Annotated in this window: 36 protein-coding genes (2 of these 36 running past the window's edge); 18 read left to right on the forward strand and 18 right to left on the reverse strand. The window is 35.9% G+C overall.

From position 1 onward, the window contains the following. From ACFFLS_RS12935 to ACFFLS_RS12960, 6 genes are all read left to right on the forward strand, one after another. Positions 1 to 1,415 carry the 3' portion of an ankyrin repeat domain-containing protein gene (locus ACFFLS_RS12935; protein WP_379681997.1) on the forward strand. 82 nt of this gene lie to the left of the window's left edge, so 1,415 of the gene's 1,497 nt are visible here — the last part of the coding sequence; its start codon lies beyond the left edge, outside the window; it ends in the stop codon at positions 1,413 to 1,415. A 169-nt stretch (positions 1,416 to 1,584) separates the two neighbouring features. After that, positions 1,585 to 2,067 (forward strand): DUF2271 domain-containing protein, encoded by a 483-nt coding sequence (locus ACFFLS_RS12940; protein WP_379681998.1) that lies wholly within the window; start codon positions 1,585 to 1,587, stop codon positions 2,065 to 2,067. 27 nt (positions 2,068 to 2,094) lie between these two features. Then, positions 2,095 to 4,290, forward strand: a complete 2,196-nt coding sequence (locus ACFFLS_RS12945; RefSeq protein WP_379681999.1) for a PepSY domain-containing protein — start codon at positions 2,095 to 2,097, stop codon at positions 4,288 to 4,290. Positions 4,291 to 4,323: 33 nt separating this feature from the next. Continuing rightward, positions 4,324 to 5,325, forward strand: a complete 1,002-nt coding sequence (locus ACFFLS_RS12950) for an FAD:protein FMN transferase (protein ID WP_379682000.1) — start codon at positions 4,324 to 4,326, stop codon at positions 5,323 to 5,325. Positions 5,326 to 5,663: 338 nt separating this feature from the next. Continuing rightward, on the forward strand, positions 5,664 to 8,057 hold the full coding sequence (locus ACFFLS_RS12955) for a TonB-dependent receptor (protein WP_379682001.1): 2,394 nt from the start codon (positions 5,664 to 5,666) through the stop codon (positions 8,055 to 8,057). A 36-nt stretch (positions 8,058 to 8,093) separates the two neighbouring features. After that, positions 8,094 to 9,422: a DUF4374 domain-containing protein gene (locus ACFFLS_RS12960; protein WP_379682002.1), complete on the forward strand. Its 1,329-nt coding sequence runs from the start codon at positions 8,094 to 8,096 to the stop codon at positions 9,420 to 9,422. A gap of 91 nt (positions 9,423 to 9,513) precedes the next feature. Here ACFFLS_RS12960 and ACFFLS_RS12965 read toward each other — a convergent pair whose 3' ends face one another. Then, positions 9,514 to 10,389, reverse strand: a complete 876-nt coding sequence (locus ACFFLS_RS12965) for an NmrA family NAD(P)-binding protein (protein WP_379682003.1) — start codon at positions 10,387 to 10,389, stop codon at positions 9,514 to 9,516. A gap of 81 nt (positions 10,390 to 10,470) precedes the next feature. On the opposite strand from ACFFLS_RS12965, the gene ACFFLS_RS12970 reads away from it, so the two are divergent. Continuing rightward, positions 10,471 to 10,839, forward strand: coding sequence for a winged helix-turn-helix transcriptional regulator (locus tag ACFFLS_RS12970; RefSeq protein ID WP_379682004.1), 369 nt, complete (start codon positions 10,471 to 10,473; stop codon positions 10,837 to 10,839). Positions 10,840 to 10,891: 52 nt separating this feature from the next. Here the strand turns inward: ACFFLS_RS12970 and ACFFLS_RS12975 are convergent, their stop codons facing one another. The 15 genes from ACFFLS_RS12975 to ACFFLS_RS13045 form a co-directional block, all read right to left on the reverse strand. Further along, positions 10,892 to 11,794: a M20/M25/M40 family metallo-hydrolase gene (locus ACFFLS_RS12975; protein WP_379682005.1), complete on the reverse strand. Its 903-nt coding sequence runs from the start codon at positions 11,792 to 11,794 to the stop codon at positions 10,892 to 10,894. A gap of 105 nt (positions 11,795 to 11,899) precedes the next feature. Continuing rightward, a complete protein-coding gene (locus ACFFLS_RS12980) occupies positions 11,900 to 12,949 on the reverse strand; it encodes a sialidase family protein (protein WP_379682006.1) in 1,050 nt (349 codons plus the stop codon). Positions 12,950 to 13,049: 100 nt separating this feature from the next. After that, positions 13,050 to 14,636, reverse strand: a complete 1,587-nt coding sequence (locus tag ACFFLS_RS12985; protein ID WP_379682007.1) for a SusD/RagB family nutrient-binding outer membrane lipoprotein — start codon at positions 14,634 to 14,636, stop codon at positions 13,050 to 13,052. A gap of 17 nt (positions 14,637 to 14,653) precedes the next feature. Next, positions 14,654 to 17,740 (reverse strand): SusC/RagA family TonB-linked outer membrane protein, encoded by a 3,087-nt coding sequence (locus tag ACFFLS_RS12990; protein WP_379682008.1) that lies wholly within the window; start codon positions 17,738 to 17,740, stop codon positions 14,654 to 14,656. 262 nt (positions 17,741 to 18,002) lie between these two features. Next, positions 18,003 to 20,663 carry a glycoside hydrolase family 3 protein gene (locus ACFFLS_RS12995; RefSeq protein WP_379682009.1) on the reverse strand — a complete coding sequence of 887 codons (2,661 nt, stop codon included), beginning with the start codon at positions 20,661 to 20,663 and terminating at the stop codon, positions 18,003 to 18,005. A gap of 12 nt (positions 20,664 to 20,675) precedes the next feature. Then, positions 20,676 to 22,916 (reverse strand): GH92 family glycosyl hydrolase, encoded by a 2,241-nt coding sequence (locus ACFFLS_RS13000; RefSeq protein WP_379682010.1) that lies wholly within the window; start codon positions 22,914 to 22,916, stop codon positions 20,676 to 20,678. An 11-nt stretch (positions 22,917 to 22,927) separates the two neighbouring features. Beyond that, entirely contained in the window at positions 22,928 to 24,412 is a 1,485-nt protein-coding gene (locus ACFFLS_RS13005) for an alpha-L-fucosidase (RefSeq protein ID WP_379682011.1), read from the reverse strand. Positions 24,413 to 24,450: 38 nt separating this feature from the next. After that, entirely contained in the window at positions 24,451 to 26,301 is a 1,851-nt protein-coding gene (locus ACFFLS_RS13010; protein WP_379682012.1) for a beta-galactosidase, read from the reverse strand. A gap of 170 nt (positions 26,302 to 26,471) precedes the next feature. Further along, positions 26,472 to 28,784, reverse strand: a complete 2,313-nt coding sequence (locus tag ACFFLS_RS13015; RefSeq protein WP_379689433.1) for a glycoside hydrolase family 20 protein — start codon at positions 28,782 to 28,784, stop codon at positions 26,472 to 26,474. A 339-nt stretch (positions 28,785 to 29,123) separates the two neighbouring features. After that, positions 29,124 to 30,146 carry an isoaspartyl peptidase/L-asparaginase family protein gene (locus ACFFLS_RS13020; RefSeq protein WP_379682015.1) on the reverse strand — a complete coding sequence of 341 codons (1,023 nt, stop codon included), beginning with the start codon at positions 30,144 to 30,146 and terminating at the stop codon, positions 29,124 to 29,126. A gap of 90 nt (positions 30,147 to 30,236) precedes the next feature. Next, a complete protein-coding gene (locus tag ACFFLS_RS13025; RefSeq protein WP_379682016.1) occupies positions 30,237 to 31,355 on the reverse strand; it encodes a putative glycoside hydrolase in 1,119 nt (372 codons plus the stop codon). Then, on the reverse strand, positions 31,330 to 32,403 hold the full coding sequence (locus tag ACFFLS_RS13030; RefSeq protein ID WP_379683379.1) for a carbohydrate-binding family 9-like protein: 1,074 nt from the start codon (positions 32,401 to 32,403) through the stop codon (positions 31,330 to 31,332). The genes ACFFLS_RS13025 and ACFFLS_RS13030 overlap by 26 nt, the downstream gene beginning before the upstream one ends. A gap of 7 nt (positions 32,404 to 32,410) precedes the next feature. Continuing rightward, positions 32,411 to 33,376, reverse strand: coding sequence for a glycoside hydrolase family 130 protein (locus ACFFLS_RS13035; protein WP_306156296.1), 966 nt, complete (start codon positions 33,374 to 33,376; stop codon positions 32,411 to 32,413). A gap of 403 nt (positions 33,377 to 33,779) precedes the next feature. After that, positions 33,780 to 35,657 (reverse strand): sodium:solute symporter family protein, encoded by a 1,878-nt coding sequence (locus ACFFLS_RS13040; RefSeq protein WP_379689435.1) that lies wholly within the window; start codon positions 35,655 to 35,657, stop codon positions 33,780 to 33,782. A gap of 18 nt (positions 35,658 to 35,675) precedes the next feature. Then, positions 35,676 to 37,919, reverse strand: coding sequence for a GH92 family glycosyl hydrolase (locus tag ACFFLS_RS13045; protein ID WP_379682017.1), 2,244 nt, complete (start codon positions 37,917 to 37,919; stop codon positions 35,676 to 35,678). Between the two features lie 130 nt (positions 37,920 to 38,049). Between ACFFLS_RS13045 and ACFFLS_RS13050 the strand changes: the two genes are divergently transcribed. Together ACFFLS_RS13050 and ACFFLS_RS13055 are read left to right on the forward strand one after the other, a co-directional pair. Next, positions 38,050 to 39,108: a sensor histidine kinase gene (locus tag ACFFLS_RS13050; protein WP_379682018.1), complete on the forward strand. Its 1,059-nt coding sequence runs from the start codon at positions 38,050 to 38,052 to the stop codon at positions 39,106 to 39,108. A 71-nt stretch (positions 39,109 to 39,179) separates the two neighbouring features. After that, the gene (locus tag ACFFLS_RS13055) at positions 39,180 to 39,893 is read left to right on the forward strand and encodes a LytR/AlgR family response regulator transcription factor (protein WP_379682019.1); all 714 of its coding nucleotides are present in this window, start codon (positions 39,180 to 39,182) and stop codon (positions 39,891 to 39,893) included. A gap of 441 nt (positions 39,894 to 40,334) precedes the next feature. Here ACFFLS_RS13055 and nagB read toward each other — a convergent pair whose 3' ends face one another. After that, on the reverse strand, positions 40,335 to 42,248 hold the full coding sequence (gene nagB / locus ACFFLS_RS13060; protein WP_379682020.1) for a glucosamine-6-phosphate deaminase: 1,914 nt from the start codon (positions 42,246 to 42,248) through the stop codon (positions 40,335 to 40,337). Positions 42,249 to 42,394: 146 nt separating this feature from the next. Next, entirely contained in the window at positions 42,395 to 44,488 is a 2,094-nt protein-coding gene (locus ACFFLS_RS13065; RefSeq protein ID WP_379682021.1) for an alpha-L-fucosidase, read from the reverse strand. Positions 44,489 to 44,670: 182 nt separating this feature from the next. Between ACFFLS_RS13065 and ACFFLS_RS13070 the strand changes: the two genes are divergently transcribed. The 9 genes from ACFFLS_RS13070 to ACFFLS_RS13110 form a co-directional block, all read left to right on the forward strand. Continuing rightward, positions 44,671 to 45,591 (forward strand): DUF1444 domain-containing protein, encoded by a 921-nt coding sequence (locus tag ACFFLS_RS13070; protein ID WP_379682022.1) that lies wholly within the window; start codon positions 44,671 to 44,673, stop codon positions 45,589 to 45,591. 113 nt (positions 45,592 to 45,704) lie between these two features. Further along, positions 45,705 to 46,103, forward strand: a complete 399-nt coding sequence (locus ACFFLS_RS13075) for a VOC family protein (protein WP_379682023.1) — start codon at positions 45,705 to 45,707, stop codon at positions 46,101 to 46,103. Between the two features lie 894 nt (positions 46,104 to 46,997). Next, on the forward strand, positions 46,998 to 47,537 hold the full coding sequence (locus ACFFLS_RS13080) for a phage tail protein (RefSeq protein WP_379682024.1): 540 nt from the start codon (positions 46,998 to 47,000) through the stop codon (positions 47,535 to 47,537). A 53-nt stretch (positions 47,538 to 47,590) separates the two neighbouring features. Then, on the forward strand, positions 47,591 to 48,133 hold the full coding sequence (locus ACFFLS_RS13085) for a phage tail protein (RefSeq protein WP_379682025.1): 543 nt from the start codon (positions 47,591 to 47,593) through the stop codon (positions 48,131 to 48,133). Between the two features lie 17 nt (positions 48,134 to 48,150). Then, positions 48,151 to 48,693, forward strand: coding sequence for a phage tail protein (locus ACFFLS_RS13090; protein ID WP_379682026.1), 543 nt, complete (start codon positions 48,151 to 48,153; stop codon positions 48,691 to 48,693). A gap of 63 nt (positions 48,694 to 48,756) precedes the next feature. Continuing rightward, positions 48,757 to 49,887 (forward strand): type 1 periplasmic-binding domain-containing protein, encoded by a 1,131-nt coding sequence (locus ACFFLS_RS13095; RefSeq protein ID WP_379689438.1) that lies wholly within the window; start codon positions 48,757 to 48,759, stop codon positions 49,885 to 49,887. A 71-nt stretch (positions 49,888 to 49,958) separates the two neighbouring features. Continuing rightward, positions 49,959 to 50,822, forward strand: a complete 864-nt coding sequence (locus tag ACFFLS_RS13100; protein ID WP_379682028.1) for a formyltransferase family protein — start codon at positions 49,959 to 49,961, stop codon at positions 50,820 to 50,822. A gap of 114 nt (positions 50,823 to 50,936) precedes the next feature. Beyond that, complete coding sequence (locus tag ACFFLS_RS13105; RefSeq protein ID WP_379682029.1) at positions 50,937 to 57,587, forward strand: T9SS type A sorting domain-containing protein; 6,651 nt, start codon at positions 50,937 to 50,939, stop codon at positions 57,585 to 57,587. A 53-nt stretch (positions 57,588 to 57,640) separates the two neighbouring features. Continuing rightward, on the forward strand, positions 57,641 to 57,671 hold the 5' end (the start) of the coding sequence (locus tag ACFFLS_RS13110; protein ID WP_379682030.1) for a porin family protein. Its footprint extends 803 nt past the window's final position; only the first 31 of its 834 coding nucleotides appear in the window; its start codon is at positions 57,641 to 57,643; the stop codon falls past the right edge of the window.

The following is a 57,671-nucleotide window of genomic DNA, read 5'->3' on the forward strand; positions in this document are numbered from 1 at the left end:
CCTCTTTCTGGAAAACTTCTCCAAATATCGAAACTGTTAGGGCAGAAATTACAAAAGGAAACAATCCGGCAGAAGCCAATGTAAATGCTTTTGACGTAACTACACTGGCAATCAATAATGATGCTCCTTTCGAAACCATAAAATTTCTAATAGACCAACCTGGAAATTCTATTACCAAATTAACTCACGATAATCGTATTTACCTACATTGGGCAGCTTATAGAGGAAACACAGAATTGGTACAATACCTTATCACTAAAGGATCTGATGTAAATTTTGAAGACAGCCACGGAACGATGCCTGCAGATTTTGCAGCTTCAAACGGTCAGGCCAACCCTACAATGTTTGATGCTTTTTTTAAAGCGGGTGTAGATCCGAAAAAAAAATATACAAACGGTGCTAATTTATTGCTTTTGGCAATTGCATCTGATAAAGACTTAAAAGCTGCAGAATATTTTTCGACTAAAGGAATGTCTTTAAAAGATGTTGATGCAAATGGAAACACTGCTTTTACTTATGCCGCAAGATCAGGAAATATTGCTTTATTGAAAAAATTACTTGAAAAAGGCATCAAACCAACAGATGAAGCTCTTTTGGTTGCTGCTCAAGGAAGCCGTAGAGAAAGTGCTCCAATAGAAACTTATAAATATCTGGTTGAAGAAGTAAAAATAAAACCAAATGCTCAAAATAAAGCCGGACAAAATGTACTTCATCTATTGGCTGGAAAACCAAATCAGACAGAAATCATCAAATATTTCCTTGACAAAGGCGTTGATGTGAACAAAGCCGATAAAGAAGGAAACACTCCAGTTATGGCTGCTGCTTCGGCAAGAGAAATAGCTGCTTTAGAACTTTTTCTTCCAAAGGCAAAAAACATAAATCTTCAAAATGCAAAAGGAGAATCTGCGCTTACAAAAGCGGTACAATACGGAACTCCAGAAGCTGTAAGCTTGCTTTTGTCTAAAGGTGCAGATGTGAATGTAAAAGATAAAGACGGAAACAATCTTGGTGTTTATCTTGTCCAGTCTTATCGTCCAGCAGGAAGAGAAAGAGAAACGACAAAACAAGATCCTTTTGATGCTAAAGCAAAATTACTTCAAGACAAAGGATTAAATTTGGCTACAGCTCAAAAAGACGGAAATACTTTATATCATTTAGCAATTACTAAAAATGATGTTTCCATTTTGAAAAAAATCACCGATTTAAAAGTTGACGTAAATGCTAAAAACAAAGATGGTTTAACTGCTTTACATAGAGCAGCAATGACTTCTAAAGATGATGTAATTCTAAAATACCTGGTTTCTGTAGGAGCCAAAAAAGACATCAGCACCGAGTTTGACGAAACAGCTTATGCTTTGGCAAAAGAAAATGAGCTTTTGACAAAAAACAACGTTTCGGTTGAATTTTTAAAATAAAACAAATTATTAATAATCAATATTTGAAATTCAAAATTCCAAGCTCTACATTTGGAAATTGAAGTTAAAAGCTGGAAGTTATGAGTTAAAAGTTTTGTCGGTGTGATTTTACGCAACGCTTAACCAATAACTCATAACTTCCTTCCCTTAACCCATAACTTAAAAAAAAATGAAATCTATAGTAAAATTTACTCTTACAAGCGCTTTTATCTTTCTATTCTCTTTAAACGCTAGTGCACAATCTAGCAAATACAAATGCATGCTGCAGATGAATAATTATATGGGCGAAGGTGCTTATATCGTTGTTTCTCTTGTTAATGCAAATGGCGAATACGAAAAAACGCTTTATGTAATGGGCGATGACAAAAAATGGTACAAATCATTAAAAGAATGGAATAAATTCCACACTCAAAAAAACGATGATATCAGTGCCAAAACTGGAGCTTCTGTAACTGGCGGTGACCGAAGCGTAACAACAATCGAAATTGAAAATTCTAAAATAAACAAAGGGTATAAATTACGTTTTGAATCGGCTGTAGAAGATCAGAAATATTATGTAAGCGATCTTGAAATACCACTTACAACTGAAGGTCTTGCTGAAAAAACAGATGGAAAAGGTTACATCAAATACGTAAGATTAAACAAATTATAATACGATTACATTTCTAGAATACATTCAATGACTCTTTCTTTTTGGCGTTACGCACACTTGGCTTTGGCCTTGTTTTCTTCTCTTTTTCTAATTTTAGCTTCTGTAACCGGCATTATTTTGGCGGTCGATGCGGTACAAGAAAAAACACTGCCGTATAAAGCAGCAGATTTTAATACTTTAACCTTAGAAAAAACACTGCCGATTCTCAAAAAATCATATCCAGAAATTACAGAATTGAGCGTAGACTACAATCAGTTTGTAACGCTTCAGGCCATTGATGAAGACGGAAATGACATAAACGCATATATCGATCCGAAAACAGGAAAAAAACTAGGAACACCTGTAAAAAAAAGCGAATTTATTCAATGGATCACAAGTCTACACCGCTCCTTGTTTCTTCATGAAACGGGGCGGTTTTTTGTTGGAGTGATTTCATTTCTTTTACTGCTCATTTCGATTTCTGGTTTTGTACTTGTACTAAAAAGACAAAAGGGAATCCGAAATTTCTTTTCTAAAGTTGTTAAAGAATATTTTGCTCAATACTACCATGTTATTTTAGGACGAATTGCGCTAATTCCGATTTTGGCAATTGCACTTACAGGAACTTATTTGTCTCTTGAAAGATTCAATTTTTTTATGCCGAAAGATGAAAAAGCAAAAGATAAAATAGAAACTTCTAAAGCAGATTTGTCTAAAAACAATAAAGTTTCTTTTTTTAAAAACACGCTTTTAAGTGATGTTAAAAAAATAGAATTTCCGTTTACAGAAGATCCAGAAGAATATTTCATTATTGAATTAAAAGACCGCGAAGTCGAAGTAAATCAAGGAACTGGAATGGTAACTTCTGAAAAGCTTTCGCCGATTAGAGCGCAGTTCGCCGCCTTAAGCCTTGATCTTCATACGGGCAGGATAAACGGAATCTGGGCGGTGATTTTGGGCTTGGCTTGCATCAATATTCTTTTCTTTGTTTATTCTGGTTTTGCCATTACCTTGAAAAGACGGTCAAGTCGAATTAAAAACAAATTTAAAGCTGCTGAAAGCAACTATATTTTGCTGGCAGGTTCAGAAAACGGTAGTTCGCTTCGTTTCGCTAATGCTGTTCAGAAACAATTGATTGCGGCTGGAAAAAAAGTATTTTTAACAGAACTGAACAATTTTAAAGCTTTTCCAAAAGCAGAACATATTATTGTATTTACTTCTACGCATGGTTTGGGCGACGCGCCTTCAAATGGAAACAAGTTTCTCTCAATTCTTAAAAAATATACTCAGGAACATAAAACTCTTTTTTCTGTTGTAGGCTTTGGTTCTAAAGCTTATCCAGATTTCTGTGGTTTTGCTAAAAAAGTCGATGCTCTGTTGGAAAATCAATCTTGGGCAGAACGCTTTTTACCCATGCACACTGTCAATGATAAATCGGCAGAAGAATTTGTAGAATGGATTAAGTTATGGAATGCCAAAAACCAAGTTGTATTGTCTGCTACTCCATCTTTATACAATGAAGTTCCAAAAGGTTTGGAGAAATTAATGGTCTTAGACAAGACTCCTGTGTCAGAAACTGAGCATACTTTTTTATTGACACTTCGTGCAGGAAGCCGAACCAAATTTACCTCGGGCGATTTACTGGCGGTTTATCCTGCAAACGACAATCGCGAACGTCTTTATTCTATCGGAAAACATACGGGCAATATTCAGCTTGTAGTAAAACTGCATCCTTTTGGTTTGGGTTCGGGATTTTTGAATAAACTGGAACCAGGCGATACGATAAAAGCGCGAATTTTGAAAAATGCTGCTTTTCATCTTCCAAAGAAAGCTCCGAAGGTGGTTTTTATCTCTAACGGAACCGGAATTGCGCCATTTCTTGGTATGATTGAACAAAACAAAGCCAAAACCGAACTGCATTTGTACAGCGGTTTTAGAATGGAAACTCCTACTCTTTCGGCCTATAAAAAATTTGCTGGAATAATGATTGAAAAACAGCATCTTGAAAACTTCAATATTGCGCTTTCTCGCGAAGAAGAACATATTTATGTAATGGATTTAATTAAACGTGATGCTTCATTTTTTATTAATTTATTACAAGAAGGCGGTGTGATTATGATTTGTGGTTCGGTACAAATGCAACTGGATGTAGAAAACATTCTGGATGAACTTTGTCTGACTTCAAACTCTAAAAACATTACTGAATATAAACGCAACGGACAGCTTTTGACAGATTGTTATTAAATGCTCTAATTTTCAAATAAAAAACAAATCGAAATGTCTAAATCTCAAAAAATAACAACAATTCAATTACTAGTAATGGTATTGCTTTTTTGTGGATTTACGTCAAGCGGACAGGTTTTGCGAAAAAAGACCACCTTATTGATGGGAGGACGTTTCGATATTACGATTGTGGCTCAGGATTCGCTCACAGCAGGTCAGAAAATCGAAGAAGTCATTGCTGAAATTACCCGAATTGAAAATTTGATTTCAGACTGGAAATCGGATTCACAAGTTTCTAAGGTCAATCAGAATGCGGGAATTCAGCCTGTAAAAGTCGATCGTGAAGTTTTTGAATTAACACAAAGAGCCTTAAAACTATCTGAAATCACCAACGGTGGTTTTGACATCAGTTTTGCCGCAATGGACCGTATTTGGAAATTTGACGGCTCAATGACAGAAATGCCTTCGGCGGAAGCCATAAAAAAATCAGTAGAAAAAGTCGGTTATAAAAACATCATTTTAGACAGTGTTCAATCGACTATTTTTCTGAAAATCAAAGGCATGAAAATTGGTTTTGGCGCTCTCGGTGAAGGTTATGCGACAGATAAATGCCGTGCCATGATGCTGTCTCAGGGAATAAAAGCAGGAATTATAAACGGTTCCGGAGACATGAGTACGTGGGGCACACAACCCAATGGTGCACCATGGAAAATCGGAATTACGAATCCGTTTAAGCCTGAAAAATTACTCAAAGTGATTCCACTCGAACAACAAGCCGTAACGACTTCAGGCAGTTACGAAAAATTTGTTGTTTTTGATGGAAAACGATATTCGCACATTATAAATCCAGCAACGGGATATCCTGCAACAGGTTTGTGTAGTGTCAGTGTCTTTGGTCCAAATGCCGAAATGGCAAACGGATTGAGCACTTCGATAATGGTTTTGGGCCAAAAAGACGGCATGATTTTACTTCAAAAATTCCCAGAATACAGTTGCTTAATGATTACAGACAAAGGTAAAGTCATTAAGTCTAAGAATTTTACTTACAAGTTTTAGACTTTTGTTTGTCCATAAATTGAATTCAGCTTCTTTTTATCTAAAGTAAAAATATTTAAAATCTATTTAATCTCGAAAAGTTACGAAGTCGCTAAGATTTTTATACAAATAAATTTGCGCCAGCTATAGGTGAATAAAAAGGCTTTATCCAAAACATTAAGTTTGGATAAAGCCTTTTTTCATTTCTTCTCACACCATAACTCCTACTTCCTACTTCCTATTTCATATTAAAACAACATTAGAAACTCGGCTTCAATTCTAATAATCTTCTAATATCTTTATTTAGATTAAATTTAAATTATGCTATAAGTTTGCAGCACTTTATACGCACACTCAATATGAGAACAATTTTACTTCTATTTTTTATTACTATTACAAGTTGGTCACAAACGGGAAACCTTACTGGAAAAGTGACTTTTGGAACAGATGAATTGGCTTATGGTTCATCGGTTGTTATTAAAGGAACCCAGAAATATGCCATCGTTAATGATTTTGGTCGTTACGAATTTAAAGGCCTAAAATATGGTGAATACATATTGGAAACTTCTTCTATGGAAGGACAGACAAAAACTACCAAAGTAAACATCAACAAACCGAATACAGAACTTAATATTTCACTTGACCGAAACGGCCCTAAAGATTTACAAGAAGTTGTAATCAAAAAATCTTCTATCAGAAAAGAGATAATGGAGAAAGGCTTTGCCGTTAATGTAATTGAAACACAAGAAGCAGCGAAAAGAAACCTTCAGACTAACGATTTATTAGATCGCTCAGGAGGTGTAAGAATCAGGCAAAATGGAGGTTTAGGTTCTGCTGTAACGTACAACATCAACGGAATGTCTGGAAATGCTATCCGAATTTTTATTGACGGAATTCCGATTCAAACTTATGGTGCATCATTCAGTTTAAATAGTATTCCGCCGGCCTTAATTGAAAGAATTGAAGTTTATAAAGGTGTTGTTCCTGCTTATCTGGCAGACGACTCACTTGGGGGAGCTATTAATGTTATTCTTAAAAAAGGATCTAAAAACATGATTGCAGCTTCGGCTTCATATGGTTCTTTTAATACTATACAATCGAATTTTAGTACGACTTACAGAGACAAATCTGGTTTCACTGTTAAAGCGAACGGATTTCAGAATTATTCTGATAATGACTACGAAGTATGGGGAAAATTTGTTTACAACATTGCTCCAAACGGAAGATATGAATACATCAGAGCAAAACGTTTTGAAAGTATGTACAGATCATACGGTGGAAGACTTGAAGCAGGTTATACCGATGTAAAATGGGCAGATAATTTTTCAATCAGTTACAATGGTTCACAAGATTACAATCAGATTCAGCACGGACAATATATGACGAAACCTTATAAAGGACGTTTTAGTGAATCTTCAGCCAATGTGTTTAGTCTTAACTACAACAAAAAAGATTTCTTAATCAAGAATCTGGACTTTTCGGTAATTTCTGTTTACAGTCATAGAAATGATGTAGTTAATGACACTGTAAAATGGAATTACAACTGGAACGGCGAAAAAGCGATAGGCTTATATGGGCAACCGATTTTGTCTGTAACTGGAGCGCAGCAAGGAGCACCAACAATTAATCATCAAAAATCGGATATCTTTAATACTAGATTAGGGTTTACTTATAACATTACCGAAAACCACAAAATTATGGTTAACGGGATGTTTTATACCGTCGATAGAAATGAATTTGACCAAATGCAGCCGGAACTGGTTCGTAATTTTATGGCTACACGTGATTTAAGCAAAACAGTTTCTTCATTTGCATATGAGATGCAGGCTTTTAAATCTCGTCTAAAAGGTAATTTTTTCCTCAAAAATTATAATTTAAAAACAGAACAAAGTACGCCTAGGCTCACAAATCAAAACGGCCAAAGCACATTGGTAATTGAAAATACTTCTAAAAACACAAACTTTAATGGCTATGGATTCGCAGGTTCTTATGCTATTGTACCGAAAGTGCTATTAATGCTTTCGGCCGAAAAAGCAATTCGGTTACCTTCTGAAAATGAAATATTCGGACTACCTGGTGAAAATATTCTGAGCAATGCCAATCTAGGTCCAGAACAAAGCAATAATATCAATGCTGGTGTTCGACTTGGGCCTTACTTGATTAACAACCATAAATTCTCACTTTACGGAAATGCATTTTGGAGAAATACCGAAGACAAGATTGTTCGTCAGATAAGTGATCGTGTTAATGAGGCTGTTCAAGCTACTCCTTTTGTAAATTTAGGAAGAGCACAATCTTTAGGCTTTGAAACTTCAGTTCAGTATTCGTTTAAAGATAAATTATTTGCTGGTGTAAATCTTTCTAAATTCAATTCGGTCTATAAAACCAAATACGATGCGAACGGAAATATGTTGAGCTATTACAACAAACAATTACCAAATGAACCCTTTTTTACTGTAAACGGAAATCTACAGTACAACTTTAAAAATGTCATTCAGAGCAAATCAGAATTAAACCTTTATTACTACTGCGGTTATGTAGCTCCATTTTATACATCTTGGCTGGAAATTGACAGAACTACAGCTCAGTTTCCGCAAGATTTAGGCTTAAGTTATGCTTTCCCAAACAAACAATTCATAGTAAGCATCGATGCTAAGAATATTTTTGATGAGCAGGTTTATGACAATTTTGCAGCCCAAAAACCAGGAAGAGCTTTTTATATCAAACTCAACTATGCAATAAGTAAATTTTAATCACATCATAAATAACTAATTTTTAAATTCATAAATATGAAAAAGAATACATTTAAACTATTTACATCTGGTTTATTACTAGGCGCATTAGTGCTAACTACAGCTTGTAGCAGTGATGATAATAATAATTCAGAAACAGTAAATCCAGTAACAGATGGAAGATGGATTACTGTAGCAGGAGCTTTAATGCAAACTGATCCAGGAGATGGAAACGGCGGGACAAAAGTTTACGCTATCAGCAAAGAAAATGCAATCGATCCTAACTTTTCTGTAGATGTATACACAAATGGTGCAGCTGTTCAATCTAATAGAACGGCTCGTTTGCAATCTTCTGTAGATGGAAATACTCTTTTTAACATTACATATACGGGTGCTAATGGGGGTGAATTCATGACATATAAGGTAACAGGCGGAAACAAGTTTGCAGAATCTCAAAATAAATCTAACATTTCTCAGTACGCAGGAACATCTCCAAGATGGGTAAAACTTTTTGACGGAGACAAAACGGGTATTGCTGTAAACGTAACTGCCCCAGTGGTAAATACTAACGAAGACAAAACATTCAAATATACTAGAGGAACTGCAACAGTGTTGTCTTTAGACTTGCAGCAAGCTGTAGCTACTGCTTTCAAGCAATATGAAATTCCGTTAACCCCTGAAGAAGAAGCTCAAGGATACCATATTTTCCGTTTAGATGCCCCAACTTTAAACAAAGCAGGAAACAAATTAATCATTGGAACTTGGATGCGTAAGACTGATCCGGCAACGGGACAAAATGCTTCTAGTTTTACACGTTTAGGGTCTAAATCTGTTGTAGTTGATTATCCCTCATTAGAAAATCCTAAAGTGATTACTTCTACAGTTGGATTTGGTGATACAAGCGGATACAGAAGTTTCAACAGCTTCGTGGCTACTGACGGAAACGTTTATCAGGCTACACAAAGAGATACTCAAAATGGTTCTTATATCTTAAAAATCAACCAAAGCAACGAATATGATAATTCCTATGTGTTTAGTTTAGATACTGCTTTAGGAATTAAAGGTTCTTATATCGATGCTTGGAGATATGTAGGAAACGGAATTGCTTATGCAGTTTACACTTACGAAGGAACAGAACAAGGTTTCTTAGCAAGATTAGACTTAAACACTAGAACAGCTACAAAAGTAGAAGGTATTGCTTATGATGCCGACTTAAACTTCGGTCAATACCAAGGTTTTGTTGTGGATGGAAATAACTTCTATATCGCTGTTACTCCAGTAGGAAAAGATGGAAACATTTATGTTATTGATATTCCAACTGGTGCTGTAACTAAAGGTGCAAAATTAATCAACAAACCTGGAAACCACTATATTGGGGTATTCTAAAAAATATACAGCGCAATTGTTTGTATGAATCCTTGAGTTTTTTTTTAATTGAACAATCCGCTCTGAATTAGTGAGCGGATTGTTTTTTTATTTAGAATCTTGATGCAAATTCTTTTGCAAAATCTTCTAGTTTTATTTTTCCGTCAACGGAGAAATTATTAGTTAAGAAATCGGCTCCAATTTTGCCGCTTCTCAATCCTGCTCCCATTTCGGTGTATAAACCAGCGATTTCTTCAGGTACTCCAGCTTGTGTCATACCGCCTAGATACTGTTCATCTGTAAATTCTAACCACGGCAGTTCTGGTTTCTGGATTGCTTCACCAAATGCTTTTACAATCTCAGATGGAGTTTTAACATCACTGATTATATAACGGATGTTTTTTCCCTCTAATGGCTTTTGAAGTTCTTCGGCAGCGGCCAAAGCAATATCTTCTGGATGAACTAACGGAATCTGCAACGATACCGGAAAATTTGCTCCCATAATCCCTGCTCCTTTTATTAGCGGAATATCATTATAGAAATTAATGTAAAAATAACCTGCTCTCAAAAAAGTGACAGAAGTACTTAAATTTTCATATATTTTCTCAATTTGATGTAATCCTGCAATCGGACCATTTCCATTCGGCAAATCAGCTCCAATGCTGCTTAGCATGACCACTCTTTTTATGTCGGCTTCCTGGATTGCTTTCGCGAAAGCGTTACCGGCTTCAACTGTATTTTTAATGATTTCCTTTCCGCCCATATTTGGAGGCGTCATTGCAAAAAGAGCCTCAGCGCCATTAAAAGCCTCTTTCAAAAAAACGCCATCGTTTACAGAACCGATTGCTGCTTTTGCTCCTAAATTTTCTATTGCAGTTTTTCTATCTTCAGTGCTGCTTATCACCGTTACATCATGACCGGCATTTACTAAATGTTTGGCCAAAGGTTTTCCTATGTTTCCTAATGAACCTGAAATTATAATTTTCATCTTTAAATGTTTTTTTATTCAACAAGACAAAGGTATATTTGTACTTACTTTTATACAAGTACTTACCCTAAAGTATGTATCATGACAGCAATTAAAGAAACATCGACAATTCAGGAAAATAAGCAGTATGCATTAGAAAAATGCCCTGTAACTTTTGTAATGGAAAAAATAGGCGGTTATTGGAAACCTATAATTTTATATCATTTAGCTTCAGGCGACAAACGTTACAGCGAATTGAAAAGAGCAATTCCGACTATAACCGAAAAAATGCTGATTCAGCATTTGAAACAACTAGAAGTAGATGGTTTGGTCATTCGCGAAGCAAAACCTGTCGTACCGCCTTTTGTTACTTATAGACTGAGCAACGCCGGAAAAGGACTACTTCCTGTGATTGAAGCAATGGCAGACTGGGCCTTTAAAGTAAAAGACGGCGTTTACAACATACAGTAAACGCCGCCTTCATTTTAAAACAACAATTTCTAACTCAAAATAATCTACTAATTCAATTTTCTTTATCTTGTTTGATGAAGTACAAATTTTCATTGTAATCAGCAATTGTTTTTAAGGCATTATAAATGTATTTTGAAACCAAAGCTCCTCCTTCAAAATTGATGAGATCGATATCATCGTCTGGCGTATGATACTGTTCGTGTCCGCCTGTATGAAATCCGATAACGGAGATTTTTTCTTTGTAGAAAGAAACATGATCCGATCCCCCAACTTCACCGGCATGTACGACAGGATTTAAACCGCTGTTTTCTCCCAATTTTTTCATCAGTTCAACACCTTCTGGAAAAGTTCCTGCACCGCCCATATAAAGCTGTTTTTCATTATTCAGTCTTCCTACCATATCCATATTCAGCATTACTTTTACAGCTTCTTTAGGAACTGGCAAATGATTTACAAAGTATTTAGAACCTAATAAACCTTCTTCTTCACCGCTGAATGAAACAAAAATCACACTGCGTTTTGGCTTATTTTCTGGTTTCGAAAGTTCTTCTAGAATACACAACAAAGCTGCGACTCCAGAGGCATTATCATCTGCTCCGTTATGAATAGCGAAAGCTTCTTTCTTTTTGCTTCCAGAACCTTTTCCTCCCCATCCCCAATGATCATAATGAGCTCCGATAACGATGTATTCGTTTTTTAGTTTTTCATCAGATCCTTCTAAAAACCCAACTACATTTTGTGTAGAAACACTGTCAGATTTCATTTTGTTGATATCAGGTTTTACGAAAAGCTTAAAAGGCTGATAATAATTATTGCTGAACTTTTTTAAGCCGTATTTCTCAAAATTTTTCCTAATATATGCTGCAGCCTCATTATTTCCTTTTGTTCCCGGAAAACGACCTTCTAACTTATCTGACGACAAAAACTTGTCGTGTTTGTAAAAAGTCTGAGCCATATTTTTTTGGGCAAAAAGATTAAAAGAACAAAACAGAACTAGAAAAAAAGTGGCTTTTTGTTTTTGGAATGTCATCATAATTCAATCAGTAAAAGATTCTGCTTACTATTTTAACTCAAAAACGGTATGTTTTATAAACTTTCTGTCATGAGTGTACAACACATGAATCTTTTGATCAGTTGTCTGAATTATCGCTGGATAACTAAACTCTCCTTTTTCTTCATGCTCCAAATCAAAAAGTTTTGTCCATTTAAGACCATCATTAGAATATTCGACATCTAAAATATTTCGTCCGTAAAACCAGTCTTTTCCTTGTGGCAAAGGATTGTTAACCAGTAAAAAAAGCTTTTTATTGATTGTCAAAGCATCAATTCCCGAATTTGAATTTACAACATTGATTGTATCTGTTTTTTTCCAACTTTTCCCATTGTCATTAGACCAGCTTGACACTACTTTATTGTGCTTGCTTCTTGACAGCATTTGAATCTGATTGGCACTGTGAATCAAAAATGTCGGCTGAATTATTTCGAGATTTTTAGGGTTTTCAATTTCAATTTTCTTCCATGAATCTGATGCTTCCGTATATTCTTCAACATGTACATTCCAAATGTTTTTATCTACTGTTTCTGTACTGCTTCCACAGATAATTACTCCAGGAGTAGTTTCTATTGGTTTATTACGAATAGGTCCTAGAATTCCATCAGGCAAATATTTGGCTTCTCCCCATGTTTTTCCGTTGTCTTTAGAAACCATCATCGCTCCAAACCATTCTCTTGGATTCTTGCCAACTTTATAAAAAAGATAAAGATTACTGCTTTTGCTTTTAAATAAAACCGGATTCCAACATGGCAGGGTATCACCGTTTCTTATCAATGGATTTATAATGTTTTGCGGAGCAGACCATTTTTTGTTTTTATAGGAAGAAATATAAATTCCGACATCTTTTGCGCCTTCATACTTTCCGCCAAACCATGCCGCTGTTATTTCGTTTGGATTAATTTCTACCAAAGTCGCCGCATGACTTGCCGCTGTTACAGGCGGATCTGCTACAAAATTACTCTCAATATTGACAGCCTTATACTTTGTTTTTTGTGCAAGACAAGAAAAACAAACTAAGGCAAATAATACAGCTGTGTACTTAAATTTTAAAATCATTATTTTTTATGCTTATAACTGTTTGTAAAACAACAAAAGGAGAGTTGCCTCTCCTTTTGTCTAAGTAACGAAGCTATTTTATCATTACTAACCAAATTAATTATTTTACGTCCCACCAAAGTTTGGTTCCACCACTGTCAGGACCTCCTAATTTACTGATACCGTCTACAACGGCGTCTCTATTAGAAGAATATTCGTTTGTAGTATAAATAATTCTTTTCATCAAAGATTTACCAACACCAGCATCATTGTTATCTGTATTTAAAACAGGATAGATAACTTTAGCATCGCTTCTACGAAGGTCAGCCCAAGCTTCCCAAGATTCAGGGAAAATCGCTAAGTATTTCTGAACAGCAATCTGCGTACGCTGATTTGCAACTGTAGAAGACCAAGCAACTGGCAATTTAACCGGAATATCTAATAAATCTAATGTTGGAAAAACTGTTAAAACGTTTGGTAAAGTCGGTAAAGTAGATCCTGCAATATAAGAATTAACAGCTGCAACATCAGTGATTCCCCACTGTGCCATAGATAATTTAATACCATTTTCGTATAAACTTTGAGCACTTCCACCCATGTTCCATCCATTTAAAGCACCCTCAGCTCTACTCAAGTAGTTTTCAGAAGCCATAAAGATTTCGATATTTTTAGATTCGCTCAAGTTGTTTGCAGCACCGTTACCCATTACATCATTGTTAAATGCAGAGAATTTAGTTGTACCAAACTGATCTTCTAAAGCTCCAACAGGCTGTCCTCTGTACACTCCTGTATCGATTGGCGCAAACCATTTTGCTAAACGTGGATCGTTATATCCAACAAGAATACTTTCCATAGAAGCAGTCATTGTATAACCCCAGCTGTTTACAATCATGTTCAAGTTGTTTGGAGTAATGTTACTTGCTTTAAAGAAAGCACTTTGGTCATTTGTCTCCATTACACCTGCAGCAACAGCAGCTTCTGCTTGAGTTTTAGCTTTTGCAGCATCTTTATCAGAAATTCTTAATGCTAAACGCAATCTCATACTGTTTCCGAAAACTCTCCATTTTGCAACGTTACCTGCATAAACTCTGTCGTTTGGCTGAAAAGAAGCAACTGTAGCAACAGAAGAAGAAGATAATACCGTATTTGCTTCGTCTAATAATTTGAAGAAATCATCATAAATAAACTCAACACTATCGTAAGGAACTTTTTCTTGACCATTACCTGCTTGCGTATAAGGAATCGGTCCGTAAGCATCTACCATTTGGTTGTACATGAAAACTTTCCAGATTTTAAGTACTGCTAAAGCCTCAGCATTACCTTCAGATGCTTTTACCGCATTGTTTAAAGCTGGTACAGCTACAGTATAAAATCTTAACCATCCTCTACCTTCGTATCCATTTACAAAAGCATTTCTTTCTGTACCATATCCACAATTCAGATAATGGATAAAAGTTGAAGATAAAATTCCTGTTGCAATACCCCACGTTCCCTGGTCATCAACTCCCGGAGAAGAATAAGAACCGTTATGGATACCTGCGTATAGTGCAGATGCGAAAGCAGGTCCTGCCAAAGTAGCATCTAGCTGATCTTCTGTCAATGAATTAGGATCTTTGTTTATTTCATCAAAGTCGCCTGCGCAGCTTGATAAAATAGAACATGCCAATAATGCAGCTCCTAATGTTTTTATTTTTAAACTATATTTCATGATATCTCTTTTTTTAATTAAAATCCAAATTTAACATTAACTCCATAATCTCTCGTTGAAGGAATGTTGAAAGATTCTATACCTTGCAAGTTTCCTGTACCTGCACCAGCTTCAGGATCAAAATGTTTAGCTTTGTTTACGAAGAAGAATAAGTTTCTTCCTACTAAAGAGAAATCAATGCTTGAAAACCCTGAAGTACCTAATATGCGTTTTGGTAATGAATAACCGAAAACAAGCTCTCTCAATCTGATGTTTGTAGCATCATAAATAAATGGCTCTGCAATTGGAGTTCTTTGTCCGATTGCTGTCCAGTATTGTTCAGCAGTAATGCTTGTTGTGTTTGGAGTGTAGGTTCCGTTTCCAACAGCTACAACCCCAGGAACAACGATTCCACCTTCTCTTCCAGCCAAAGTAACATCACTTACTCCTAAACCAGCTTGTCTAGCCTGAGTGTATGAAATAACTTCACCACCGATTCTAAAATCAACTAAGAAGCTTAAAGAGAAATCTTTGTATTTGAAGTTGTTTTTGATACCTCCAGTCCAATCTGGATTAAAGTTACCAGCACGAACATCAAAACCATTTGTTGCCAAAGGAATACCTGCACTGTTTACGATAATGTTACCTTGTGGGTCTCTTTGGAAACCTTTGATGTATAAATCTCCGTACTCACCACCAACAACAACTTTACTTCTTACCAAACGTCCTTCACCTAAAACTAACTCGTCTCTTCCATCAAGGATAGATTTTACTTTAGATTTATAAGAAGCATAGTTTGCTGTAATATCCCAAGTAAAGTTTTGTGTCTGAATAGGAGTTGCTGTAAGCGTAAGCTCGATACCTTTATTTTCAATATCACCACCATTTACAATTGCTCTTGAATATCCAGAAGATTCTGGTGTATTGATGAAGAAAATCTGGTTATTAGTTAATGTATTGAAATAAGTAAAGTCTAAACCTAAACGGCTGTTGAAGAATCTAACATCTGCACCAAACTCTGTTGATCCAGATAATTCTGGTTTAAGATTAGGATTCGCTTTTGTATTTTGTCCATAAAGCATACCTCCATTTCCTCCGATATAAGAGAATCTTTGCTGTGTTTGGTAAGGATCTGTATCATTACCCACTTTTGCGTAAGAAGCTCTAACTTTTGCAAAACTGATTACCTCTGGTAATTTAACCATATCAGAAATAACAGCTGAAATACCGTATGAAGGGTAGAAATAATCATTAGGAATTGTAGAAGACCAGTCATTTCTAGCCGTAACATCTAAGAATAAATAATTTTTGTAAGCGATTTGACCAAATCCGTAAACCGAATTGATTCTTTTATTTGAAGCTGTAGAAGTAGATTGAATAGTTTGAACGTTACTTAGGGCAAAGAAATTTCTTTTACTCAACACACCACCTGAATTTAAAGCAGAATTATTTTGTTGCAATACGTTTGCACCACCATTAAGTCCAATTGTAAAATCACCGAACTTTTCGCTGTAAGCAAGTAAAGCATCAACGTTTAATTCGCTTACAGTTTCATAAGATTCACTGTATGAACCCATATTACTGTTAAATGCATTTGTAGCGTATCTGTTTCTTACATTTTTATTTGTCATTTGATCTAAACCAGCTCTACCTTGTAAACTTAACGTATTTGTAAGCTGGTATTTAAGAGAAGCTAAACCAATAAATCTGTTTCTCTTGTCTGTACGAGCATCGTCTCTTAAAGCAGACCAATATGGGTTTCCACCTGGAGCTCCTGTTTCGTCAAGGAAATAATTTACTTGTCTTTGTCCTGCAGCATCAATATATTCGAAATTTCTGTAATCGTTGTAAGCAATACTACGAGGTAATAAATAAGCTGATGTACCAATAGACTCTTCTCCAGTTCTCAACAAGTTGTCGATATCCTGAACGATGTAGTTTGTTTTTACATCTAAAGATAATTTATCAGAAATTTTGCTTGTCAATCTTAAGTTAAGATTGTGTCTGTCCATTTGGTTACCTCCCACAATACCTTCAGCACGTGTATTGGTATAAGAGAAATATCCTTGTGCTTTTTCGTTACCAGTAGTAACTGTTAATGTGTTAGCTAAGTTGTAACCTGTTTTGTAAAAATCAATAACGTTGTTTGGCTGTGGAGAATAGCTTTGTGTAGCTGGTCCTGCATAATTCGGATTACGAACCAATTGCCAAGCCGATACCTGACGCCCGTCTAATCTTCCACCCCAGCTTGAGCTTGAGTTAGCAACATAATTTCCATTTGTACCTTGTCCGTACTCGTTTTGTAAGTTCAGCAAGTTATAAGCAGAAGATGCCATAAAGTTAGATGATAACGAAACAGATGTTTTTCCTGCTTTACCAGATTTAGTAGTAATAATGATAACACCATTTGATGCTCTAGAACCATAAAGTGCAGCAGCAGATGGTCCTTTAAGAACAGTCATCGAAGCAATATCTTCAGGGTTGATGTTAGAAATACCGTCTGGCTGAGTAGTTCCTCCTGTATCAATATCAGGATTAGAATTTGTTGTTCCGTTACTAATCGGCACACCGTCTACTACATAAAGAGGCTGGTTGTTTCCGTTAAGAGATCTGTTACCTCTTAAGGTAATTCTTGAAGAAGATCCAACACCATTAGATGTAGTCGAGAAGTTAAGACCCGCAACTTTACCAGAAAGCGAGTTGGCAACGTTTAATGATCTTGCTTCTGAAATCTCATCTACAGATACATTTTGTGCAGAATACGTAATCGCTTTTTTCTCTCTTTTAATACCAAGAGCCGTAACTACTACTTCTCCTAATTGTTGTGTGTCTGGTCCTAAAGCTACGTTAATAGTAGTTTGTGTTCCAACAGCAACTTCTTTTGAAGCAGATCCTACATAAGTAAAAACCAAGACTGCTGATTGGTTTGAAACATTAATAGTGTACTTACCATCAAAATCGGTTGATGTACTTGTTTTTGTTCCTTTAACCACAACATTAGCTCCAGGAATCGGAATACCTGTCCCAGCTTCTGTTATCGTTCCTTTTACTGTAGTCTGAGCCTCTAGATTCTGAAATCCAAAAAGGCATACGACAAACAGTAATTTTAGTACGTTTTTAATCATATTAGTTGTTTTTTTAGAGTTAATAACATGTTAAATTTAGGAATACGTTTTGTTAACAATACATTATTTCGACAAATGACATTTTTTAAAAGGTGTTGGTCAAAAATGGACGTTTTATTGAAAGAAAACGTTTTCAATTGTAATCCTTATCCTCCATATTTTTAAGGCCTAAACCCTATTAATCTAATGGATTTAGGCTTTTTTTAACTGTATTCGTTTTTTTATCTTGTTATCGTTTAAAATTCTTCTGCAATCTGCCTTTTTAGTTCACAATTTTGAATTGTGTTTTTAACAAATCAACTGAGTTTCCACCTACCATAACTTCGAAGTCTCCAGGCTCTGCTACAAACTGCATCTGTCTGTTCCACAGGCCTAATTCGTCTTTTGTAAGTGTAAATTCAACATTTTTAGTTTCTCCTTTTTTGATGAAAAGTCTCTTAAAACCTCTTAAAGTTTTCTCCGGAGTCGTAACAGAACTGTAAACATCATTTACATATAATTGCACCACTTCGTCTCCATCAAAATTTCCAACGTTTTTAACATCAATACTAACTTTTAAAGTACCCTCTGCTTTTATTTCTTTTGAACTTATTTTAAGATTTGAATATTGGAATTTCGTATAACTCAAACCGTGACCGAATGTATATAATGGATTTTCACTTTCGCTAACGTATTTATGAATCGCTGATGGTTTTTGGTTATAATATATAGGTAACTGCCCTACTGATTTCGGAACTGTAATTGGCAATCTTCCACCTGGGTTGTAATCTCCAAATATAACATCAGCTACAGCTCTTCCTCCTAATTCACCTGGAAACCAACCTTCGATAACGGCAGGAATATTTTCGCTGATCCAGTTTGTAGAAAGCGGACGACCGTTCAACAATACACAAACAACTGGAGTTCCTGTTTTCTGAATTGCCTCAATCAATTCTTGCTGGATTCCAAATAAGTCTAAAGAAGCCACATCTCTGTTTTCTTCTACCAATTCATTAGATTCTCCTAAAACCACAATCGCAACATCTGCTTTTTTAGCTGCTTCGATTGCAGGCTGTAGGTTTACTTTTTCCAAATTCCAACGGAAATGAGCTCTGGCTCCCCAGCCTCCTTCCCACATTTCAATACGGACTTTGTATTTTTTACCTTTTTCAATGTTTTTTGGCACCGTAACCATGCTTGTCGCTCCTTTTGTCCAGTTGTCGATAACTAATTGGTCATCGATATACATTCTGATTCCGTCATCAGAACTTAAACCTAACCATCCGTCCAATGCTTGATCTGATTTTAAGAATCCTGTCCATCTGATAGAAAAGTCATCCACATTAACACCATCACCAGGAGCCCAAGGCCAGTCAAACTCTAACTGACTGTCAATGCGGGTTAATGCTGGTGTTCCTTGCAATTCTCTATTATTGAAATATTCTCCTTTTAATCCGTTTTGAGATTCGTCTGGAGTAAATAAATATTTAGATGGAATAATCTGCCCTTTTACAATTAATGGTACACCTTCTTCATAAACTACATTAGCTGTTTTTCCAACTAATTCTTTAACTCCTTCGTAAACCGTTACACCAACACTATTTTTAGGAGCATACCCTCCCATTCTTGAAGCATTTGCATTTGGTCCGATAACCGCAATATTTTTCAAGTTTTTACTTAAAGGCAAAGTGTTGTTTTCATTTTTCAATAAAACCATAGATTTTTGAGCAGCTTCTAAAGCAACTGCTTGATTTTCTTTAGTATGAAAACGCTCTTTGATAAGATTTTTATCTGTAAAAGGATTTTCAAATAATCCTAATAAGAATTTCAAACGTAAAACTCCTCCCGCAGCACGGTCGATATTTTCTGTTGTCAATTTCTTCTCATTTACTAATTCAATGATGGTGTTCTGCCAGAATTCATTACTAAAGTCATAAAACTGCATGTCAACACCAGAAGAAACCGCTTCTCTGATAGCATCTTTTGGAGAATCAGCCACTTTATGAGTCGTTTGAATGTATTTAATAGCTCCTAAATCAGAAACTACAATTCCTTTAAACCCCCATTCTTTTCTTAAAACATCTGTCAATAACCAGTGATTTGCTGCACAAGGAATACCGTCTAATTCAGAATACGCGCACATGGTTCCTAACGCACCACCTTTCATAAATGCTTTTTGGAAAGATGGCAAATGATCTTCACGAGCTGAACGTTCTCCCACCAAAATTGGCGAAGAATTTCCTCCCGCTTGCGGAATACCGTGAACCGCGAAGTGTTTAGGCTCTGCAATTATAGATCGATCCGATTTTAAATCGTCTCCTTGTAATCCTTTAATGAAGGCCAAACCAATTTCACTATTTAGAAAAGCATCTTCTCCGAAAGTTTCAGCAACTCTACCCCAACGCGGTTCGCGCCCTAAATCTAAATTTGGACCAAAACCAAAGTGAACACCGTGTGCTCTGGCTTCCATACCGATTACTTTACCCACTTTATCTAAAAGAGATGTATCCCAAGTTGCTCCAAGTCCGATGTTCATTGGGAAAGCGGTACTTCCTTCATCTAAATAGCCGTGAAGCATCTCGCACATAATCAGCGCCGGAATTCCCCAACGGTTTCCTTTGATTACATTCGTTTGCAAATCATTGATCATTTTCGCTGAGCGTGGATACAAATCATGAATCGCTCCAATTCCTAATTTTCCAATTTTTTCTGCCGATTTAGATTTCGCAAAATCTTCTTTATCTTTAAAAAAATCTCCTCTATACATATCCATCTGACGCACTTTTTCTTCAAGCGTCATACGACTTAGCAAATCTTGAACTCTTTCTTCTACTGGCAATTTGGCATCCTGATACGGATACTTTTTCTGGGCGTGCGTTTGGTTTAAAAAACCAACAGCCATTACAAAAATAATGGCTGTTTTTCTCATTCTTAATTGTAACATAGTTGTGTGTGTTTAGTTTTGAATCACTTTAAGCTTTGTTCCATTCACAAAATCTTCATGCGAAATAAAAAAGCTATTAAGTGTTTTTCCGTTTATCTCAATCGAATTGATTTTCCCACCATTATTTTCTTGTCTTTCAATGACGATGTTTTCTTTTTTATAATATCTTGGATCTAATTTGATCGTCACTCTATGAAACATTGGCGTCGTAATGGTGTAAATTGGATCTCCTGGAGAAATTGGATAAATTCCCATCATCGAGTAAACCAACCAAGCCGACATTGTTCCAGTATCGTCATTTCCTGGTAATCCTTTTGGTTCATTTTTGAAATATTCGCGAACCAATTTCTTTACAGTTTCCTGAGCTTTATATTCTTCTCCTTTCACATAATTAAATAAATACGGATTAGCAATATCTGGCTCGTTTGCCATATCAAATTGTTTGATGTCAAAGATTTTCTGCAATTGTGCCGAAAATGCTTGATCACCGCCCATTAATTTTTTTAATCCGTTAATGTCATGAGGAACCATAAAAGCATATTGCCAAGCATTTCCTTCGATAAAACCAACATTTTCTTCAAAATTAGCTCCAGAATTTGGATCAAATGGCTCGTACCATTTTCCGTCAGCTGTTCTTGGACGAAGCAGATTTAAGTTTTTATCAAATAATTTTCTGTACGACAAGGAACGTTCTTTAAAACGTTTTACATTGTCTTTGTCACCGAATTCGTTGGCCATAAGTGAAATCGAATAATCTGAAATATTGTATTCCTGAGTCGTCGAAACTGGCCCTTTGTTGTCGGTTGTCAAATATCCTTTTTTGATATAATCTTTCAATCCTGGACGAAGCGGATTATTCTCAATATTATCTGCGCCTTTCAACATCGCATAATAGGCTTTATTAACATCGTAATCACGAATTCCTCTCATATAAGTATCTGTAATTACAATACTTGCAGGATCTCCAACCATGGTAAAAGTTTCGGTCGAATTCAATTCCCATTTTGGTAACCAGCCGTTTTCATCGAACATATCCAACATACTTTTTACCATATCCGATTGCTGTTTTGGATAAACCAAAGACATTAACGGATGGACATTCCTATACGTGTCCCACAAAGAAAATACGGTATAACGAGTATCTTTGGTTTTAGCAATTTTAGTTCTTTTGATTACTGGATATTCTCCGTTAATATCATTTAAAGTATTTGGGTGAATTAAAGTATGATACAAAGCCGTGTAGAAAATCGTATTGTCATCTTTTGAACCGCCTTCAACCAAAATTTTAGAAAGTTCTTCGTTCCATTCGTTATAGGTTTCTTTGTAAATTGCGTCAAAAGATCTGTTTCCCACTTCTTTTGCTAAATTTTCACGGGCATTTTCGATACTTACGTACGAAATTCCGATCTTTACTTCAACCGTTTCTTGTTTATCGAATTTATAGGTAAAATAACTTCCAATACTATCCCCCACAACGGTTTTGATTGTATTTTCCATCATTCTGGCTTTTCCGTTGTAGCCCATCCATTGTGCTTCGACACCGTTGTATTTCGCAGGTTTTTTCCAAACTCCGAATTTATCGGCAGGTTTAGAAAATTGAGCCACAAAATAAACTGGGTAAGCATCTTCCGGACTGTTGTAACAAAATGAACCAACTGAACGCATTCCTTCAATTTCTGTAGAAGAAACGACTTTTATCATCGCGCCTTCTTCATTCGTTAATCCCACTCCAAGATTTAATAAAACATTCGATTGCCCTTTCGGGAAAGTGAATCTGCTAATTCCAACTCGTTTTGAAGCTGTAAATTCGCCTTTTACTTTGTACTTATCGATATTTACGCTATAATAAGCAGCTTTTGCAACTTCATTAGAATAAGTAGAACCGTATTTCAAATGATCGATTTCTACATTTCCAGTTGTTGGCATCAATAAAATAACGCCTAATTCCGGACAGCCTACACCACTTAAATTCACCTGACTAAATCCAGTCAAAAAAGTATTCTCATTTACATACGGATTCGAAAGCCATTGGCTGTCTTTTTCCATTGGAGTATTTTTTATTCCCGCCACATTAAACGGACTGATACTTGCCATTCCGCGTGGGGCAATTGGGCCTGGATAAGCAGCTCCATAGTTGGAAGTTCCAATAAACGGATTTACAAAATCTGCGGGTTCCTGCGCAAAAATAATAATGCTAAAAAACAGCATGTAAAAAATACATGCTGTTTGAAATTTATTTGTATTTAAAACCATAGGTTTCATTTTTATCTGTTGATCGCTTCGATTTTTAAAGTCCAAGCTTCTTTCGCTGGAAGGTTGTTTCTTAAGCTTTCTGGAATTACTACTTTAAATCCGTTTCCTTCTTTGGTCCATTTTAAAGAAGTTTTAGAACCTAACATCGTAATTTTTGTTCCTTTTTTTGGACTGATTGATTTTACAGTAACTTCTGCAGGAATTTTATCTTCTCCTTCTTTAGCTAAATAAAAAGCAAATACATTTCCAGCTTTATTTTGTGTAAAACAGATGTTCTCTTCTTTGTAAGGTTCAATTGGTTTTGTGTTGTAAATCGCTGTGTTGTTTACTTTCATCCAATCTCCGTAAGCTTGTAATAAATCGTAAGCACCTTTATCCCATTCTCCTTCTGGGCTTGGAGCAACGTTTAATAATAAGTTTCCGCCTTTTGCTACAATATCAATCAACATATGAATACCTTGTCTTCCAGTCATGTATTCAGCACCTGGAGAATAAGACCATCCACCACCAGCTGGAATACAAGATTCCCAAGGATAAGGCAATGTTTTAGCAGGAACACGTCCTTCTGGAGTTAAGTAGTTTTGGTTTTTACCGTGAACTGCTCTATCCACAACAATTAAACCTGGTTGTTTCTGACGCGCTTTGATAACCAATTCATCCATTTTTGGATCTTGATCTACAACTCTATGTTTGATGAAACCGTTTTTAGATTCGTTTTCAGTAAATTTTTCATCGTAGTTTTCTTTGATGTTCACTTGGTCTCTTTTTCTAACCCATCCTCCATCTAACCATAAAATATCAACTTTACCATAATTAGTTAAAATTTCTAAGATTTGGTTGTGTGTGAAATCAACATATTTCTGCCATTTTTCAGGATATAAAGACGGATCGTAGTTTACGTTTCTGTCGAATGGAGGGAAATAAGGATCCCAGTAGTTTTCGTTATGCCAGTCTGGTTTAGAGAAATAAGCTCCTGTTGAAATACCTTCTCCTCTAAAAGAGTTGAAAATTTCTTTTAAAACGTCTGCTTTAGGATTTGTATGAAAAGGAACATCTTTACTAGTAATCTTGTAATCAGAATATTTCGTATCATACATATTGAAACCATCATGGTGTTTTGTAGTGAAAACCATGTATTTCATTCCCGCATATTTAGCTGCTTTAGCCCATTTTGAAGGGTCAAATTTTACAGGATTAAATGTTTTTCTTAATCCTTCGTAGTCTTTGATATAATCATTATAATTAGATGGATTGCTTCCTTTTTTACGTTCACACCATCCGTAATCTTCAGGGCAGATAGACCAGGATTCTACAATTCCCCATTGGCTGTAAGTTCCCCAGTGCATTAGCAGACCAAATTTTTTGCCTTGCCATTCGTCTAAGTTTTTTAATACTGCCGGATCTGTTTCTGGTACGTATCTTTCATCTTCATAAATGGCCTGAGAGAACATTTGTACTGAAAATAAAAGGGCGATCATGAATATTCCTTTTTTCATCTTTACTCTAATTTATAATTTATTTATTCTTTGTTTTTCTAGTTTAGTTTATCAAGTATAGGTTGATCTGTAAAAATTAATTCTGTTTGGGCATTTTCATTAAGTTGCTCCAATACTACAAACTTGTTTACACCTTTGTTCAACCAACAACCTGGTACATAAAGCGTTTGTTGCGGTCCTACTTTCCAGTAGCGTCCAAGATTGTGTCCGTTAACAAATACAATACCTTTTCCCCAATTGGTCATATCAAGAAAAGTATCGGCTGGTTTATCTATGTTTACTGTAACTTCATATAAAACTGGTCGCCCAGATTTTATCGTTTCATTTTTAAGAACTGGCACTTCACTCATCGGCATTTTATACATTTCCCATCCGCCACTAATTTCATATTCATTAATGAATACTGGCGAAATAATTCCTTTAGTGTTATGTACTATTTCGGCTCCGTAATTAATACGTCCCATATTTTCAACCAGAATTTCTAAAATACCGTTAAAAGGAATAGAAAGGGTCAACTCATAATTTTTGAAAACTCTATTCAATTCCCCAACCTTAGCTCCATTTACATAAACTGTAGCAAAGTCTCTTAATCCTTGTATTTTTAATTGACCTGAAATTGGCTGTGTAAATCGTTTACGATATAAAACATATCCATTTCCCTGACCTAATTTTTCAAATGTTAAGGGTTGATCATTTACAACCGCTTTTTCTTTTTTGATCCAGCTTAAAACATCCATACTTGATTTGACAGGCTGATTAGGATACTTTATAACTTGTATTTTCTCTGGAATCGGTGCTAATTTTGTTTTAGAATATTTTTGCATTACTTCACGAATAGCCATAAATTTTGGTGTTGCCCAACCTGCTTCGCTAATAGGTGCATCATAATCATAGCTTGTAATATCCGGCTGAATATCACTTTCTTCATTATAATTTGCTCCAGAGGTAAATCCGAAATTAGTACCACCGTGTACCATATAATAATTAAAAGAAACACCGGCATCAAGATACTTTTTAGTCTGACTTGCAATCTCCTCAGTTCCAATTTTAATAAATGGTTCTGCCCAATGATCCAGCCAACCAGAATAAAACTCTGCTACCATATAAGGCCCTTTTCCTTTGTGGTATTTATCAACCTGTTTTTTTAAGTTTTCTATATTTGATTCTCCATTTGCAGTTGGCAGCACGCCTTCAATAGCACCACCTTCGAACAACCAAGTACCGTCTGAAGTAAAGAAAGGATCTGGAAACCCAGTTTCTTTAAGCATATTATAAATTGCTGTTTTGTATGCTTTATGATCTTCAGCACTAATATCGGTTCTTTGAGAAACATAAGAACCAAATTCATTTTCGGCCTGAACCATAATAATAGGCCCACCCTGATTAGCAAAATTTCCTTTTACCACTGCATACAAATGTTCAAGATATGTTTTGCAAGCGTCCAAAAATGCTTTGTTATTGGTACGAATTACCAAATCTTTATTATTTTGTAACCACCAAGGATATCCTCCAAATTCCCATTCACCACACGCATACGGACCTGGTCTAAGAATTACATATAATCCTTCACTTTTAGCAATACGTAAAAATTCTGCTAAATCTTTATTTCCAGTTTTAAAATCCCATACACCTGGTTCAATTTCATGATAATTCCAAAACACGTAGGTCGCCACGGTATTCAATCCCATAGCTTTAAGCATTTGCAGCCTATGTCTCCAATATTCTTTAGGAATACGCTCATAGTGCATTTCTCCCGAATGTATTTTTATAATTTTCCCATCTTTTTGAAATTCTCCATTAGATATAGAAAATCCTTTTGTTTGAGCCTTTGCAAAAAACGGCATCAAACAAATCAATAATACTCCGAGCTTAAATAATATCTTATTCATTTTTTTTCAGATTATACATTTATGACTTTAAACCTTTGTCAAAGTATGAAACTTTGACAAAGCTGTCACAAGCATTTCACGTTAAACTATGTGTTGGAAACTAGTTTCTTTTTAAACTCTTTTATCAAGTTCCTCAAAAAAAATCTATGTTTCTATGTGTTTAAAAATATTTAATTTACCAAAATTTCATCCACAAACAACCAAGAGCTTTCTCCTTTCGGGCTTTTCTTTAAGTTGCCTGCAATTACTTTTACAAAACGTGCGTTTTGTTTTTGGAAATTGATTTTGAAATCTTTCAATTCCGGAACTGCATTTACAGCATAAGGACGCGTTATTTTCCCAACTTGTTTGTATTTAGAACCATCACTAGAAATCAGCACTTTAACTTCTATCGGAAAATTAACTCCCGCTCCCTGACTTTCTAAAGTTCCAACGATAACTTGCTCAATACTTTCCTCTTTTCCAAGATCTAAAACAAGTTCCATATCATTAACCAACCAAGCCTGCCATTGTCCATCGTGGAAATTTTTACTTCCTCTGATGGTATTCACCATTGTGTTAGCATCGCCTTTATAACTCTGGTTGTAAGGCGTTAGATATTTAACTTTTTTCGAAAACCCTTTATGGAAAACTAAGGTGTCTGTATATGTTTTCCCCACCGGTTTATCATCCTGAAATAAAGAAGCTTTTAAAACAGTAGTTTCTTTGATCTCAATTGGAACTGTATATTTTATCGCGTGATGATCAATACTTTTATCGCCTAAAACATAACGGATATCTGGATTTGGAAACTCATTTTTCAACTCCACTTTAATTTGCTTATTCGCTAAATCAGCTGTAGAAGAAGCGGTTACCAAATAAGCGCTTTTCGCATAATTTAATCCTTGATAATCATAACGTTTAAACATTGAAAACAATCTTGCTGTAAAATCATTCCAATTGCGTTTTTCTTTCGGGCTCCACAGTGTTTCTGATAAAGCTGCCAATCTTGGAAAAATCATATATTCGGAATCTTTTGGACCCGCAATATGTTCTGCCCATAAATTGGCTTGTCCACCCAAAACATGTGTAGCTTCCTGTGGTGTCATAGTCGAAACTACAGGATCAAATTTGTACACTTCGCTTAACGGATTATAAGCATCAAACGCTAACGGCTCTTCGTTTTGTGGTCCTTGGTAAAAGTTGAAATAACAAGGCGTCTCTGGCGTCATGATCACATCGTGACCTTGATCTGCCGCTTCAATTCCGCCTTTTGTTCCTCTCCAGCTCATGACTGTTGCATCTGGAGCTAAACCGCCTTCTAAAATTTCATCCCAACCAATTACTTTTTTGCCTTTAGAATTGATGTATTTTTCCATGCGTTTTACAAAATAGCTTTGTAATTCTTCAACGCTTTTCAAACGTTCATCTTTAATTCTTTTTTGACAATGCGGACATTTTGCCCAATTGGTTTTAGTAGCTTCATCTCCTCCAATATGAATATATTTTGAAGGGAAAATCGTGATTACTTCATCAATTACATCTTGCAGAAACTCAAACGTCGTTTCTTTTCCTGCACAATAAATATCTGTCAAAGGCCAAACTCCGCCTGATGGAACACCAATTCTCTGGTTAAAACAAGCCAATTCAGGATAAGATGCAATGGCGCTGCTTACGTGTGCTGGCATTTCGATTTCTGGAATTACTTCAATGCCTTTTGTTGCTGCGTATTTTACGATTTCTTTTAATTCTTCTTGCGTAAAAAATCCGCCGTACGTACCTTTTTCGTCAGGATTAGTTGTTAATCTGGCATTCCAACTCGTATTTTCCTGGTCGACTCTCCAAGCACCAACTTCTGTCAGTTTTGGGTATTTCTTAATTTCTATTCTCCAACCTTGATCGTCAACCAAATGCATGTGCAAAATGTTCATTTTGTGCGCTGCCAAACGATCGATAGTTGCTAAAACATAATTTTTATCGAAGAAATGACGAGATAAATCTAGCATCAAACCTCTCCATTTGAAACGAGGTTCGTCTGTAATCGTCAAACTTGGAATTTGCCATTTTGCAGAAGTAACAACATATTTACTTTCTATCGCCTCTGGAAGTAATTGTCTGATACTTTCTAAACCGTATAGAAAACCAACATTCCCCTTAGCTGAAATGACAATATTTGTCGGATTTACATCTAAAACGTAAGCCTCATTTTTTAAGTTTGGATCAATTTTAAACTGAACAAAATTACTCGCCGGCGCTTTTGTTGTCGTTTCTGGTTTCCATCCTGCTACAGTTTCAAATTTAGAAGCCAAAGCATTGGCAGCATCTTTCTGAAAATCGCCATTTACTACAAACTTTGTATCTTTTGTAAATTCAAAAACACCTGTTTTAATAAGAGTCTGACTAGGTTTTGGAATGATACGAATATCATTTTCTGTGTAAACTTTCTGCGCGCTAGCCGAGAAAACTGAAGTGATTAGGGTTAATAGGAATACTAATTTTTTCATTCTTTGTTTTTTGGTTTCTCTATCTACTTAATCAATTTAAACACATAGAGACATAGTTTTTTAAAGCTTAAAAAGGCGTTTCACTTTGCATTAATGCACATAGAAACTGGTTTCCTTTTTTATGTTTTTGAAGTTCTTAACTTCAGGTTTGTCAATCTTTATCGAGCTTCTTGCGGAGATTTCTCCTTCGTCGAAATGACAAATATTGCGTTTAATCTCTTCAACGGATTAAAATCCGTTGCTACAAAATAATTCGTTCCTCCGGAACTTTTTGTAAAAGAGCCTTAGGCTCGAAACATATTGTAGGGATGGATTTTAATCCATCCATCGCAATTAAAATTATTTATCCCAAGACATTTTAAATTTCGCGTCTTCCATTCTATGACCTTTTACATCATCAGAAACGGCGAAATTAAATCCCGATCTCAGACTGTAACCTGCGTATTCACCATTTTTGTTTAAAGCAATAAAACCAACTTGTAGGTATTCCATGTCTTTGTGGTTTTTATGTTTGTTGTAAATACGTTCTGTAATTTCTTTACAAGCATCGTAAGGCGATTTTCCCTGGCGCATTAATTCGACCACCATAGCACTTCCGGCAGTTCTAATAACCGCTTCGCCTAAACCTGTTGCAGCGGCAGCGCCAACTTCGTTATCAAGAAAAAGACCCGCGCCGATTATTGGGGAATCACCGACGCGGCCGTGCATCTTCCAGGCAGCACCACTAGTGGTGCACCCTCCCGAAAGGTTACCGTCTTGATCTAACATTAGCATACTTATGGTATCGTGGTTCTCTATATTGATAACTGGTTTGTATTTAGAATCTTCCAGCCATTTTTTCCAATCTTTTTCAGATTCTGGAGTCAATAAATTTTCTTCTTTAAAGCCTTCTGACAAAGCAAATTGCAATGCACCTTGTCCTGCTAACATAACGTGAGGCGTATTTTGCAGTACTCTTTTTGCAACAGAAATTGGGTGTTTGATTCCCTGAAGGAAACAAACAGACCCGCAATTGCTGTTGTGATCCATGATACAGGCATCAAGAGTCACTTTCCCTTCGCGATCCGGATATCCTCCATAACCAACACTGCGGACACTCGGATCGGCTTCAGGTATTTTCATTCCGGCCTCGATAGCATCAAGAGCCGATTTTCCTTCTTTTAGGTTTTTCCAAGATTCTTTATTTGCAGGTAAACCGTGATTCCATGTCGAAATGATAATCGGTTTTGTTTGTTTTTTCTCTTTTGATTCGGCTTCTGGTTCATTTTCCTGATTTGCAGCAAATCCGCTTACGCCCAAAACAGAACTTATAGCTAAGGTGCCTAAAGTTGTTTTCTTAATAAAATCTCTTCTATTTGACATGTCTTTTGGTTTTAATTCAACTTTGAGAAATACAATATTCTCAATGTTGCTAAATTAATCAGTAATAATTTTTAATCCCAGTAAAATCTACTACAAGGTCGATTTTACTGCCTTAATTGTCTTTAAATTACTATCTGATAAGGCATTTCCGTCAAAAAATGAAACTCCTGTTGCACCGTTTTTCTTAGCTTGCAAAATCGCTTCTTTTAATTCTGCATCCGATTTTAATCCCGGAATATAAATTCCAGTATTTACTTTCGTCGGCTTTCCTTCTAAATCGGCTACACCTTGTTTTGTTGCGTAACCAACCCAGTCAATTTCTTCGTCATAAAAACTATGATAAATCATTGGATATACTTCATCAATATTCCATTTATCCCAACGCTGACGCACCATATGGTCTGCCATTTCTGGATAAGGGAATACCGCTGCTGTTAATTTTTTATTGTGTTTATGAGCAATTTTATACGCATCGTCAACCACTGCTTTTACTGCATTTAATCTGAAATTTTTCCACTCCATATCAATTGATGTATTGTGGCTTTTCTTCGGATTTTTATGATGTTCTTTTTCGAATTTGCTTACGCAGGCATCACAATAACAGAAATCAAATTGTGGTAATTCTACATCCTGAACCAAGTTGTATTTCGGTAATAAACTGATTGGCAAGAAAATGTCTGGGAAACGAATGTAATCTAAATGTACACTTTCGATTCCTTCTACTTTTGCTAAACCTTCAACTAAACCTAAAACGTGGTTTCTAGATTCTTCTTTAGTTGGGCAAAGCCATTGGTAATAATCAACATACGGACGGTTATCAAAACAAGATTTTCCTTCTTTGCTAACCTGATACCAATCTGGATGCTGTAAAGCAACTGAATCATTTGGACGGTTCATTGCCATAATCCAGGCATGAACTTTTAGGCCTTCTTTTGTTGCAAGGGGCACTAATCTTGCTAAAAGTTTTGGATCTGTCTGGGTATTGATTAAAACTTCGTCAATACCGCCGTCTTTGTATTTTTTGAATTCTTTCGAATAATCTGCGTCCGATTTTTTAGCGTCAGCTGTTGTCCAAACTCCAAAAATGAATTTTCCGTTTTCTTCTGTTTTAGTTTCTTTTTGTCCGCAAGAGAATAAACTCAGCGAAAGCGCCAAAACTATAACTTTTGATAGTTTTTGTAACTTACTCGTTCGTAATAATTTTACCATCTTCTTTAATTATTAAGGTTTTGTTTGAAAAAGGGCTTTTTACTGAAATATTAAATCCTGATAAATGATTCTCTAATATCGGTTTTAAAGTCTTTCCTTCAACAATTATATTTTTCTTACTGATACTTTGCAGTGATTTTGCCCAAGATTTATTCTTTTCGAAATATCTTTTTTGAGCACGGTACAAGGTATACAGTTCCCATTTTACTTTTTCTTCTTGCGAAATTGTAAAAGAATCCTGTTCTCCTATTTCTTTTGACGAGAAGTATACATAAGCCCATTTTTCGGGCTCATGCATATTGATGACTCCCATAGGCGACCAAACCCAATTGTATTCTGGGAGAAATTTTCCTTCTTTGTCTTTTTTACGTTCGTATTTTCCATTTACAACATCGTGTTGCCAATTCACTCTCGAGAAATTGACTCTCCAAAACTTGTCTTTCGGAACAATATTGTCAAAATAGGATGTTTTATAAACCGACCACGGAATTGCAATTTCTAATGTCCAGCCTTTATCTGTGTCTGAAGCATTGTTTAATGTTCCGTCAATCTTTACAGCCGATTTTAAACCTGTTATATTCCAATCGTTTAAAACCGTATTTTTTTCTCTGTAAGGTTTATTAATGAATAAATCCCAAGCCGTATTCAGCGCATTAATTTCTAATTCATAATAATTGTGCGTGTCATTATCTGGGTCGATAAAAACCTCAAAATCATTATTATAAAAAATAATCGTATCACGCTGTCTTAGATTTGCCCAAACATGAGGCTCCTCCATTTTTGCTAGGATATAGTAGTAATTATCGTCCCAAAGCATTTTGACCTGAGTTTTGTATTTTGGTTTTTCAACGCCTTCTATATCGATAAAAGGTGTTGTCCAAGATGCTTTTTCCCAAGCTTTATCTGCTTCATCGCCGTCAATTACAATTTCTTTTGAAGTCTTATATGCAACATAGCTTTTAGGACTGACCTCCTTTTCGGCCTGCGCATAGGTCATCAAAGAAAAAAAACTCGCGAACAGGGACAATAATTTACCTCTACTATGCATCATTATATTATAAACTATTTTCTTTTGTAAATTGGATTACTTCACTTAGTTTTCCGAAAGCGATTGCCACATGCGTATCTGCCGCACCATAATAAACTGCTAATTTATCTTCTTCTATACTGTGCAAAGCAGCACAAGGGAAAACTACGTTTGGTACATCTCCAACCATTTCATACGTTTCTGCTGGTCCTAATAAATAAGGCTGTGTTCTGTATTTTACTTGGTCTGGAGAATCAACATCTAAAAGAGCAGATCCCATTGCATAACGAAAACCATTGCAAGTATTGATAACTCCATGGTAGATCATTAACCATCCTTCGTCTGTCAAGATTGGAATTGGTCCTGCACCTACTTTTGTACATTGCCAAGCACTTTGCTCAAACGGACTTGGTTTCATCACCAATCTGTGTTCTCCCCAATATTTCATATCTGGACTGTAGCTAATCCATATATCTCCAAAAGGCGTATGTCCGTTATCACTTGGACGGCTTAACATTGCGTATTTTCCGTTGATTTTTTGTGGAAATAAAACTCCGTTTCTGTTGAATGGTAAAAAGGCATTTTCGCATTGGAAAAATTCTTTAAAGTCGAAAGTATAACCAATACCAATTGTTGGTCCGTTGTAACCATTACACCAAGTAATCCAGTAACGATCTTCGATCCAAACTACACGTGGATCGTATTTATAAGCAGATTCTATCATTTCTGTATTTCCAGATTTCATCTCAATTGGTTCGTGGTTAATGTCCCAATTGATACCATCTTTACTGAAACCAGCAAAAATATTCATCTGAACCGCTTTATTATCACATCTGAAAACCCCAGCATATCCATCTCCAAAAGGTACAACTGCACTATTGAATATACTGTTTGATGAAGGAATCGAATATCTGTCGATAATTGGATTCTCAGAATATCTCCACATTACATCTTTACTGTTTTCGGGTCTGTCTTGCCAAGGAATAGTACTCATTTTTTGTTTTTTTTATTTATTAGTTTTTTTATTCTTTTTATTCTAAAGCTTCTTTTTGTCATTTCGAGGAACGAGAAATCACACTAGAAGCTCCGTAATCTTTGTCGCCAATCTTTGTCGAGTTCCGAGTGTGATTTCTCGTTCCTCGAAATGACAAACTGTACGTAAAAACTTTGTCAAAGTTTTGAACTTTGACAAAATTGTTTCACATAACTTTACGGCCAATCTTGCGTTCCCGTAGTTGAAACTACGGGCTATGTTCAAAGCTATGTGTTAGAAACTAGTTTCTTTCTCTTCCCTTTTTCAAAATCTAAAAAATCTATGTCTCTATGTGTTTAATTTTTTATAGAATCAAAATAATTTCCTCTAAAATCTTGATTCTATACTCTTTATTCTATTTTCTTTATTCTTCTATCTTACGAACTCGGTCTAACCAAGTAAACTTCAACACAGTAGTCGTCACTAAGAAAACTACTAAAGCAACTCCCGCTTTTGGATAATCTCTAATGATGAAATAAATTGGAAGCAGAATCATGCTTGACTGCCAAACAATACCGATAATACAATTCATCATATCTAAATAGAAATCATTATTTTTTTGGAAAGACTGATCCTCATTTTTCAATTGTTTGTAAACTGGACTCCAAAATCCCCAAGGCCTAACATTGCTGTAGAACGATTTTAAGACTTCCATATCTGTTGGTTTGCTTAGGTAAGTTCCCAAAAGGCAACCTAAAATAGAGAATCCGAAAATTAATGGGAACAAATAAATTGACGGTACTTCTGAAAGCTGGTGTAAAAATGTTCCAGGAGCTAAGTTTCCTTTATTTTGATCTAAAACAAACTGAAGAGAAGCAGCCACTAATCCGCCAACCATTCCCCAGAAATATCCCCATCCGTTGAAACGCCACCAAATCCATTTTAAGAAGTTTGCGGCAACATATCCTCCGTATAAAGCACTTGTAATCCAAAGTGTTAATGAATTGATAGAATCTGCGAAGAATCCCATAAAAACTCCTAAACCAACCACTAAGAAAGAAGAGATCTGACTTACCTTAATATAATGTTTGTTTGAAGCAACTGGTTTAAAATATTTTTTATAAATATCATTTACAATATACGCTGGCCCTGCATTTACGAAAGCCGAGAATCCAGACATAAATGCTGCTAATAAACCTGCTAAAAGGATTCCCTTAATTCCAACCGGGATATAAAGATTGACCACTTTCGGCATTAATAATTCTAAATCTGCTCCTGTTAAGTTTACGTTTGCATTTAATTCCGGCGCTAAATTTACTAAAGCAATAACCACAATTCCTGTGATTAACAAATATCTTGGAATAAATAAAATCAAATTGGTAAAACCACTCATATAAGCCGCTTCTTTTACCGATTTTGTAGAAAGAACACGCTGTAAATCGTAACTTGGAGTTGGTCCCGCGACGCTGGCAAAGAATCCTTTGAACAAAGTCATTCCAATGAAAGCGCCAAACATTTTGTAACCTTCTGTATCAATTAATCTGTTGAATGTTTCGAATTTATCACTCCATTGTGTTTCAAATTCCCATCCGAAGAAAACATTTTTCCATTCTGGCGTAATAATCGAATTAATCTGAACATCTGTATAATTAATGAATGCATAACCAGCGATTAAAACTCCGGCAACAATCATAATAATATACTGAACAACTTCCGTTGCAACAACAGAAAACATTCCGCCTTTAACGGTATAAATTGTAGTCAAGAAAATGATTAACAAAGCATAAGCCTGTTCAGACGTTAAAAAAACAGAACCATTTAGATGAACTGTTAAATCCCAAGGAAGAATAATCGTTACAAATTTTCCGATTCCGACGAAGAAATAAGCGATAAACCCAATTGTTGAAATGATTGCAAAAATAGCAACAATAATATGTGATGCTTTTCCAGCTTTGTCACTTCCAAAACGAGTTAGAATCCATTCAGAACCTGTCATTACTTTTGATCTTCTAATCCAGACCGCAAGGAACATCATCACGAAAATCTGATTCCAAATCGGCCAGAGCCACATAAACATGAAGCTTTTTACCCCATACAAAAACAGAACTCCAATCATCCAGGAAGTTCCCGAAACATCAAACATTCCTGAGCCATTGCTCAATCCCAAAAAATACCATTTGATAGATTTCCCGCCAAGGAAATAATCGTCTAGCCCTTTCGATGCTTTTCTTGAAATCCAGATTCCTATACCAACCGAGAGTACGATATAGATTAAAATGATTGATACGTCAATAATGTTCATTAAATATTTATTTTTGAATTAGTTAGTCAAACCCCAGTTTTTGTTTGGCTGCGCTCCCATTACAAAATGAAGCACACCGCCTTTTAGCATATCTTGGTGAGAGATTGCTGTTTTATTAAATGCTTTTCCGTTTAAAGTTGCCGATTGGATATAGAAATTCTTGTCTGAAACATTTTCTGCTTCGATTACAAAAGTTTTTCCGTTTGGAAGATTCAAAGTTGATTTCTCGAAAATCGGACTTCCAATTTCATATTCTCCAGAAGCTGGATTCATAGGATATAATCCCATTGAGCTGAATACGTACCAAGCCGACATTTGTCCACAGTCTTCGTTTCCGCTCAAACCGTTTGCTGTTGTATTGTATTGCGTATCTAAAATATGACGCACCCAATATTGCGTTCTCCAAGGCTGACCAGCGTGATTGAACATATAAGCGATATGGTGGCTAGGTTCGTTTCCGTGCGCATATTGTCCGATCAAACCAGAAATATCTGCCGAAACATTGTTTCCTGTAATTTCTGAACTTTCTGTAAATAACTGTTCTAAACGTTTTGTGAAAATGTCATTTCCTCCGTGAAGCTTGATAAAATTGTCAACGTTATGAGGCACAAACCAGCTGTGTTGCCAAGCATTTCCTTCTGTATAATCGGTGTGTTCTCTGTGGTTTGAGTGTTTTGGATCAAAAGGTTCGTTCCAAGATTTTCCATCTTCGGATTTTCCTCTCATAAAACCAGATTTTGCATCAAACAAATATTCGTAAGCTTTTGCTCGTTTAGAGAAAAACTCATAATCAGCTTGTTTTCCTAATGCTTTTGCCATCTGTGCTATACACCAATCGTCGTAAGCATATTCTAAAGTAATCGTAACCGATTCATCTAATAAGTTGTACGGAATATAACCGTATTTTTTGTAGAAATTTAATCCGCGTTCGTCTTGCATCATGGTTGCTTTCATAGCTTCGAAAGCTTTTTCTGCATCAAAACCTTTAATGCCTTTTAAATAAGCATCTACAATAACTGGAATCGAATGATATCCTGTCATGGTATTGGTTTCATTAGCATATAATGTCCAAACCGGAAGTATTTTTTTAGTTTCGTAATATGCCAACATGGAGTTCACCATATCTGAAACTCTATTAGGGTCTAAAATGGTAAGCAACGGATTTTCAGCTCTAAAAGTATCCCAAAGCGATAAAGTTGAATAAGCTGTGTAATTTTTTGAAGTAACGATTTTATCGTCTTCAGTTCTAAATTGTCCGTTTTTGTCACTGTACGTAACTGGCGCAACTTGAGCGTGATATAAAGATGTATAGAAAATCGTTTTAAGAGAATCAACTGGTGTTTCTACCGTAATTTTGCTTAAAGCAGTATTCCATTCAGAAAAAGCATCCGTTTTTACCTTTGCGAATTCTTTGTTTTCTTTATCTAAATTATCTTTCGCATTAGCGATACTAACAGAAGAAAGCGCCACTTTTACGCCTAATTCTTTAGAATTTTTAGAATCGAAAAACAATTGCAAGGCTGTATTTTCACCTTCTGCAGTTTTAGCTGAAACTACTTTTTTATCAGCAATAAGAATTGATTCTGTAATGGGTTTAGAAAACTTTGCAACAAAAAAAACTTTTTGATTTTTTGCCCATCCAGTGCTGAAACGGTAACCGCTGATGGTGTTTTCGTCTTCAATTGTAAGAGCTGTTTTTGTCGCTTTGTCCCAGTTAATGGCAAAACCTAAATCGACAACAACAGATTGCGTATCATTATTATTATAGGTATATTTATGGTATGCAGTTCTCTGTGTAGATGTTAATTCTACATTGATTTTAGGATCTTCAAGAAAAACTTGGTAATAACCCGGTATTGCTTTTTCGTTAGCATGATTATATTTTGATTTATACGGTAAGAAATCGCGTGAAGCGGCTTTGGCGGTTAAGTCTAACTTTTTGTTTGTCGGCATAAATAAAATATCTGCCAAATCACCGATTCCTGTCCCGCTTAAATGTAAATGACTAAATCCGGAAACTAAAGAGTCAGAATAATGATAGCCAGAACACCAATCCCAACTCGAAATTCCATTATCTGGACTCACTTGCAGCATTCCAAATGGAACTGTTGCTCCCGGATACGTATGTCCGTGACCGCCAGTACCTATAAAAGGATCTGCATAATTTGCTGCAAAACTTTGTCGATGTTGATTTTTATCTACATTTATTTTGCAACTTGCAATAAAAATTACCGTGAAAGACAGCAGAGTAATTTTCTTCATATCAAAACAATATTAATTTAACTTTAAATTTAGATAAACGAGACTTTTATCAAAATAAATTTAGACGGACGACATTTAAACAGCCCTAAACATCAAAAAAAGACAACAAACGACACTCTAAACCAACAATATGATTTTTAACTCAAGCAAACCTTATAGCTTACCTACACGATATCACATTTACTTTTGGCTTACCTATTTCTTGTTTAACACTTTTAGATGGGGAAGCTATTTCAACGATTATGTCTACTCGTTAAAAACGACTTTGTTGGGGTTTCCGATTCATATGGCATTATGTTACCTTAACATTCTGGTATTGATGCCTAATTTGGTTTACCGCAAAAAATATATTCCCTACATCATAACGGTCATGTCTGCTATTTTTGTGATGGTTGTTATAAAATTTAATTTGACTTATCTGTTGATTACGCATGACGTTTGGCCAGAAGGCCCGAAAACCATCAATACGCTGACGCTAAATTATACAATAGATATGATGATGGGAGAATTATATGTGATGACTTTTGTAACAGCAATTAAAATTACGCTTGATCTTTTGCAAGAACAAAGACGTGTAACCGATTTGGAAAAATCACAATTAGAGACAGAATTGCTTTTTCTAAAATCTCAAATCTCACCACACTTTTTCTTTAATACCTTAAATAATATCTATTCGCTTTCCGTAGAAAAGTCAAACAAAACCCCTAAAATAGTGCTAAAGCTTTCCGAATTAATGCGCTATATGCTTTATGAAACAAAAGAAAAGAAACAATCTTTGGAAAACGAAATTCTCTGCATTCAAAATTATCTTGATTTGGAAAGAATTAGAAACGGCGAACGCCTAGAAGTCAATATGTATATTTCTGGAGATATTCACGACAAAGAAATTTCACCAGTATTGCTGTTGACTTTCGTCGAAAATGCCTTCAAACATGGCGTAAACAAAAATACCGGAAACGTTATTATCGATATTAATTTTAAGGTAAAAGGCGACTATCTTTATTTCATTATTTCAAATCCGATGCCCGAAATCACCAAACACAAAGACAACTTAAATATCGCAAGCGGAATTGGTATTGAGAACGTTAAAAAAAGACTTGAACTCGGGTATAATAAAAATGACTATAAGCTTTCATTTAAAAATAAAAAGAATATTTTTGTTGTTAAACTAGCAATTAAAGTCACTTAAAGCCCATTTTCTGCCTTTTTTTAAAACTATACCTACTAAAAATCAGTACCGGCCCAAAAACAACAGAAAAAATGAAAATAAAGTGTTTGATTATCGATGATGAGCCATTGGCAATAAACGTTATAAAAAACTATATAGAACAAATTGAGGATTTAGAATTGATAAATACTTTCAGTAATTCTATAGAGGGATTGAATTTTTTAAAAAACAATGCTATTGATGTCATTTTCCTTGACATCAACATGCCTGTTTTGGATGGTATTAATTTTATTAAAAGTTTAGAAAATCCGCCTTTGCTAATCATAACAAGCGCTTACGACCAGTTTGCAATTGAGACTTACGAACTTGATGTTTTAGATTACTTAGTAAAACCGATTGAGTTTCCGAGACTGATGAAAGCAGTCAACAAAATCAACAAACGCCTTAATAACACAAGTAAACTTCCACAGGAAAACAGTAAAGAAAATCCTTTTATCTTCGTGAAAATCGACAAGAAGAAAATGAAGAAAATTTTCTTAAATGAGATTTTAGTGATCGAAAGCTTAAAAGACTATTTAAAAATCAGCACGACATCTGGAAAATTTATCATTCACAGCACTTTATCTGATTTTACAAGCTTACTTCCTGAAAGAGATTTTATCAGAATTCACAGATCCTACACAATTGCTATTGACAAAATAGATGCTGTTGAAGGGAACAGCATTGAAATTGAAGGACTTAGATACGTAATTGGAAGATCCTATATTGACGAAGTAAAACAAAAGATTTTGAATTCTTCTATATAGGTTTTTACCGCAAATACACAAGGTTTACGCAAAATTCTCTAAGATTTATTTAGCCACAGATTAAAAAGATTAAATGGATTTAAATATCTGTGTAAATCTTTTTATTCTGTGGCTAGCTTTTTATATAAGCATTTCCACAATTTATTCAGAACATAGCCCAAGGTTTCAACCTTGGGTACGTATCGTGTTCCAATCTTTTTATACCCAAGGTGAAAACCTTCGCTATGTTTTAGAGTTCGCAAAGTTTATTTAAAGCTTTGCGAACTTTTTTATTTACTTGTGAATATCTATATAAAATAACCTTAGCGAACTTTGTGCAATCTTAGGGTCTTTGCGGTTAAAAAAACAAAATAAAAAATGCAGCCAACCACGGCTGCATTTTCCCTCAATTATAGGTAACTAACCAAATAAACCATGAAAGTCTATTTATCTTTATGACGGCTAAAAATGATAACGCTTAAAAGCTTCTATCGCAGAATAATCTGCAAGCCCTAGGTCATGGTATTTTTTTGCTGTCAATCTATTTCTGTCTTCTACTCGTACCCAAAACTCTCTACTGTCATCACCTTGAAACATAACGCCGTCTTTTTGAGACTGGTGATAAAAAATTGCATGTCGTTTCTTTAAAACTTGGTCAGGACTCATTGGTACTGCCATGTCAATCTGGTACGATTCCCATTCATGCCACGCGCCTCTGTAAAGCCAAACCCAGCATTCATTCATAAAGCTTTTTTGTTTTAGTCTTTTCAAAGCTTCAAACAAGCTGTCAAGACAAACCTTATGAGTTCCATGCGGATCTGCCAAATCTCCGGCAGCATAAATTTGATGCGGTTTTATTCTTTCAATAATATCGCACATAATGTCGATATCTGCATCCGAAAGATTATTCTTTTTAACAGTTCCCGTTTCATAAAACGGCAAATCTAAAAAGTTTACATTAGAATCAGGAAGACCCAAATAACGAGTGGCACCGTATGATTCACTTCTTCTTATTAATCCTTTTAATTTTCTGACTTCCAATGAATCAATCTCATTTCCTGTTCTGTTTTTCAAGAAACCAATAATTTCTTCTGAAACAGCAGAACCCGGATTTAAGGCTTTTGAAATCTCAGCAAACTTTAAGGCTTCTTCATTAGAAACCGCAATATTTCCTGAAGTCTGATATGCAATATGCACGTCATGTCCCTGCTCTACCAAACGATCAAAAGTTCCTCCCATCGAAATCACATCATCATCTGGATGTGGACTAAAAATGATAATTCTTTTTTTCTCCGGCGTAGAACGTTCTGGTCTGTAAGTATCATCAGCATTTGGTTTTCCGCCTGGCCAACCCGTAATGGTCTGTTGCATTTTATTAAACATCTTAATGTTCAAATCATATGCAGTCCCTTCTTCTGTTAAAAGACTAGACATTCCATTATCATTATAATCTTTATCTGTAAGCTTTAAAAACGGCTTTTTAGTCAACTCACTTAACCAAGCCACCGCTTTAAGCTTTAATTCATCTGTCCAAATACAAGACTTAACCAGCCAAGGTGTTTTTACTCTTGTTAACTCTGACGAAGCTTCTGTATCTAAAACAAAGGTCGTATTTTGATGTTCCTGCAGATATGTCGCCGGAACACGAGAAGAAATCTCGCCTTCGATAGTTTTCTTTATAATTCCCGCTTTGCTGATTCCCCAGCCAAGCAGTACAATTCTTTTTGCATTTCTAACCGTTCCGATTCCCATTGTAATCGCTTTTCTCGGAACATTATCGATTCCTAAAAAAGAAGAAGCGGCATCAACACGAGTTAAATGGTCTAATGTAATGCTTCTGGTTCCCGAATTAACATGAGAACCTGGCTCATTAAAACCGATATGTCCTGTTCTTCCAATTCCTAAAAGCTGGAAATCCAGTCCGCCGTACGATTTGATTTTCATTTCATAATCAATACAATACTGTTGCAACTCTTCATTAGTAACCTGTCCATCCGGAATATTAATGTTCTCCGGAAGAATATTCACATGATTAAAAAGATGCTCATGCATAAAATGATAATAACTCTGAATGTCGTTTTTATCCATCGGATAATATTCATCCAAATTGAAAGTGACTACGTTGGCAAAACTTAATCCTTCCTCTTTATGCATTCTTACCAGTTCTTCGTAAACTTTGATTGGCGAAGATCCTGTAGCCAAACCTAAAACACAAGCTTCGTTTAATTCATTTTTACGCTGAATTAAATTTGCGATTTCTTGTGCCACCAATAATGAAGCCTCCTGCGACGATTCGAAGATAACATTATGAATTCGCTCAAAACGAGTTTCTTCAAACTTCCCTGCTTCTCTAAAACCTATGTCTTCTTTAATCATCTGCTATCGGGTTCATTTAATTAATGCAAGATAAAAGTAAAGTTTAATTCTCCCCTGCAATTAAAAATTCGACTAATAACCATTGTTGTTCGGCAAAAGACAAAATATGAAATATAAAGCCGATTCAGATTTCAAAAAACACTTAATTATTCTACGACTCCAATTTCGGCAATCGAAACACTTTGGCTTTTTCCTACGCCTGCTGTAGCTGTAAATCTTAAAAATCTTGCTTTAACCGCAGCAAAACTCTTAATTTGTTCGATTGGGTTGTGTTTGATATTAGAGAACTCTCCTTCAGATTGTTTTGTCCAAGTATTATTATCTAAACTTGTCTCGAATTCGTAGTTCGAAATAAGATTCAGATTATTACCAACCTGCTGTGGCATATAAGTAAAACCTTTTATTTCCAATTCCTCGCCCATATCGATAATTATGGTTTGAGGAAGTTTGTCTTTCTCATTTCCAAAACCCCAGTCCGTAACCGGATTTCCGTCTATTATTCTTTCTGCCGATTTCTGATCACCGCTTGAAACCGAAACGATATTCCATTTTTCTTTAGAAACTCCATACTTTGCCGTTTTTATAGCACTATTTACTTTTTCTTTTTCATTTCTGGCTATAGCTTTAATCTCAACAGCTTTACTGTAAACAAACGGTTTTTTGTACAGCTCGCTTTTTACTGAAGGATTTTTTCCGTCAAGCGAATAATAAACAGCATTCCCATCTTCCGATTTAATCGTTACAAGACCATTTTTATCTCTGAAAATTTGCGGTTCCTTTACAAAAGTCGGAGCATTATAAGCTTGAATTTCACTAATTACAAAACCAGCTTTTGCATCCAAAATATTGATACGCAATGCCGATGCTGTAACGCGGTCAAATCGCAGAATTCTTTTATAGCCAATTGTAGTTTCGTTTGCAATTGTTTTCCATTGTCCATTAACATTGGCTTCAACAGAAAATGATTTTATACGTTGTCCTAGTTTAATGTATTCCTGTAACAAAAGTCGGTTTAAAGGAATCGGTTTTTTAAAGGTAAACTCGACCGAAGCTTGTTTTACTTTATCGTCTGTCGCCCAATAAGTATTTTTATTTCCGTCGATAAGATTCTGTGGTCCAAAATCAGAACTATTTCCTCTTGTATTAGAAGCCTGAACATTTGTACCTGCTAATAATTCTTTTTTGAAATCAGCTTTAATGACAGCCACGAGTTCTTTCAATCTTGCTTCGTCATTTTCGTGAACCAATCCGCGTTTGTCAACAGGAAGATTCAGTAATAAAGTGGCATTTCGCCCAATGGATTCGTAATAAATATCGACCATTTCGTCAAGCGGACGCACCTTGTCATCTTCTACAGAATGATAAAACCATCCTGGCCTGATTGAAACATCGGCTTCTCCTGGGACCCATTTTTCGCCGTCTTCATGTCCAGACATAAATTCGGTATAATGCACTTTCCCTGCCAATTCATCTTTTTGGCGAAGCAAAGACCAGTTGGTTTTTCCTGCTCTACCTTCCTCATTTCCAATCCATCTAGCTTCAGAAGGACCAACGCCCCAAACCAATGTTTTTGGCGCTATGCTATAAATTAATTTATAGGTATCATCCCAGTTGTAATAAGTTAACGAATTGATTTTCCTCGTTTCATTGGCGCCACCATAGTAGCCATCGCCGCCATTTGCACCATCAAACCACATTTCAAATACATCTCCATAATTAGTCAATAGTTCTTTCAGCTGATTTCTGAAATAGGTAATATATTCGGGTTTTCCGTATTCTGAATGATTCCTGTCCCAAGGAGAAAGGTACAAACCAAGTTTTAGATCGTATTCACGACAAGCTTCTGCCAGTTCTTTAACCAAATCTCCTTTTCCATCTTTCCATGGAGAATTTTTCACAGAACGTTCGGTATAAGCAGAAGGCCATAAACAAAATCCGTCATGATGTTTTGCTACCAAAATGATACCTTTCATTCCGGCGTTTTTTACAATACGTGCCCATTGACGTACGTCTAGATTTGTCGGATTAAACAAGTCTGGCGATTCATCTCCGTAACCCCATTCTTTATTTGTAAAAGTATTGAGCGAAAAATGCACAAAAGCGTAAAACTCCATTTCCTGCCAATCAATTTGTTTTTGAGTCGGAATTGGACCAAAAGCTTTTGGCGCATTTGCTAATTCCTGACCAAATCCGGATGAAACGAAACCGAAAAGACATACGGAAAGGATAAAGTTCTTCATTGCTTATCTGTTTAAAATAGTCTGAACGATAAATGTAATGTAATTTATAATTTGAATAAATACAATTTCGACCAATGACTGTTTTTAAAGAGTCTTGGAAAAATATTAGTGATAAATTAATCTATTTTCTATAAATGCATTAGGACAAAATGGTATATTAGCTTTTAGATAAAAAACGTAAAATGGGATTTTTTGATATTTTTAAGAAGAAAAAAGGTTTCGATCTTCCGAGCATGTATAAAGGAATTGTAAATCGCGATCAATACAATTTGATCATGCAGACCGCTATACAATATCATCAGGAAAAAAGTTTTACAATTACTAAAATAGACGAAGGAGAAATTGTTATTGAAGACAACGGAGACAAAGAACACCGATATTTAGATAATCTGGTTCGGAATTTGGCTTCGTATGATCCCGAAGATTGGAAAAATGCCATTTACGAGCATTTCGATAAATTAAAATACAATTCGGCAGCTTTCGATTATCTCTATAAAGACTTTAGTTATGCCGCACAATTTTTACGGGTTTTAGTAAAAGGACCGACTTTTAATTTTCCGGCTGAGCTCGGTGAATACATCTCAAGGGTAGATTTCCCAGAAACGAATACATTTCTAATCTTAGAATTTGAAGGACAATTTCATTACGTCAGAAAAGAAGATATCTTAGAGTGGGAAAAAACCGAAGAAGAACTATTTGAAATAGCATTGGATAATATTCCTGAAAACGAAATCGAAACCAACGAATATGACCTAAACGATCAATTTAAACTTTTCATTTTCTTTAGTGGCGATTATGCAGCATCCTATATTTTAAATTTAAAGGAAAAAGCAGATTATGTAATTGGAAATTATGGAACATTACTCGCAATTCCGACAAAGGGAACTGTATACACGCATCCGATTGAAAAAGGGAATATTTTGGAACTCATTACAATTTTAGGTCCGACAATTGCGAAATTTTACAATGAAGACCCAGGAAATATTACACTTAATTATTACTGGTATTACAATGATAAATTTGAAGTTTTCCCAATCGGACAAGACTCAGACGGTTATTTCATAAGCCTGCCCGAAAACTTACACAAGCTCTTAAATAACTGATTTGCGAGTCCTCTCTTTTTTATAAAAAAATGTAAAAAATAAATTTTCAAACATAACAAAACCAAACAGTTAAAATCATAATTTTAGGTTCTATCATCTGTAAAGTAAATAAAATGGAAACTAAAATGATTTGGGCAAACTTTGCCTCAGCAAATCTCAAAACTACAATTGATTTTTACACTAAACTTGGTTTTGAATATAATGGAACACATAGTTCCGATGAAATAGCAAGTTTTTTGTTTGGTGAAAATAAATTCATCATCAACTTCTTTACAAAAGAAAGACTCAAAGATGAACGAAATGGAGCTGTTGGAAACTGGGAAAATCAAAACGAAATTATCTTTTCGCTTTCTGCAAAAAGTAAGGACGAAGTAGACCATTGGCGAGCAAAAATACTCAATGCTGGCGGAACAGTTTTTTCGGAGCCACAAAACTATCTACAAGGCTATACATTCTGCTTTTCTGACCCGGATGATCACAAATTCAATGTGTTATACTGGCCTGGAATGTAAAATATTAAGTATTTTATCCATGAAATCTTTGCTTTTTAAGATTTTTTTTGAATTTCTAGAATCAACGCATCTCTTTCTAATTACAAACTGCTGTATTCCAGCAATAATAAGCCCTCACTTCTCTTTAAGGCCCCATTTTTAAATTGAAAACTACTAATTTTCAATTTTAATAAAAAGACATATTTTTTTATGTCAATCTTCTTTACAACTACCTAAAATACTGTTTTTAACCATTTTAACATCTTAACAAACAAAAATATAAGAAAAACACATAAAAAAGTTAAAAAGAGTAAAAACCTACAAAATCAGGTATAAATACCTATCTTTAAGATACTTATTGTTGCTAATTTAGCAAAATATTAACACTGGTAATCAGTAAAATACCCAGTTTTTTTAACAAACGGAATCGGTTATTAATACAATTTCAAAAGGCAATAGTACTATCCTAAATTTTAAAAAATTATGATTGAAATTTACTTTGAAAAAGCTCCCTTTTTTTATTTTGTTTCCTCGCTTCGGTTTGAAAAACCCGTAATTACTTAATCTCATAAAACTTGTTTAACAAGAACGTATTCTGTAAGTTATTACAAAAATTAAGTACTGAAATTACATTTTGCAACATTGAATTGTTGGGATTACTATAAAAAGTAATTTCATAACATAAAAAACCCATTTCATAACATTTTTTTCCTGCTCAGAGTTTTAGAAATCTAATTTTAAACCTGAGATAGGTTCATAAAACTGAATTCGTAATTCAATTTTGTACTAAAATCGCTTTTAATATTATTTTTTTAATAGGTATTTATAACTCAATATAAAATAAAGACTTATTAAATTAAGACGACAATAAAAATTAATCTTATAACTAAAATTAACCTATTTAACTAAAAAATTATGGATGGAACAATTGGAGAAATTCGCCTATTTGCTGCCACTTTCGCCCCAAGAAGCTGGGCATTTTGTTTTGGACAGATTGTTGCAATACAAACCAATACAGCATTATTTTCTATATTAGGAACCACTTATGGAGGAAATGGATCTTCTACTTTTGGTCTTCCTAATTTTGCTGGTCGTCTAGCCGTAGGAGCTGGAACTGGAGCCGGTTTATCATCTTATGTAGCTGGTGAATCATTTGGAACTAATACTTCAACATTACTTCTTTCAAATCTTCCTAATCACACGCATGCTACCACAGCGAGTGTTACAATTCCTGTTTATCCTGACTTTGGGGAACTTGGAACGCCAAATGGCAATATTCTCGCTTCTAAAAGCAACATGTACAATACAGTACAAGGAGATGACGATATGAAGACCGCCTCTTTTAATCTAACACTTGCGCCTGCAGGCGGAAATACTCCTATAAGTATCACGCAACCAGTAATTGGAATGAATTATATTATTTGTTTAGCGGGAATCTTCCCATCTCGCAATTAATATTTATTCGACAAAAAACAATTTTACTAACAAAAAACTAAAAATTTTAATTCATGGAAGGATATATATCAGAAATACGTCTATTTGCCGGAAATTTTGCACCAAGAGGGTGGATGTTCTGCGCAGGAGGAACATTAAGCATTAATGATTATACACCTCTTTTTGCCTTAATCGGAACAACATTTGGAGGTAATGGCCAAACTAATTTCAAATTACCTGATCTTCAAGGTCGTGTTCCTGTAGGTAATGGTCAGAGACCAGGAGGACAAAACATCGTAGTGGGTCAAGTAGGAGGCACAGAAACCGTAACTATGAGCATTAATCAGATGCCTGCACATACACACGGGTCTACAACAAGCACCATTTCAATTCCAACCTATAGCGGGGCTGGTACTACTGCTTCGCCATCTGGCAATGTTTTAGCAGCTTTAAGTGGTGCATATTCAGCAGAAGCTCCTGATGGTACTTTAAAACCGGTTGCCACACCAATCGCTGTTACCGCTGCAGGAGGCACACAGCCATTTCAAATTCTGCAACCTACACTAGTTACTAACTACATCATTTGTGTAGAAGGTATTTTCCCATCTAGAAACTAAACACTAAAACCAAAATCATGGAAGGAACAATCTCAGAAATTCGATTATTTGCTGCAAACTTTGCCCCAAGATTCTGGGCATACTGTGCAGGTCAGCTTCTTAGTATCAATTCAAACCAAGCCTTATTTAGTCTTTTAGGTACTACATACGGCGGAAATGGTGTTACCAATTTTGCATTACCCGATTTTAGAGGAAGAAGTGCAGTTGGAACAGGCACACCTCCAGGAGGCATTACTCAATTTCCACTAGGTGTAGTTACTGGTACAGAAACGGTGACCGCAACAGTTCAAAATCTACCGCAACATACCCATCTAGCAACAGGCAGCTTTACAATGAAAGCTTATGCCGATACTGGAGATACTGCTGCACCACAAAATGCTAATCTGGCTTCTATAGAAAATCTTTATTCTGATAAAACACCAGACAGTGCATTAAAGCCTGTAACACCTACAGTGTCGGTAGCCACAGCAGGTGGCAATCAGCCAATTTCTATTCAGCAACCTTATTTAGGGATAAGCTATATTATTTGCCTTCAAGGAATATTTCCTTCAAGAAATTAATGGCTTATATCTGTTAGCGCTCTTTATGAGTAGTTTGTTTTTAATTATCTACCAAAATCATTTATGAAAATAGCTATACTCTTGCCCCGATCTGTCATTTACCCTTCAATGTCCTTTGATATCATGGACGGTTTTAAATCTTCCCTAAAAAAAATGGGACATGAGGAAAAACACGAAATTGTCACAGCCAGTATAGGACTTGGTTCTGATAATAAAGAAATTTATTCCTGCAGCGAACAATTGCTGTTTAGTAATACAGATATTATTATCGCTTACATAAATCCCGATACTGCAGAATTTATACAACCACTTTTTGAAAGTTCGGGTAAGTTACTTATCGTACTGGATAGCGGTTATCATTTTCAAAATTTTGAGAAAAAAATACCAAATGTTTACTTTATCTCACTTCAAAATGGTTTATGCTCCCGCTTAATTGTTCGAAAAGCTATAGAAGAAGGCAATCAAGATTTTGCTTTTACCTGTTCTTTTTATGATGCTGGATATCGTCCTCCTTATACTTTTTCAACAGCAATTGAAGACAATGGAGGTTCTCTACATTACAATCATGTTACATCATTAAAAAGAGTTGATTTTAATTTAGATCCGTTGGAAGAATTTCTGGAACAAAACGATAATGTTTCTTTATTGGCTTCTTTTTGTGGTGACATGACCGAAGATTTTTTTAGAGAATCATCAAAACTAAAAAACATCGCTTCCCGCAAAACTTATGCAAGCGGTTTTACTGCAGAAGAATCCTGGTTAAGCAAAATCGCTTACCCTGGATACAATTGGAGCTGTGCTATACCATGGTCTGTCAATTTAAAAACTAATGAAAATGAAGAGTTTGTAACCGTAATGAAAAATATCCGTGAACAGAAAGCGAACTTCTTTTCTCTTTTAGGATGGGAAGCAGGTTTGTTTATAGCAAATTCAAACGGTCAGTCTTTAGATCAGGTTACTATTGATTCTCCAAGGGGAAAAGTATATTTCAATCCAAATACTGGTTTCTCAGAAGCTCCTGTATATTATGCAACAGTAACAAAAAATGAAGAAAACGGAAACTGTATTTTAGAAAACATAACTGAAGTTACTGATTTAGACGAAGAACGTAGTCGCTTATATCAACATGTCCTAGCTATTCAGAACACTCCCGCTAATTCTTGGTTAAACTCTTATGCCTGTTTAGACTCATGAATCCGATACGCGACATAGTAGTTTTGTGCAATAATCGAATGGCTTTCGCAGCTATCCAAACACTTTATAGTATGGGTAGACTTCATACAATAGGCGTTCCTGCCGAAAATGAAGATGTAAAAGCTTTTTGTTCTGTTTTTGCCGCAAAAGCCGGAGTCAATCTAGTATGGGTTGAGAAAACCAAGTTACAACTTCAACTACAGGAAATCATAAAAAGCAGCAATGCTAAATTTATTTTTACAATGACATTTCCATGGAAAATTCCAGAAGAAATCATTCAAAAAAATCCAAACCTGTTTTATAATTTCCATTATGGACTATTACCTGAAATGCGTGGCGTAGATCCTGTTTTTGAATCAATAAGAAAACAAAAAGACGAAACAGGAATCTCTATACATGTGATTGAGAAGGAAATTGACAAAGGAAAAATAATTCTTAAGAAAACTTTACCACTTCATTCCGATTTAACACACGGAATGTTATGTACCAATTTATCTTATTTGGCTTCTTACATCTTGCCCGAGTTACTTATTTTATTGAATATAAATGACACAGGCATCAATCAGGATGAGACTTTAGCTCAATACTATAAAAAACCAACTATTGCAGATGTTAGCATTCAATGGGAAAAACAGGATTCAAAATCCATACAAGCTTTGGTAAATGCTTGCAATCCTTGGAACAAAGGAGCCTATACACAATGGAATGGTTTAAACATTCGCCTTTTAGAAGTTTCTCAAACTAATGTAGTCTCAAATAACACAAGCAATCCGGGAACTATTTTAGAAATAAATGAAAACAACGGCTTAATAATACAATGTTATGATAATACCCTTCTACGTATAAATACTGTTTATACAGATGAAGGTTTTATGAGTGGGCATAAATTGCTCGCTTTTGGTCTAAAAAATGGCGAGCAATTTGCCTCCTTATAATTAAACTATCTTATTATGAAACATTTTTACTCACAAATTAAAAAATTCTTAAATATCGCCCTTTTTCTGGGGATATTTTTGCAGAGTTACTTAAGTAACTCCCAAACGACCCTCGTGGCAGGAGACCTTCTGTTTACGGGGTATGACACAACCTTTGCGCCCGCACAAGGAGACACTTTTAGTTTTGTCTGTCTTAGGACTCTCGCTCCCGGCACAACAATCCGTTTTACCGACAGAGGATATGGCACTACTGGTACATGGTGGACTGCAGGTAGTACGGAAGGAACCGTTACATGGGTAACCACAGGAACAATTACAGAAGGTACGGAAGTATATATACAAGGGTTAAACACTTACACCTACGATAAAACGACTGCTACTTTAGTTCCAAATAGTACCCTTAGCACAAACAATGGGACTATGACAAACGGACTCACATTAAATGGTCCTGGAGATCAAATCTATGCCTTTCAGGGCGGTTCTGGTGAACCTTCTGATGCTGGCGTAGTCTTTATTTCCGGATTACATTTTTATGTTTGCCCAGCAGGAACTACAACTGCGTCTTGGGACTCTACCTGTGCACTGGGTGCAAATACATCTACATTAAAAACTGGAGCTGGAGGCCTTGTTGGAGGCACCAGTGCTTTTTATACAGGTCCCCTTGGTGGTACTGGTACTATAGTAGCTTTATCAGGTCGATTTAATAATACTCTTAATTCACCGCTAAGCACAGCAGCAGAAATTAGAACTGCTGTAATGAATCAGGCAAACTGGGGGCTTGCAGCAGCTAGTCAAACTTTACCAACAGCCAAACCTTTTTTGAGTACACCTACAGCAATTACTACAAATCCTTCAAGTAGAGTAGTATGTTCAGGAAGTAATACGTCATTTTCGGTAGTTGCTACTGGGGCTACAAATTACCAATGGCAAGTAAATACAGGAGATGGTAGTGGTTTTGTTGATTTAACTAATGTAGCGCCTTATGCTGGAGCAACTACAGCTACACTAACCATAACCGGAGCTACCTCTACAATGAATAATTATCAATATCGTTGTGTAGTAGGCGGTTCAGGTTCTGTAACTTCTACAGCGGCAACCTTAAATGTACCTGTACTTCTAGCCTCCTCTGTACAATCACAAAGCAACGTAAGCACTTATGGTGGTACTAATGGTTCAGCTACCCTATCTGTTACTAATGGTACTTCTCCCTATTTTTACTCTTGGTCACCTTCTGGGGGAACGGGCGCTACAGCAACCAATCTTACTGCTGGTACTTACACAGTAACAATTACCGACAGTACTCCTAATGGACTTGGAGGATGTACAATAACCCAAACTGTAACTATTACACAACCTGGTGGATCTATTGTATCAACAAACACTTTAAGCGGTTTTGCGAGTTGTGGAGGTCCTTCTACTGCACAAAGTTTTACATTGCAAGCTGGTGGTTTAACTGCAACATTGAATGTTTCAGCACCTACTGGTTTTGAAATATCTACAAATAGTTCAGGGCCATATAGTAATAATATCATTTTTACTCCTTCTTCTGGCAATGTAGCTCTTCGAACTATTTATGTTCGTTTAGCATCAACAGCTACGGGAAGCCCATCAGGAGATATTACTGTTTCTTCAACAGGAATAACAACACAAAATGTGGCCGTATCAGGAACTGCAAATGGGGTTAATGTTACATCTCAACCTGCTGCTGCATCGATTTGTGATGGTGGAAATACTAGTTTTTCTGTAACTGCTTCAAATGCTACTGGATATCAGTGGCAAGTAAACCAGGGAGCAGGTTTTGTAGATATTACAAACAACTCTGTGTATTCAGGAGCTACTACTAATATACTGAATATCACAAGTGCTACAATGTCATTTAATGGTTATCTATACAGAGTTGTAATTTCGGGCTCATGTCCTTCTGTAAATTCTAATAATGCCGCTCTTACGATTAATCCATCTCCATCAATAGTGACACAACCAACTACAAGCCCAATTTGTGCAGGAGCTAATACTTCTATACTTGTTATTGCGGCTAATACTACTGGGTACAAATGGCAGGTAAACGATGGCAGTGGTTATGTAGATATTGTAAACAACTCAACATATTCGGGAGCTACTACTGGAACGCTAAGCATTACAGGAGCTACTGCAGGAATGAACAATTATACTTATAGAGCCGTTTTATCTGGCGGATGTACTCCTGATGCTGTTACAAATAGTGTAACATTAACAGTAAATTCTGCTCCGGCTATTACTGCAAATCCATCTGACAGCTCTATTTGCAATAATTCAAATGCAACATTTACGGCTACTGCTACGAATGCTACAGGGTATCAATGGCAGGTAAATCAAGGGTTAGGATTTAGCAGTATCGCAAACGGAGGTGTTTACTCAGGAGCAACTACTGCAACCCTTACTATAACAGGAGCTACTTCTGCCCTAAATAATTATCAATATCGTGTTGTAGCTACAGGAAGCTGTACTCCATTGGCAGTTAGTACTGCTGCAACGTTACGAATATCTACAATACAAACAACGTCAAGTCAAACTAACATTGCATGTCATGGCACTAATACGGGTTCACTTTTTGTTTCACCAACTGGCGGTATAGGAGCTTATACCTATTCATGGTCAAATGGAGCAACAACTTCTTCAATTAGCAATTTACCTGCTGGTAACTACAGTGTAACTATAAGAGATGCTATTTTATGTGAGAGAGTATTGAATTTTACAATTTCAGAACCTCCTTTACTTACAGCTTCGGCGGGAACAGTTAACAACGTAAGCTGTTATGGTGGTGCAAATGGTACCGCAACAGTTACTGTAAGTGGAGGAACACCAATTTATACGTATTCATGGGCACCATATGGAGGAACTAATCCTACTGCAACAGGACTTACCGCAGGTAACTATACCGTTACAGTTACGGATGATTATGGTTGTAATACTACACAAAGTTTTACAATTACACAGCCAGCCACTCCTATAACTCCTACGCCATCTCAGACTAATATTTTATGTCGCGGAACAGCAACGGGATCAGCAAGCGTAACAGTCACTGGAGGTACTCCATCCTATACTTATTCATGGGCACCATCTGGTGGTACTGCAGCCACAGCTTCAGGCCTTACTGCGGGAACCTATACTGTAACCATTACAGATGCTAATAACTGTCAAGAAACACAATCTTTTACTATAACGGAACCAGCGTTAGCATTAACAGCATCAGCAGGAACAACTACGAATGTAAAATGTAAAGGTGATTCAACAGGATCTGCAACTGTAAACGTTACAGGAGGAACTGGAGGTTACACTTATTCTTGGGCACCTTCTGGTGGAACCGCAGCTACTGCAACAGGATTAGCAGCCGGTACATACGTTGTTACAGTTACAGATGCTAATTTATGTCAAACTACACAATCTTTTACTATAACAGAACCAACAAATGCACTTACAGCCACTGCTGGTACTGTTAATAATGTCTCTTGTAATGGAGGAGCAAATGGTACCGCTACAGTAAACGTAACCGGAGGAACTGGTGCTCGTACTTATTCTTGGGCTCCAAGTGGAGGATCTACTGCAACTGCAACTGGCTTATCAGCCGGTACATATGTAGTTACAGTTACAGATGCTAATTTATGTCAAACTACACAAAGTTTTACCATTACACAACCAGCAGCTCTTGTAGCGAGTTTGGGGTCTCAAACTAATGTATCTTGTAATGGAGGAACTAATGGTACCGCTACTGTAAGCGTAACTGGCGGAACAGGTTCTCGCACTTATTCTTGGTCTCCAACTGGAGGGAATGCAGCTACCGCAACCGGACTTCAAGCAGGTACTTATACAGTAACCGTAACTGACGCTAACAATTGCCAAGCAATACAAAGTTTTACAATTACGCAACCAACATCGCTTACTGCTACACAATCGCAAACTAATGTTCTTTGTAATGGCACTTCTACAGGATCAGCTACAGTGACTCCTTCAGGAGGAGCAGGAACTTATACATATGTATGGTCTCCATCAGGAGGAACTGGTGCTACAGCTACAGGCCTTTCTGCAGGCAATTATAGTGTTTTAATTACAGATAGTAACGGATGTTTTACTACTAGAAATTTTACAATTACTCAGCCATCGGCATTGACAGCAGCAACATATCAAATAAATGCTACTTGTAGTACACCAGGTGAAGCTGGAGTTATAGCTTCTGGCGGAACATCTCCATACACTTATTTATGGTCAGATGGACAAACTACTGCAACTGCAACAGGATTAACTGCTGGAAACTATTCTGCAATTGTAACAGATAATAATGGCTGTACAATAACTAGAAACTTTACTATTACAACTACTAATACATTAGTTGCTACAACAGCACAAACTGATGTATTATGTAACGGAACAAACACAGGTTCTGCAACAGTTATTCCTTCTGGGGCAGCGGGTCCTTTTACTTATGCTTGGGCTCCATCAGGAGGAACTGCCGATACTGCAACAGGACTAACAGCTGGTAATTATTCTGTAACTATTACAGCTGGTAATGGATGTTCAATTGTGAAAAACTTTACAATCACGCAACCAAATGCTATTACTATTATATCATCTCAAACTAATGTTTCTTGTAATAGTGGATCAAATGGTTCTGCAACTGTAAATGTTTCAGGAGGAACAGGAGGCTATTCTTATGCTTGGGCTCCGACTGGAGGAAACACTAATACTGCAACAGGATTGGCAGCAGGAACTTATACCGTAACTGTGACTGATGCTAACTTATGTCAAAAAACACAAAGTTTTACTATCAGTCAACCAGACCCATTTGTAACAACTGTAACTCAAACTAATGTTTCTTGTAATGGTGGATCAAACGGTTCTGCAACTGTAAATGTTACAGGAGGAACAGGAACTTACTCTTATTCATGGGCTCCAACTGGAGGAACTGCAGCTACTGCAAGCGGACTTCAAGCAGGAACTTATACAGTCACTATTACAGATGCTAACGCGTGTAGTGCTATACAAACTGTAACTATCACACAACCTTTACTCCTTACTGCATCATCAGTTAAAACAGATGTCTCTTGTATTGGAGCTAGTGACGGAACTGCAACAGTAAGTGCTACTGGAGGAACTGGCGCTTATACTTATGTTTGGGCTCCATCTGGCGGAACGGCTGCAACTGCAACAGGATTGGCTCCTGGTACTTACACAGCAACGATAACAGATGCAAATGGATGTTTCACAACTCAAACTGTAACTATAATCACAACTCCTGATGTAACTGCACCAGTTCCTACTGTAGCAGTATTACCAGAGATTACTGATTATTGTGGTGTTCTAGCATCTCAAATTGCTATTCCGACAGCCATAGATAATTGTGTTGGAACAATAAACGGAACTACAACAGATCCTTTAACCTACAACACGCCTGGAACTTATACCATTACTTGGAAATACGATGATGGCAACGGAAATACAACAACGCAGCTTCAAACTGTAAAAGTACTTGTGTCTCCTATCAATGTAGTAACTTTTAGCAATGCCAGCTTTACTTATGACGGAAATCCGCATTCAATTCAAGTAGCTAACCTACCAGCTGGAGCGACTGCATCTTATTCGTCAAATAATGGATCAACAAACGCAGGAACATATACTATTACAGCAACTATAACACCTGCTGTAACATCGCCAAATTGCTCACCAATTGTTCTTACTGCAAATCTTGTAATCAACAAAGCTGCTCAGCAAATTACGTTTGGAGCTATTCCAACTAAAACATTGGGAGCTAATAATACTTTTAATCTAACAGCAACAGCAAGTTCAGGGCTTCCTGTAACATATACTTACACTTATGACTCTGCACTTCCGCCTGCAACTGTTACACCAACTGGACAAGTTACTATGACCAGATCAGGAGAAGTATTAATTACAGCACATCAGGCAGGAAACAACAATTACCTTCAAGCAACAGATGTTTCTCAATTATTAGTAATCTTAAACAACAATATTGATGTTAAAAGAATTGTAATCGGAACAACGGTTTACGAAAACCCTCCAAAAACAATAACTAAATTATTGGCTTGTGGCGAAACTAATCCGAATGTATCTATTGTAAATGAGTCAAATGCGACAATTACGCCTTCAGCTAATTTTACAATTCAGACTCCAAAACCAGGAATCTATACTCAAAATGTAAATATCACTTCAGAAGATGGAAGTTTGTCTGCTAATTATACAATTACAGTAGAAAAACCATTTGGATTTTATGACATTGTACAAGTTAAATTTAACAATGTACTAATCGTAAACAATAATCCGCAAACTAATGGAGGTTATGAATTTACTGCTTACCAATGGTTTAAAAACGGGCAGTTAATTGGTACAGGACAATACTACTCAGCTGGAGAAACTATCGGTAATGTATTGGATCCTAGCGCTAGTTACATGGTAAAAATGACTACCAAAGACGGTAAAGTTTTACAAACTTGTTCGGCTCAGATTACTTTAACTCAGACTCTTCAGGCTAAGCTTTATCCAAATCCAATCCAGTCTGGAAAAATAATCACTGTTGAAGCTGATTTCCCATCAGAAGAATTGGAAAAAATGCAAATCAGTCTTTATTCTGTGACGGGTCAATTAGTAAAAACAGTTCAATCTTCATCAGTAAGAACTGAAATACAATTACCACAAACAAGTGATGGTAACATGTACCTTGTTGTACTTGAAACTCCAAATGTGAAAAAATCATTCAAAGTAATTGTGAAATAAAAAAAACCTGCCGGTATTATTTTAGAATAATACCGGCATAATAAAATCTTAAGATGAAAAAATACATAACATCACTCGCTGTTA

Origin of the sequence: Flavobacterium procerum, assembly GCF_042431625.1 — a bacterium.
Taxonomy (GTDB): Bacteria; Bacteroidota; Bacteroidia; order Flavobacteriales; family Flavobacteriaceae; genus Flavobacterium; species Flavobacterium procerum.

Excerpts from the sequence above, each read along its gene's own strand:
- ACFFLS_RS12940 (WP_379681998.1), top strand. The coding sequence starts at position 1,585 with ATGAAATCTATAGTAAAATTTACTCTTACAAGCGCTTTTATCTTTCTA.
- ACFFLS_RS12945 (WP_379681999.1), top strand. The coding sequence starts at position 2,095 with ATGACTCTTTCTTTTTGGCGTTACGCACACTTGGCTTTGGCCTTGTTT.
- ACFFLS_RS12950 (WP_379682000.1), top strand. The coding sequence starts at position 4,324 with ATGTCTAAATCTCAAAAAATAACAACAATTCAATTACTAGTAATGGTA.
- ACFFLS_RS12955 (WP_379682001.1), top strand. The coding sequence starts at position 5,664 with ATGAGAACAATTTTACTTCTATTTTTTATTACTATTACAAGTTGGTCA.
- ACFFLS_RS12960 (WP_379682002.1), top strand. The coding sequence starts at position 8,094 with ATGAAAAAGAATACATTTAAACTATTTACATCTGGTTTATTACTAGGC.
- ACFFLS_RS12965 (WP_379682003.1), bottom strand. The coding sequence starts at position 10,389 with ATGAAAATTATAATTTCAGGTTCATTAGGAAACATAGGAAAACCTTTG.
- ACFFLS_RS12970 (WP_379682004.1), top strand. The coding sequence starts at position 10,471 with ATGACAGCAATTAAAGAAACATCGACAATTCAGGAAAATAAGCAGTAT.
- ACFFLS_RS12975 (WP_379682005.1), bottom strand. The coding sequence starts at position 11,794 with ATGGCTCAGACTTTTTACAAACACGACAAGTTTTTGTCGTCAGATAAG.
- ACFFLS_RS12980 (WP_379682006.1), bottom strand. The coding sequence starts at position 12,949 with ATGATTTTAAAATTTAAGTACACAGCTGTATTATTTGCCTTAGTTTGT.
- ACFFLS_RS12985 (WP_379682007.1), bottom strand. The coding sequence starts at position 14,636 with ATGAAATATAGTTTAAAAATAAAAACATTAGGAGCTGCATTATTGGCA.
- ACFFLS_RS12990 (WP_379682008.1), bottom strand. The coding sequence starts at position 17,740 with ATGATTAAAAACGTACTAAAATTACTGTTTGTCGTATGCCTTTTTGGA.
- ACFFLS_RS12995 (WP_379682009.1), bottom strand. The coding sequence starts at position 20,663 with ATGTTACAATTAAGAATGAGAAAAACAGCCATTATTTTTGTAATGGCT.
- ACFFLS_RS13000 (WP_379682010.1), bottom strand. The coding sequence starts at position 22,916 with ATGGTTTTAAATACAAATAAATTTCAAACAGCATGTATTTTTTACATG.
- ACFFLS_RS13005 (WP_379682011.1), bottom strand. The coding sequence starts at position 24,412 with ATGAAAAAAGGAATATTCATGATCGCCCTTTTATTTTCAGTACAAATG.
- ACFFLS_RS13010 (WP_379682012.1), bottom strand. The coding sequence starts at position 26,301 with ATGAATAAGATATTATTTAAGCTCGGAGTATTATTGATTTGTTTGATG.
- ACFFLS_RS13015 (WP_379689433.1), bottom strand. The coding sequence starts at position 28,784 with ATGAAAAAATTAGTATTCCTATTAACCCTAATCACTTCAGTTTTCTCG.
- ACFFLS_RS13020 (WP_379682015.1), bottom strand. The coding sequence starts at position 30,146 with ATGTCAAATAGAAGAGATTTTATTAAGAAAACAACTTTAGGCACCTTA.
- ACFFLS_RS13025 (WP_379682016.1), bottom strand. The coding sequence starts at position 31,355 with ATGGTAAAATTATTACGAACGAGTAAGTTACAAAAACTATCAAAAGTT.
- ACFFLS_RS13030 (WP_379683379.1), bottom strand. The coding sequence starts at position 32,403 with ATGCATAGTAGAGGTAAATTATTGTCCCTGTTCGCGAGTTTTTTTTCT.
- ACFFLS_RS13035 (WP_306156296.1), bottom strand. The coding sequence starts at position 33,376 with ATGAGTACTATTCCTTGGCAAGACAGACCCGAAAACAGTAAAGATGTA.
- ACFFLS_RS13040 (WP_379689435.1), bottom strand. The coding sequence starts at position 35,657 with ATGAACATTATTGACGTATCAATCATTTTAATCTATATCGTACTCTCG.
- ACFFLS_RS13045 (WP_379682017.1), bottom strand. The coding sequence starts at position 37,919 with ATGAAGAAAATTACTCTGCTGTCTTTCACGGTAATTTTTATTGCAAGT.
- ACFFLS_RS13050 (WP_379682018.1), top strand. The coding sequence starts at position 38,050 with ATGATTTTTAACTCAAGCAAACCTTATAGCTTACCTACACGATATCAC.
- ACFFLS_RS13055 (WP_379682019.1), top strand. The coding sequence starts at position 39,180 with ATGAAAATAAAGTGTTTGATTATCGATGATGAGCCATTGGCAATAAAC.
- nagB (WP_379682020.1), bottom strand. The coding sequence starts at position 42,248 with ATGATTAAAGAAGACATAGGTTTTAGAGAAGCAGGGAAGTTTGAAGAA.
- ACFFLS_RS13065 (WP_379682021.1), bottom strand. The coding sequence starts at position 44,488 with ATGAAGAACTTTATCCTTTCCGTATGTCTTTTCGGTTTCGTTTCATCC.
- ACFFLS_RS13070 (WP_379682022.1), top strand. The coding sequence starts at position 44,671 with ATGGGATTTTTTGATATTTTTAAGAAGAAAAAAGGTTTCGATCTTCCG.
- ACFFLS_RS13075 (WP_379682023.1), top strand. The coding sequence starts at position 45,705 with ATGGAAACTAAAATGATTTGGGCAAACTTTGCCTCAGCAAATCTCAAA.
- ACFFLS_RS13080 (WP_379682024.1), top strand. The coding sequence starts at position 46,998 with ATGGATGGAACAATTGGAGAAATTCGCCTATTTGCTGCCACTTTCGCC.
- ACFFLS_RS13085 (WP_379682025.1), top strand. The coding sequence starts at position 47,591 with ATGGAAGGATATATATCAGAAATACGTCTATTTGCCGGAAATTTTGCA.
- ACFFLS_RS13090 (WP_379682026.1), top strand. The coding sequence starts at position 48,151 with ATGGAAGGAACAATCTCAGAAATTCGATTATTTGCTGCAAACTTTGCC.
- ACFFLS_RS13095 (WP_379689438.1), top strand. The coding sequence starts at position 48,757 with ATGAAAATAGCTATACTCTTGCCCCGATCTGTCATTTACCCTTCAATG.
- ACFFLS_RS13100 (WP_379682028.1), top strand. The coding sequence starts at position 49,959 with ATGGGTAGACTTCATACAATAGGCGTTCCTGCCGAAAATGAAGATGTA.